Origin of the sequence: Allosphingosinicella sp., from assembly GCF_036402135.1 — a bacterium.
In the GTDB taxonomy this organism is placed as follows: Bacteria; Pseudomonadota; Alphaproteobacteria; order Sphingomonadales; family Sphingomonadaceae; genus Allosphingosinicella.
The window spans coordinates 1-54,756 of the sequence record NZ_DASWTN010000024.1 but is presented as its reverse complement, the minus strand read 5'-3'; the positions used below and the strand labels follow the sequence as shown (position 1 = coordinate 54,756).

At 64.3% G+C, this 54,756-nt stretch carries 57 protein-coding genes (1 of these 57 only partly in view); 37 read left to right on the top strand and 20 right to left on the bottom strand.

The features are described 5' to 3' along the window. The 3 genes from sdhA to creD form a co-directional block, all read left to right on the top strand. Positions 1 to 939 carry the 3' portion of a succinate dehydrogenase flavoprotein subunit gene (gene sdhA, locus VGD10_RS06855; RefSeq protein WP_331040060.1) on the top strand. Its footprint begins 849 nt before the window's first position, so the window shows 939 of its 1,788 coding nt (coding positions 850-1,788); the start codon falls outside the window, past its left edge; its stop codon occupies positions 937 to 939. Positions 940 to 992: 53 nt separating this feature from the next. After that, entirely contained in the window at positions 993 to 1,301 is a 309-nt protein-coding gene (locus tag VGD10_RS06850) for a TM2 domain-containing protein (protein ID WP_331040059.1), read from the top strand. A gap of 102 nt (positions 1,302 to 1,403) precedes the next feature. Beyond that, positions 1,404 to 2,810, top strand: a complete 1,407-nt coding sequence (gene creD, locus VGD10_RS06845) for a cell envelope integrity protein CreD (RefSeq protein ID WP_331040058.1) — start codon at positions 1,404 to 1,406, stop codon at positions 2,808 to 2,810. 2 nt (positions 2,811 to 2,812) lie between these two features. Here the strand turns inward: creD and VGD10_RS06840 are convergent, their stop codons facing one another. Beyond that, on the bottom strand, positions 2,813 to 3,217 hold the full coding sequence (locus tag VGD10_RS06840; RefSeq protein WP_331040057.1) for a helix-turn-helix domain-containing protein: 405 nt from the start codon (positions 3,215 to 3,217) through the stop codon (positions 2,813 to 2,815). 88 nt (positions 3,218 to 3,305) lie between these two features. Here VGD10_RS06840 and VGD10_RS06835 point away from each other — a divergent pair, with 88 nt between their 5' ends. Genes VGD10_RS06835 through zapE form a run of 4 tightly spaced genes read left to right on the top strand, consistent with a single transcriptional unit; the run spans position 3,306 to position 6,129 of the window. Further along, on the top strand, positions 3,306 to 3,767 hold the full coding sequence (locus tag VGD10_RS06835) for a nuclear transport factor 2 family protein (protein ID WP_331040056.1): 462 nt from the start codon (positions 3,306 to 3,308) through the stop codon (positions 3,765 to 3,767). A gap of 14 nt (positions 3,768 to 3,781) precedes the next feature. Further along, the gene (locus VGD10_RS06830; RefSeq protein WP_331040055.1) at positions 3,782 to 4,180 is read left to right on the top strand and encodes a hypothetical protein; all 399 of its coding nucleotides are present in this window, start codon (positions 3,782 to 3,784) and stop codon (positions 4,178 to 4,180) included. Positions 4,181 to 4,229: 49 nt separating this feature from the next. After that, positions 4,230 to 5,015: a succinate dehydrogenase iron-sulfur subunit gene (locus VGD10_RS06825; RefSeq protein WP_331040054.1), complete on the top strand. Its 786-nt coding sequence runs from the start codon at positions 4,230 to 4,232 to the stop codon at positions 5,013 to 5,015. A gap of 7 nt (positions 5,016 to 5,022) precedes the next feature. Continuing rightward, positions 5,023 to 6,129, top strand: a complete 1,107-nt coding sequence (zapE, locus tag VGD10_RS06820; RefSeq protein ID WP_331040053.1) for a cell division protein ZapE — start codon at positions 5,023 to 5,025, stop codon at positions 6,127 to 6,129. Here the strand turns inward: zapE and VGD10_RS06815 are convergent. Continuing rightward, on the bottom strand, positions 6,126 to 6,722 hold the full coding sequence (locus VGD10_RS06815; protein WP_331040052.1) for a hypothetical protein: 597 nt from the start codon (positions 6,720 to 6,722) through the stop codon (positions 6,126 to 6,128). The two genes, zapE and VGD10_RS06815, sit on opposite strands and share 4 nt — an antisense overlap. Before the next feature lie 211 nt (positions 6,723 to 6,933). Between VGD10_RS06815 and mdh the strand changes: the two genes are divergently transcribed. The 6 genes from mdh to VGD10_RS06785 are packed head-to-tail and all read left to right on the top strand — an operon-like array spanning position 6,934 to position 14,945. Next, positions 6,934 to 7,896 carry a malate dehydrogenase gene (gene mdh, locus VGD10_RS06810; protein WP_331040051.1) on the top strand — a complete coding sequence of 321 codons (963 nt, stop codon included), beginning with the start codon at positions 6,934 to 6,936 and terminating at the stop codon, positions 7,894 to 7,896. Between the two features lie 12 nt (positions 7,897 to 7,908). Further along, positions 7,909 to 8,793, top strand: coding sequence for a succinate--CoA ligase subunit alpha (sucD, locus tag VGD10_RS06805; protein ID WP_331040050.1), 885 nt, complete (start codon positions 7,909 to 7,911; stop codon positions 8,791 to 8,793). A 22-nt stretch (positions 8,794 to 8,815) separates the two neighbouring features. After that, positions 8,816 to 11,623: a 2-oxoglutarate dehydrogenase E1 component gene (locus VGD10_RS06800; RefSeq protein ID WP_331040049.1), complete on the top strand. Its 2,808-nt coding sequence runs from the start codon at positions 8,816 to 8,818 to the stop codon at positions 11,621 to 11,623. A 2-nt stretch (positions 11,624 to 11,625) separates the two neighbouring features. Then, positions 11,626 to 12,912: a 2-oxoglutarate dehydrogenase complex dihydrolipoyllysine-residue succinyltransferase gene (odhB, locus tag VGD10_RS06795; protein WP_331040048.1), complete on the top strand. Its 1,287-nt coding sequence runs from the start codon at positions 11,626 to 11,628 to the stop codon at positions 12,910 to 12,912. 9 nt (positions 12,913 to 12,921) lie between these two features. Next, positions 12,922 to 14,316: a dihydrolipoyl dehydrogenase gene (lpdA, locus tag VGD10_RS06790; protein WP_331040047.1), complete on the top strand. Its 1,395-nt coding sequence runs from the start codon at positions 12,922 to 12,924 to the stop codon at positions 14,314 to 14,316. Continuing rightward, positions 14,316 to 14,945 (top strand): trimeric intracellular cation channel family protein, encoded by a 630-nt coding sequence (locus VGD10_RS06785; RefSeq protein ID WP_331040046.1) that lies wholly within the window; start codon positions 14,316 to 14,318, stop codon positions 14,943 to 14,945. The genes lpdA (VGD10_RS06790) and VGD10_RS06785 overlap by 1 nt, the downstream gene beginning before the upstream one ends. A gap of 2 nt (positions 14,946 to 14,947) precedes the next feature. Here the strand turns inward: VGD10_RS06785 and VGD10_RS06780 are convergent, their stop codons facing one another. From VGD10_RS06780 to sppA, 3 genes are all read right to left on the bottom strand, one after another. After that, complete coding sequence (locus tag VGD10_RS06780) at positions 14,948 to 16,108, bottom strand: aspartyl/asparaginyl beta-hydroxylase domain-containing protein (protein WP_331040045.1); 1,161 nt, start codon at positions 16,106 to 16,108, stop codon at positions 14,948 to 14,950. 95 nt (positions 16,109 to 16,203) lie between these two features. After that, the gene (locus VGD10_RS06775; RefSeq protein ID WP_331040044.1) at positions 16,204 to 16,740 is read right to left on the bottom strand and encodes an N-acetyltransferase family protein; all 537 of its coding nucleotides are present in this window, start codon (positions 16,738 to 16,740) and stop codon (positions 16,204 to 16,206) included. After that, a complete protein-coding gene (gene sppA / locus VGD10_RS06770; RefSeq protein WP_331040043.1) occupies positions 16,737 to 18,605 on the bottom strand; it encodes a signal peptide peptidase SppA in 1,869 nt (622 codons plus the stop codon). The genes VGD10_RS06775 and sppA overlap by 4 nt, the downstream gene beginning before the upstream one ends. Before the next feature lie 249 nt (positions 18,606 to 18,854). Between sppA and groES the strand changes: the two genes are divergently transcribed. Together groES and groL are read left to right on the top strand one after the other, a co-directional pair. After that, the gene (groES, locus tag VGD10_RS06765) at positions 18,855 to 19,142 is read left to right on the top strand and encodes a co-chaperone GroES (protein WP_331040042.1); all 288 of its coding nucleotides are present in this window, start codon (positions 18,855 to 18,857) and stop codon (positions 19,140 to 19,142) included. 50 nt (positions 19,143 to 19,192) lie between these two features. Next, positions 19,193 to 20,836, top strand: a complete 1,644-nt coding sequence (gene groL, locus VGD10_RS06760; RefSeq protein WP_331040041.1) for a chaperonin GroEL — start codon at positions 19,193 to 19,195, stop codon at positions 20,834 to 20,836. 182 nt (positions 20,837 to 21,018) lie between these two features. Here the strand turns inward: groL and VGD10_RS06755 are convergent, their stop codons facing one another. Together VGD10_RS06755 and VGD10_RS06750 are read right to left on the bottom strand one after the other, a co-directional pair. Then, positions 21,019 to 21,276: a hypothetical protein gene (locus VGD10_RS06755; protein ID WP_331040040.1), complete on the bottom strand. Its 258-nt coding sequence runs from the start codon at positions 21,274 to 21,276 to the stop codon at positions 21,019 to 21,021. A gap of 113 nt (positions 21,277 to 21,389) precedes the next feature. After that, positions 21,390 to 21,650 carry a circumsporozoite protein gene (locus tag VGD10_RS06750; protein WP_331040039.1) on the bottom strand — a complete coding sequence of 87 codons (261 nt, stop codon included), beginning with the start codon at positions 21,648 to 21,650 and terminating at the stop codon, positions 21,390 to 21,392. Positions 21,651 to 21,999: 349 nt separating this feature from the next. Between VGD10_RS06750 and VGD10_RS06745 the strand changes: the two genes are divergently transcribed. The 6 genes from VGD10_RS06745 (at position 22,000) to VGD10_RS06720 (ending at position 30,265) form a co-directional block, all read left to right on the top strand. Then, on the top strand, positions 22,000 to 22,956 hold the full coding sequence (locus VGD10_RS06745) for a metalloregulator ArsR/SmtB family transcription factor (RefSeq protein ID WP_331040038.1): 957 nt from the start codon (positions 22,000 to 22,002) through the stop codon (positions 22,954 to 22,956). Continuing rightward, positions 22,953 to 23,900: a methylenetetrahydrofolate reductase gene (gene metF, locus VGD10_RS06740; RefSeq protein WP_331040037.1), complete on the top strand. Its 948-nt coding sequence runs from the start codon at positions 22,953 to 22,955 to the stop codon at positions 23,898 to 23,900. The genes VGD10_RS06745 and metF overlap by 4 nt, the downstream gene beginning before the upstream one ends. After that, on the top strand, positions 23,897 to 24,943 hold the full coding sequence (locus VGD10_RS06735) for a homocysteine S-methyltransferase family protein (RefSeq protein WP_331040036.1): 1,047 nt from the start codon (positions 23,897 to 23,899) through the stop codon (positions 24,941 to 24,943). The genes metF and VGD10_RS06735 overlap by 4 nt, the downstream gene beginning before the upstream one ends. A 37-nt stretch (positions 24,944 to 24,980) precedes the next feature. Further along, positions 24,981 to 27,581 (top strand): methionine synthase, encoded by a 2,601-nt coding sequence (gene metH / locus VGD10_RS06730; protein ID WP_331040035.1) that lies wholly within the window; start codon positions 24,981 to 24,983, stop codon positions 27,579 to 27,581. Between the two features lie 96 nt (positions 27,582 to 27,677). After that, complete coding sequence (locus VGD10_RS06725; protein ID WP_331040034.1) at positions 27,678 to 29,606, top strand: protein-disulfide reductase DsbD family protein; 1,929 nt, start codon at positions 27,678 to 27,680, stop codon at positions 29,604 to 29,606. A 14-nt stretch (positions 29,607 to 29,620) separates the two neighbouring features. Continuing rightward, positions 29,621 to 30,265, top strand: a complete 645-nt coding sequence (locus tag VGD10_RS06720; protein ID WP_331040033.1) for a redoxin family protein — start codon at positions 29,621 to 29,623, stop codon at positions 30,263 to 30,265. Between the two features lie 37 nt (positions 30,266 to 30,302). Here the strand turns inward: VGD10_RS06720 and VGD10_RS06715 are convergent, their stop codons facing one another. Then, positions 30,303 to 31,970, bottom strand: a complete 1,668-nt coding sequence (locus tag VGD10_RS06715; RefSeq protein WP_331040032.1) for an amidohydrolase — start codon at positions 31,968 to 31,970, stop codon at positions 30,303 to 30,305. Positions 31,971 to 32,047: 77 nt separating this feature from the next. On the opposite strand from VGD10_RS06715, the gene VGD10_RS06710 reads away from it, so the two are divergent. Next, the gene (locus VGD10_RS06710) at positions 32,048 to 33,274 is read left to right on the top strand and encodes a threonine ammonia-lyase (protein WP_331040031.1); all 1,227 of its coding nucleotides are present in this window, start codon (positions 32,048 to 32,050) and stop codon (positions 33,272 to 33,274) included. A 128-nt stretch (positions 33,275 to 33,402) separates the two neighbouring features. Further along, positions 33,403 to 34,164: an arginyltransferase gene (locus VGD10_RS06705; RefSeq protein ID WP_331040030.1), complete on the top strand. Its 762-nt coding sequence runs from the start codon at positions 33,403 to 33,405 to the stop codon at positions 34,162 to 34,164. On the opposite strand, the gene VGD10_RS06700 is transcribed toward VGD10_RS06705, so the two are convergent. The 6 genes from VGD10_RS06700 to ctrA form a co-directional block, all read right to left on the bottom strand. Next, positions 34,161 to 34,523 carry an MmcQ/YjbR family DNA-binding protein gene (locus VGD10_RS06700; protein ID WP_331040029.1) on the bottom strand — a complete coding sequence of 121 codons (363 nt, stop codon included), beginning with the start codon at positions 34,521 to 34,523 and terminating at the stop codon, positions 34,161 to 34,163. The two genes, VGD10_RS06705 and VGD10_RS06700, sit on opposite strands and share 4 nt — an antisense overlap. Further along, the gene (locus tag VGD10_RS06695) at positions 34,520 to 35,272 is read right to left on the bottom strand and encodes a peptidase (RefSeq protein ID WP_331040028.1); all 753 of its coding nucleotides are present in this window, start codon (positions 35,270 to 35,272) and stop codon (positions 34,520 to 34,522) included. The genes VGD10_RS06700 and VGD10_RS06695 overlap by 4 nt, the downstream gene beginning before the upstream one ends. Before the next feature lie 13 nt (positions 35,273 to 35,285). Beyond that, positions 35,286 to 36,122 (bottom strand): transglutaminase family protein, encoded by an 837-nt coding sequence (locus VGD10_RS06690; RefSeq protein ID WP_331040027.1) that lies wholly within the window; start codon positions 36,120 to 36,122, stop codon positions 35,286 to 35,288. Further along, the gene (locus VGD10_RS06685; protein WP_331040026.1) at positions 36,122 to 37,057 is read right to left on the bottom strand and encodes an alpha-E domain-containing protein; all 936 of its coding nucleotides are present in this window, start codon (positions 37,055 to 37,057) and stop codon (positions 36,122 to 36,124) included. The genes VGD10_RS06690 and VGD10_RS06685 overlap by 1 nt, the downstream gene beginning before the upstream one ends. After that, positions 37,057 to 38,502, bottom strand: coding sequence for a circularly permuted type 2 ATP-grasp protein (locus VGD10_RS06680; RefSeq protein WP_331040025.1), 1,446 nt, complete (start codon positions 38,500 to 38,502; stop codon positions 37,057 to 37,059). Before VGD10_RS06680 ends, VGD10_RS06685 begins: the two co-directional genes overlap by 1 nt. A gap of 125 nt (positions 38,503 to 38,627) precedes the next feature. Continuing rightward, positions 38,628 to 39,329, bottom strand: a complete 702-nt coding sequence (gene ctrA / locus VGD10_RS06675) for a response regulator transcription factor CtrA (RefSeq protein ID WP_331040024.1) — start codon at positions 39,327 to 39,329, stop codon at positions 38,628 to 38,630. A 171-nt stretch (positions 39,330 to 39,500) separates the two neighbouring features. Here ctrA and VGD10_RS06670 point away from each other — a divergent pair, with 171 nt between their 5' ends. From VGD10_RS06670 to VGD10_RS06660, 3 genes are read left to right on the top strand one after another with little or no spacing between them, the layout of a single operon-like run. Then, complete coding sequence (locus VGD10_RS06670) at positions 39,501 to 40,157, top strand: RluA family pseudouridine synthase (protein ID WP_331040023.1); 657 nt, start codon at positions 39,501 to 39,503, stop codon at positions 40,155 to 40,157. Further along, a complete protein-coding gene (gene arfB, locus VGD10_RS06665) occupies positions 40,144 to 40,548 on the top strand; it encodes an alternative ribosome rescue aminoacyl-tRNA hydrolase ArfB (protein ID WP_331040022.1) in 405 nt (134 codons plus the stop codon). Before VGD10_RS06670 ends, arfB begins: the two co-directional genes overlap by 14 nt. A gap of 1 nt (position 40,549) precedes the next feature. Further along, positions 40,550 to 41,032: a GAF domain-containing protein gene (locus VGD10_RS06660; protein WP_331040021.1), complete on the top strand. Its 483-nt coding sequence runs from the start codon at positions 40,550 to 40,552 to the stop codon at positions 41,030 to 41,032. On the opposite strand, the gene VGD10_RS06655 is transcribed toward VGD10_RS06660, so the two are convergent. Then, positions 41,024 to 41,476, bottom strand: a complete 453-nt coding sequence (locus VGD10_RS06655) for a universal stress protein (protein ID WP_331040105.1) — start codon at positions 41,474 to 41,476, stop codon at positions 41,024 to 41,026. The genes VGD10_RS06660 and VGD10_RS06655 overlap by 9 nt on opposite strands. A gap of 150 nt (positions 41,477 to 41,626) precedes the next feature. Between VGD10_RS06655 and VGD10_RS06650 the strand changes: the two genes are divergently transcribed. The 4 genes from VGD10_RS06650 to VGD10_RS06635 are packed head-to-tail and all read left to right on the top strand — an operon-like array spanning position 41,627 to position 44,873. Beyond that, positions 41,627 to 42,967 (top strand): pyruvate dehydrogenase complex dihydrolipoamide acetyltransferase, encoded by a 1,341-nt coding sequence (locus VGD10_RS06650; RefSeq protein WP_331040020.1) that lies wholly within the window; start codon positions 41,627 to 41,629, stop codon positions 42,965 to 42,967. 1 nt (position 42,968) lies between these two features. Beyond that, a complete protein-coding gene (locus tag VGD10_RS06645) occupies positions 42,969 to 43,181 on the top strand; it encodes a hypothetical protein (RefSeq protein ID WP_331040019.1) in 213 nt (70 codons plus the stop codon). Between the two features lie 21 nt (positions 43,182 to 43,202). Then, a complete protein-coding gene (lpdA, locus tag VGD10_RS06640) occupies positions 43,203 to 44,573 on the top strand; it encodes a dihydrolipoyl dehydrogenase (protein ID WP_331040018.1) in 1,371 nt (456 codons plus the stop codon). Beyond that, a complete protein-coding gene (locus VGD10_RS06635) occupies positions 44,574 to 44,873 on the top strand; it encodes a hypothetical protein (RefSeq protein WP_331040017.1) in 300 nt (99 codons plus the stop codon). Here VGD10_RS06635 and VGD10_RS06630 read toward each other — a convergent pair. The 3 genes from VGD10_RS06630 to VGD10_RS06620 form a co-directional block, all read right to left on the bottom strand. Beyond that, a complete protein-coding gene (locus tag VGD10_RS06630) occupies positions 44,842 to 45,168 on the bottom strand; it encodes a DUF3140 domain-containing protein (RefSeq protein ID WP_331040016.1) in 327 nt (108 codons plus the stop codon). The two genes, VGD10_RS06635 and VGD10_RS06630, sit on opposite strands and share 32 nt — an antisense overlap. Next, a complete protein-coding gene (locus VGD10_RS06625; RefSeq protein ID WP_331040015.1) occupies positions 45,168 to 46,445 on the bottom strand; it encodes a metal-dependent hydrolase family protein in 1,278 nt (425 codons plus the stop codon). The genes VGD10_RS06630 and VGD10_RS06625 overlap by 1 nt, the downstream gene beginning before the upstream one ends. Positions 46,446 to 46,552: 107 nt before the next feature. Beyond that, complete coding sequence (locus VGD10_RS06620) at positions 46,553 to 47,164, bottom strand: DUF4142 domain-containing protein (protein ID WP_331040014.1); 612 nt, start codon at positions 47,162 to 47,164, stop codon at positions 46,553 to 46,555. 256 nt (positions 47,165 to 47,420) lie between these two features. Between VGD10_RS06620 and VGD10_RS06615 the strand changes: the two genes are divergently transcribed. Next, a complete protein-coding gene (locus tag VGD10_RS06615; RefSeq protein WP_331040013.1) occupies positions 47,421 to 47,762 on the top strand; it encodes a hypothetical protein in 342 nt (113 codons plus the stop codon). A 69-nt stretch (positions 47,763 to 47,831) separates the two neighbouring features. Here VGD10_RS06615 and VGD10_RS06610 read toward each other — a convergent pair whose 3' ends face one another. Together VGD10_RS06610 and VGD10_RS06605 are read right to left on the bottom strand one after the other, a co-directional pair. Further along, positions 47,832 to 48,155: a hypothetical protein gene (locus VGD10_RS06610; RefSeq protein ID WP_331040012.1), complete on the bottom strand. Its 324-nt coding sequence runs from the start codon at positions 48,153 to 48,155 to the stop codon at positions 47,832 to 47,834. 2 nt (positions 48,156 to 48,157) lie between these two features. Continuing rightward, a complete protein-coding gene (locus tag VGD10_RS06605) occupies positions 48,158 to 48,379 on the bottom strand; it encodes a PF20097 family protein (protein ID WP_331040011.1) in 222 nt (73 codons plus the stop codon). A 637-nt stretch (positions 48,380 to 49,016) separates the two neighbouring features. Here VGD10_RS06605 and rpsL point away from each other — a divergent pair. From rpsL to rplC, 6 genes are all read left to right on the top strand, one after another. Continuing rightward, positions 49,017 to 49,388 carry a 30S ribosomal protein S12 gene (gene rpsL / locus VGD10_RS06595; protein ID WP_147044308.1) on the top strand — a complete coding sequence of 124 codons (372 nt, stop codon included), beginning with the start codon at positions 49,017 to 49,019 and terminating at the stop codon, positions 49,386 to 49,388. Between the two features lie 51 nt (positions 49,389 to 49,439). Then, positions 49,440 to 49,910 (top strand): 30S ribosomal protein S7, encoded by a 471-nt coding sequence (gene rpsG, locus VGD10_RS06590; protein WP_331040010.1) that lies wholly within the window; start codon positions 49,440 to 49,442, stop codon positions 49,908 to 49,910. A gap of 63 nt (positions 49,911 to 49,973) precedes the next feature. After that, positions 49,974 to 52,046, top strand: a complete 2,073-nt coding sequence (gene fusA, locus VGD10_RS06585) for an elongation factor G (RefSeq protein ID WP_331040009.1) — start codon at positions 49,974 to 49,976, stop codon at positions 52,044 to 52,046. A 49-nt stretch (positions 52,047 to 52,095) separates the two neighbouring features. Next, a complete protein-coding gene (tuf, locus tag VGD10_RS06580) occupies positions 52,096 to 53,286 on the top strand; it encodes an elongation factor Tu (RefSeq protein ID WP_331040008.1) in 1,191 nt (396 codons plus the stop codon). A gap of 145 nt (positions 53,287 to 53,431) precedes the next feature. After that, positions 53,432 to 53,743: a 30S ribosomal protein S10 gene (rpsJ, locus tag VGD10_RS06575; RefSeq protein ID WP_028969184.1), complete on the top strand. Its 312-nt coding sequence runs from the start codon at positions 53,432 to 53,434 to the stop codon at positions 53,741 to 53,743. 225 nt (positions 53,744 to 53,968) lie between these two features. Further along, the coding region (gene rplC / locus VGD10_RS06570) for a 50S ribosomal protein L3 (RefSeq protein WP_331040007.1) at positions 53,969 to 54,756 on the top strand (788 nt) is incomplete at its 3' end.

Below are 54,756 nucleotides of genomic sequence, written 5' to 3'. Positions count from 1 at the left end.
GCGAAGGACCTTGCCTCGCGCGACGTCGTCTCCCGCTCGATGGCGATGGAGATCCGCGAAGGGCGCGGCGTAGGTAAGGAGAAGGACCATATTTACCTTCACCTCGACCATATCGACGCCAAGATCCTGGCCGAACGGCTCCCGGGCATCACCGAAACCGGTAAGATTTTCGCGGGGGTCGATCTGACCCGCCAGCCGCTGCCCGTGGTGCCGACCGTGCATTATAATATGGGCGGCATCCCGACCAATTATCATGGCGAGGTGGTGACTCTGAAGGACGGCAACCCGGACGCTGTGGTGCCCGGCCTGTTCGCGGTTGGCGAAGCGGCCTGCGTCTCGGTTCACGGCGCCAACCGTCTCGGCTCCAACAGCCTGATCGATCTCGTCGTGTTCGGCCGCGCCGTCGGCCACCGCGTCGGCGAACTGCTGAAGTCCGGCGCCGCGCAGCGCCCGCTTCCGAAGGGATCGGAAGAGATGTCGCTCACCCGGCTCGATTATTTCCGCTTCGCCAAGGGCGGCAGCCCGACGGCCGAAATCCGTACCGCGATGCAGAAGACGATGCAGGCCGACTGCGCCGTCTTCCGCACCGAAGCGACGCTGGAGGAAGGAAAGGCGAAGATCGACCAGGTGTTCAGCCGCATGGTCGACATCAACGTCACCGACCGCAGCCTCATCTGGAACACCGACCTTATCGAGACGCTTGAGCTCGAAAATCTCATCGCTCAGGCGGTCGTGACGATGCACAGCGCCGCCAACCGTAAGGAAAGCCGCGGCGCCCACATGCACGAGGACTACCCTGAGCGCGACGATAAGAACTGGATGAAGCACACCATCGCCTGGTTCGACAAAGGCCGCGTGACCATCGATTACCGCCCGGTGCACGACTACACGCTCACGGACGAGATCAGCTACATCAAGCCCAAGGCGCGGGTTTACTAAGCTTTAGAAGCAGCTATGCATAAGCCCTCAGCACACATTGCTGGAGGGGGACCATGGCTACTAGAGCCGTCGGAAATTTCGTTCATTGTCGTGACTGCGGATCAGAGATTGCTCGGTCTGCGGTGAGTTGTCCGCAGTGCGGCGGTCGTCAGCGCTCCGGGGCGGGAAAGAGCAAGATCGCGGCAGGCTTCATTGCCTTGTTCCTCGGCGGCTTAGGCATTCACCGCTTCTACCTCGGGCAATGGTGGGGTTTGTTCTATCTCCTTTTCTGCTGGACCTTCATCCCTGCGGTGATTGCGCTCGTGGAAGCGATCGTGTTTTTCTGCACCTCAGACGAGGCGTGGGAGCAGAAATACGGTTAGACGCCGAAAGCTCATCAAAATCTCAGGCCCTGCTCATGCCGCTCACGGGGGATCGGGCTAATTGCTCACGATTGATCAAGAACTGAGCTGGAGATTGCATCGATGGGCCTGTTTTCTGCCGAACGTTCGCCGGGAGCCAAGCTCCTTCTCGCGCTTCTCGTCGGCGTGGTGCTTTCCATCCCGCTCTTTTCGGTCTGGCTGCTCGTCTACGACCGGCAGCAGCAGTCGCAGACCGCGCTTGCGTCGACTGCGGAAGGGTGGGGCGGGCCGCAGCAGATTGCCGGGCCTCTGCTCGTCATTCCCTATCGTTCGACTGTTGCTGAGACGGTGACAGAAGGCGGCAGGCGGGTCGTCCGCTCTCGCGAAGTCTGGCAGGAGCTGACGCTTTCGCCCGAAGTGGTGGACGTCGAAAGCAAGATCACGCCGGAGCGGCGGAGACGCTCCATCTATGAAGTGGTAGTCTATGAAGCGGGCGTCAGCGGTAAGGCGCGCTTTGCCATGCCCGCGGACCTTTCGCGCTTCGGCGTTGCGGTGGCCGACATGGCGCTGGAGCGTGCCGAGCTTCGCTTCGGCCTCACCGACCCGCGCGGCCTTTACGGTCAGCCGCCCCGCGTCAGTGTTGGCGGTCAGAAGCTCCGGCTTCAACCGGGCGGCGGAACGCCGCAGACCGGCCCGTCCGGCTTCTTCGCTTGGCTCGACGCGCGGCCGCTCGCCGGCCGGCCGATAGTCGCCGACTTCTCTTTCGCCTTCCGCGGCAACGGCTGGGTCAGCCTTGCTCCGCAAGCGGGCGACACGCGCTGGCGCGTCACCTCGCCATGGCCGCATCCCTCCTTCCAGGGCGGCTTCCTTCCATCTGAGCGCCGCGTCACGGATCAGGGCTTCACCGCCACCTACCGCGTCGGCAATCTTGCGCTCGTGCAGTCGCTGGTCAGCACCGGCCCCGCCACACCGCGCGAACGGGTTCCGCCGCCGCCGCGGGGCGTGCAGCATGTGGAGGTCGCCAGCGCCTATGGCGGCGGCAGCGGCTACGACGCCCGCATCGATCTCGTGCAGCCGGTCGACCTCTATTCGCAGGTGAACCGCGCCACCAAGTACGGCTTCCTGTTCATCGGCTTCACCTTCCTCGCCTTCCTGCTTTTCGACGTGATCGGCGGCGTCCGCGTCTCCGCGGTAGAATATCTGCTGGTGGGCGCGGCTTTGGTGCTGTTCTTCGTGCTGCTCCTCGCGCTCGCGGAGGTAATCGGCTTCACCCCCGCTTACATCGCGGCCAGCGCCGCCATCATCGGCCTCAACACCGCCTATTCGGCGGCGGTGCTGAAGAGCTGGCGACGCGCGGCCTTCATCGGCGCGCTGCTGACCGGCCTCTATGTGGTGCTCTATATCCTCCTCAGCCTCGAAGCCTTCTCGCTCCTCATCGGATCGCTGATGCTCTTCGCGGCGCTCGCGGCGGTCATGTACCTCACCCGCAACCTCAACTGGGGCGGCAGGACGGCCGCCGAAGCCGGCTAGCCTCAGTCTTCAGTATCATCGGGTGACGAGGAGATACCCAGTATCTCCTCGTGCACGCCGGTCAGGCCCCAAGCGATGATCGCCTCTATCACCGGCACCAGCCCGCGCCCGCGATCTGTGATGCTATATTCGACCTTCGGCGGCACCATCTCATATTGCTTGCGGCTGATCAGGCCCCTCTCCTGAAGCTCCTTCAGCTCCCGGCTGAGGATGCGCGGCGTCACCGCGGCGCTGAGGCTGCCTTTAAGGAGGGCGGTGCGGAGCTCCCCATAACGATGCGGCCGCTTGTGGAGCAGCCACAGGATACGAAGCTTATACTTGCCGCCGACGATGCGGCCGAAGCCGATGGCTGGGCACAGCTTGATGTCGTCTGGGGACTTTAGGGGCGTCTGGGCGAGTTGACTCATAGTATCGTTTTTGACCGTACTTGCGATTCCGTACTACTCACCGATAAGCTCCTCTCATCGACCAATCAAGGCGCGGAGGAGAGGTGACATGAATGCTGATGTGGGACGACGGGAGGCATTGGCGTTGGGCGCGAGCGGGTTGCTGGGAGCCTTGGCAACGCCTGCCGCCGCGAGCGAGCCGGACGATCTCCGAAAGACAAGCGCAGCCTATCTCGCGGCCTGGGCCGCCAAGGACTTGGATGCGATCAGCCGCCATGTTCACCCGGAGGTGCGGTTCACGGGGCCAATGGCGCAATTTGAGGGGCGGGACGCATTCCTTCAGTCGAGCCGACGCATTTTTACGCTGCTGGAGACGTTCGAAGTCCGCTCGGCGTTTGTCGAGGGGGAGCGTGGGATGTTCGCCTACGACTTCGTCTGCAGGGAACCGATCGGCCGCTGCCGCACCGCGGAGCTGGTCGGGTTCAAAGGCGGCCTCATTCGCGAAATCGAGCTTTTGTACGACGCGCGGCCGTTCGAGGCGGCCCTGCGCGCTGCCGGAGCAGGCAAGTGAAAGGCGCCCGGAAGGTGGGTGGCCGTATCCTCCTCGGGCTTGCGGCCCTGGGTCTGCTTGCCGGAGGGATCGTGCACGCTGCAGCCTTTCCGAAAGCCGCAACGCAGATCGGCGAGGCGAAGCTAACGCCGTTCCTTTCGGGGTCGTTCAAGGCGTTGTGGCTGATCGACTCGATGGTTCAGCTGCTGCTTGCGCTTCTTCTGACACTGGTCCTGTTCAGACCCGCGATCGCGGGTCGGCCGACGCTCGTCATATTGGGCCTCGTCCCGCTCGGAACGGCCGTACTGATTACCATCTTCCTCGGCGGCTTCCCCGCAATTTACCTGCTCGCCGGCTGCGCTCTCGCAACAATTGTCGGCGGTCTGCTTCATGAGGCCGGAGCGACAAGCACCCTCGAACCAACTGACCATTGAGTAGCGGGGAGGGAGCCGCTATCTCGCGGCCAACCTTCAAGGATGAGACATGGCCGAATTCGCGCTCCCCAAGAACAGCAAGATCAAAGGCAAGGGCAGGGAGCATAAGGCGCCGCCGGGGGCGAAGCGCGTCAAGGCGCTGAAAGTCTATCGCTACGATCCCGACAGCGGCGAGAACCCGCGTTACGACAAGTTCGAGATCGACCTCGACGAGACCGGCCCGATGGTCCTCGACGCGCTCATCAAGATCAAGTCGGAGCAGGATCCGAGCCTTACCTTCCGCCGCTCCTGCCGCGAGGGCATTTGCGGCTCCTGCTCGATGAACATGAACGGGCGGAACGGCCTCGCCTGCACGACCGCGATCGAGGACATGAAGGGCGAGATCCGCATCACGCCGCTCCCGCACATGGATGTGATCAAGGACCTCGTGCCGGACTTCACCCACTTCTTCGCGCAATATGCCTCGATCCAGCCTTGGCTGAAGACCGTGTCGCCGACTCCATCCGGCAAGGAGCGGCTGCAGTCGCCGGAGGACCGGGCCAAGCTCGACGGCCTCTACGAGTGCATCCTCTGCGCCTGCTGCTCGTCGTCCTGCCCGAGCTATTGGTGGAATTCGGACAAGTTCCTCGGCCCCGCCATCCTGCTCCAGGCCTATCGCTGGCTCGCGGACAGCCGCGACGAATATACAGGCGAGCGGCTCGACGATCTCGAGGACCCGTTCCGCCTCTATCGCTGCCACACGATCATGAACTGCGCCAACGTGTGCCCCAAGGGCCTCAACCCCGCCAAGGCAATCGCCGAAACCAAGAAGATGCTGGTCGAGCGCGCCGTTTAGGCCGCGAGTGGCTTCGGTACTCCAACGCTACGAAGCCCTTGTTGCGGCGGGCGAGCTTCGCCCGGACGAAGACCAGCTGAAGGCAGTGGCGGTGCTGGACCGCCTTGCCGCCGAACTGGGCGAGGGGTGTAAGCAGGGCCTTTGGTCGCGCCTCACCGGGCAGAAGCCGAAGCGACCGCGCGGCATCTACATGTGGGGCGGCGTGGGGCGCGGCAAATCCATGCTGATGGACCTCGCGTTCTCCTCCATTGCGGTCGAGCCCAAGCGCCGCGTGCATTTCCATGAATTCATGCTGGAGGTGCACGAGCGGCTCCGCGAGGAGCGGAAGAGCGAAAGCGGCGATCCCATCCCGCCCGTCGCCAAGACCATCTCATCGGAGGCGCGCATCCTCGCCTTCGATGAGATGGTTATCAACAACAGCGCCGACGCGATGATCCTGTCGCGGCTCTTCTCCCATCTGCTGGACGAGGGCGTGACGGTTATCACCACCTCCAACCGGCCGCCGCGGGATCTCTATCTCGGCGGGCTAAACCGCGAGCTGTTCCTGCCCTTCATCGATCTTATTGAGCGGGAGCTGGACGTGGTGCCGCTGAACGGCCCCACCGACTATCGGCTGGAGCGGCTGGGCGGCTTTCCCACCTGGTATGTGCCGAACGGGCCGGAAGCCACGGAAGCGCTCAGCAAGGCCTTCTTCCGCCTCACCGACTATCCGCCCGAGGACCGCCAGCATGTACCGTCGGAGGACATTCCGGTTCAGGGCGGCCGTACCCTCTACGTACCGAAGGCGCTGAAGGGCGTCGCCGTCTTCTCCTTCAAGCGCCTCTGCGGAGAGGCGCGCGGCGCCCCCGACTATCTCGCCATCGCCCGCCGCTACCACACGATCATCATCGTCGGCATCCCGAAGCTGGGGCCGGAGAACCGCAACGAGGCCGCCCGCTTCGTCACCCTGATCGATGCCCTTTACGAGCATAAGGTGAAGCTCCTCGCCGCCGCCGACGCGCAGCCGTCCGAGCTCTACAAGAAGGGCGACGGCGCCTTCGAATTCGAACGCACCGCCTCCCGCCTCATCGAAATGCAGTCAGAGGATTATCTGGCTGCCGGCCATGGCCTTTAAAGAACCAGATCGATCACGCTGCTGATCAGCCGCGTCGTCGGGTCCACTACATAGACCCGCTGCTGGTCGTAATAGTAACGATAGCGGTTCGGGTCGTAGCTCGGGATCTGGCTGATATATTGCTGCGGCACCGTCACGTAGCGATAGCCCGACGGCAGCCGCTGACCGGCGCTGTACATTTGCCGCGCCTGACCCGGGGGGATACAGGCAGGCGTCTTGTTCGCGAGCCCCGGCGGGCAGAAATTCACGTTCCGGCTGCCGCTTTCATAGCGGTCCAGGATGCCGTTGCCGTTCCGGTCCAGTGTCCGCTGAAGCCTGCCTTCGCGATAATCGAGGATACCGTCGCCATCGGTGTCGCGCTCGAAGCGGTCGAGAATTCCGTTGCGATTGGCATCGACGCGGCCGGCAGCGCTGGAATTGCGGGCCGTGGAAGCCTTATTCTGGGCGCGCACATTGGTGCGAGCCTGTCCCTTGCCCTTGGCCGCATTCTGCGTCTTCGCGGCCTGACTCTTACCCTTGCCCTGGCCTTGCGCGGCGGCCGGCACCGACACGGCCATGGTGGCGGCGCCGATCAGCAATAGAAGGTTACGCATGTTCACACTCCTCACCGTTTAAAGTGAACGGAGATCAACGAAGACACTGAGGCGCTCGTTTCGAGAATGGGACGAGTTGTGGCGCCGATACGCCCAAAAAACCCGCTCCGGAAGGTTGCCCCCTCCGCCTCGCGGGGCTAAGCGGGCGCACATCTTGCGGCCGCTCGTCTCGGCCGACCTCGCTAGGCCTAGGTGAAAGGACAGGAGTCGCATGGCTCGGAAGAAAATTGCCCTGATCGGCGCGGGCATGATCGGCGGCACGCTCGCCCATCTCGCCGGCATTCGCGAAATGGGAGACATCATCCTCTTCGACATCGCGGAAGGCATTCCGCAGGGTAAGGCTCTGGACCTCGCCCAAGCCGCCCCGGTCGAAGGCTTTGATGCTCGCCTCAAGGGCACCAACGACTATGCCGACATTGGCGGCGCGGATGTGTGCATCGTCACCGCCGGCGTGCCGCGGAAGCCCGGCATGAGCCGCGACGACCTGCTCGGCATCAACCTGAAGGTCATGAAGGCGGTCGGCGAGGGCATCAAAACGCATGCGCCGAACGCCTTCGTCATCTGCATCACCAACCCGCTCGACGCGATGGTCTGGGCGCTCCGCGAATTCTCCGGCCTGCCGCACAATATGGTGGTCGGCATGGCTGGCGTGCTGGACTCGGCGCGCTTCCGCCACTTCCTTGCGGAAGAATTCAACGTTTCGGTCGAGGACGTCACCGCTTTCGTGCTCGGCGGCCATGGCGACACAATGGTGCCGGTGGTCCAATATTCGACCGTCGCGGGCATTCCGATCCCGGACCTCATCAAGATGGGCTGGTCGACCCAGGAGAAGATCGACGCCATCGTCCAGCGCACCCGCTCCGGCGGTGGCGAGATCGTGCAGCTGCTGAAGACCGGTTCGGCTTACTACGCTCCCGCCACCAGCGCCATCGCAATGGCCGAGAGCTATCTGAAAGATAAGAAGCGCGTCCTTCCGGCCGCTGCCAACCTCACCGGCCAGTACGGCATCAGCGACCTCTATGTCGGCGTGCCCGTCGTGATCGGCGAAGGTGGTGTCGAGAGGATCGTCGAAATCGAACTCGACGAGACGGCGCAGCAAAATTTCCAGGTGTCCGTGGACGCCGTCAAGGAACTGCTCGAAGCCTGCAAGGGCATCGACGGCTCGCTGGCTTAAGGAGCGGCGGCCATGAGCATTCTCGTTAACGCGAACACCAAGGTCATCACACAGGGGATGACCGGCAATACCGGCACTTTTCACACCGAGCAGGCGCTCGCTTACGGCACCAAGATGGTCGGCGGCGTCACGCCCGGTAAGGGTGGCACCACCCATATCGGCCTTCCCGTGTTCGACACGGTTGCGGAAGCGGTAGAGAAGACCGGCGCCGACGCATCCGTCGTTTATGTGCCGCCGCCCTTCGCCGCGGACTCGATCCTTGAGGCGATCGATGCGGAAGTGCCGCTGATCGTTTGCATCACCGAGGGCATTCCGGTGCTCGACATGGTGCGGGTGAAGCGCGCGCTCACCGGCTCCAGGTCGCGCCTGATCGGCCCGAACTGCCCCGGTGTGCTGACGCCGAACGAGTGCAAGATCGGCATCATGCCAGGCAACATCTTCAAGAAGGGTTCGGTCGGCGTGGTCTCCCGCTCCGGCACGCTCACCTACGAAGCGGTGTTCCAAACCTCGAACGAAGGCCTCGGCCAGACGACGGCTGTCGGCATCGGCGGCGATCCGGTGAACGGCACCAACTTCATCGACGTGCTTGAGCTGTTCCTTGCCGACGACGAGACCAAGTCGATCATCATGATCGGCGAGATCGGCGGTTCGGCCGAAGAGGAAGCGGCGCAGTTCATCAAGGACGAGGCGAAGCGTGGGCGGAAGAAGCCGATGGTCGGCTTCATCGCCGGCCGCACGGCGCCTCCGGGCCGCCGTATGGGCCATGCCGGCGCGATCGTGTCCGGCGGCAAGGGCGGCGCCGAAGACAAGATCGCCGCGATGGAAGAGGCTGGAATTCGCGTGTCGCCGAGCCCATCTGAGCTTGGCACCACTTTGAAGGCGCTGCTGAACGGCTAGCGCGGCAACAAGAGACAGACACATGTTCGGCGAAGGCGAACGCGAACAGGGACCCAGCTGGGCCCGCAGCAACTGGCCGGTAAGCGAGCTGGACGAGGTCAATGCCGGCCTCGATCCGACTTTGATGTCGATCGAGCCGGTCGCAGCCAAGGCCAAGGCGGCGGCCGTGGCCGCGGGGAAGTCCGACGCCGACATTCGCCAGGCGGCGGAGGATTCGATCCGCGCGATGATGCTGATCCGCACCTACCGGGTGCGCGGGCATCTTGCCGCCAATCTCGATCCGCTCGGCCTCGCCAAGCGCGACCTTCCCGCCGACCTGACGCCCGAATTCCACGGCTTTACTGGCGCCGCGCTCGACCGGCCGGTCTATCTCGGCGGCTCGCTGGGTTTCGAAACCGCCACGGTCCGCGAGATCGTCGAGGTTCTGCGCCGCAATTACTGCGGCAATGTCGGTCTCGAATATATGCACATAAACGACCTCGAGGAGCGGCGCTTCCTTCAGGACCGGATGGAAGGCCGTACCGCGGAGATCAGCTTCACGCCGGAAGGCAAGCAGGCGATCCTTTCGAAGGTGATCGAGGCGGAGCAGTGGGAGAAATTCCTCGCCCGCAAATATGTCGGCACCAAGCGCTTCGGTCTTGATGGCGGCGAAGGGATGATCCCGGCGCTGGAAGGCGTCATCAAATATGGCGGCCAGTACGGCGTCCGCGAGATGGTGATCGGCATGGCCCATCGCGGCCGCCTCAACGTGCTCGCTAACGTGATGGGGAAGCCCTATCGCGCCATCTTCAGCGAATTTGCCGGCGGTTCCGCCAATCCCGAGGATGTCGGCGGTTCGGGCGACGTCAAATATCACCTTGGCACATCATCAGATCGCGAGTTCGACGGCATTCAGGTGCACATGTCGCTGGTGCCCAACCCCAGCCACCTCGAAGCGGTCGACCCGGTCGTGCTCGGCAAGACGCGCGGCGTCCAGATGCAGCGCGGCGATGTGGACGGCACGCAGGTGTTGCCGGTACTCCTCCACGGCGACGCGGCCTTTGCGGGACAGGGGATCGTCGCCGAATGCTTCGGCTTCTCCGGTCTTCCGGGCTACGCGACCGGCGGCACACTCCACTTCGTGATCAACAATCAGGTCGGCTTTACCACCTCCCCGCAATTCGCCCGTTCCTCGCCCTATCCGTCGGACATTGCGAAGAGCGTTCAGGCGCCGATCTTGCACGTCAACGGCGACGATCCGGAGGCGGTGACCTTCGCCTGCAAGGTGGCGATCGAATATCGGCAGAAGTTCAAGCGCGACATCGTCATCGATATGTGGTGCTACCGCCGCTTCGGCCACAATGAGGGCGACGAGCCGAGCTTTACGCAGCCGCTCATGTACGCCGCAATCCGCAATCATCCGGCTGTGTCCGACATTTACGGGGCCCGGCTGGTCAAGGAAGGTGTGGTCGACAAGGCCTGGATCGACGGCCGCATCGGCGAATTCACGCAGCTCCTCGAAACCGAGTTCGAGGCTGCGAAATCCTATCTGCCGAACAAGGCCGACTGGTTCGAAGGCCGCTGGAGCGGCTTCGGCAAGCCCGATACGCCGGAGACGGAGCGCCGCAATGTCGAAACCTGCATTGCGGCCGACATGTTGCAGGAAATCGGCCGCACGCTGACAACTGTCCCCGAGGACGTGACGGTCCATAAGACGCTGCAGCGCATCCTCGACGCGAAGCGCGAGATGTTCGCGAGCGGCGCTGGCTTCGACTGGGCGACGGCCGAGGCCCTCGCGTTCGGCGCGCTCATCAAGGAAGACTATAACGTCCGGCTGTCCGGGCAGGATAGCGGCCGCGGCACCTTCAGCCATCGCCATGCCGTCTGGGTCGATCAGACCAATGGTGCGAAATATATCCCGCTGACGCATGTCGAAGGTGGCGGGCGTTTCGAAGTGCGCGACAGCCCGCTTTCCGAATTCGGCGTGCTTGGCTTCGAATATGGCTATGCCTCTTCCGATCCTCGCACCCTCGTCCTCTGGGAAGCGCAGTTCGGCGACTTCGCCAACGGCGCGCAGGTCATCATCGATCAGTTCATCGCCGCCGGCGAGGCCAAGTGGCTCCGCGCCAACGGCCTCGTGATGCTGCTTCCGCACGGCTATGAAGGGCAGGGGCCGGAGCACAGCTCGGCGCGTCTCGAACGCTTCCTTCAGCTTTGCGCCGAAGACAATATGCAGGTGGCCAACGTCACCACGCCCGCCAACTACTTCCACATCCTCCGCCGCCAGATGCACCGCGATTTCCGGAAGCCTCTGGTGATCGTGACGCCGAAATCGCTGCTTCGCCACAAGGCGGCTGTCTCGACCGCTGCGGACTTCACCGACGAAGGCCATTTCCGCCGGATCCTCTCCGATCCGAACACGCCGGCCGATCAGGACGTGAAGCGGCTCGTCCTCTGCTCGGGCAAGGTCGCCTACGACCTAATGGAAGCGCGCGACAAGGCGGGCGACCGGAACACGTCGATCGTCCGGATCGAGCAGCTTTATCCCTTCCCGTCCGAACCGCTCGTTGCGCGCCTCCAGCGCATGACCAACCTCGAAGAGGTGGTCTGGGCGCAGGAAGAACCGAAGAATAACGGCAGCTGGTTCTTCGTCGAGCCGTTTATCGAAGCATGTCTCGTCGAAGCCGGTGTGAAGCCGCGGCGGCCGCTTTATGCGGGCCGCGCCGCGTCCGCGTCGCCCGCCACCGGCCTTGCCAAGCGGCATGCAAGCGAGCAGGCGGCATTGATCGAAGAGGCGCTTGGCCATAGCAGCGGCGATGCGCAGCCGCTCAGAGCAGGCTCAAAGGGGTAAAGATGGCGACCGACGTTACCGTACCGACGCTGGGGGAATCGATCACCGAAGCGACCTTGGGCCAGTGGCTGAAGAAGCCCGGCGAGGCGGTCGCGGCGGACGAGCCGATCGCAAGCCTCGAAACCGACAAGGTCGCCGTCGAAGTGCCCTCGCCCGTCGCCGGTGTGATGGGCGAACAGGTCGTCGCCGAAGGCGCGACGGTGAATGTCGGCGCTCTGATCGCCCGCATCGAAGCCGGCGACGGCGCTGCCCCGGCTCCCGCCGAAGCCGCCGTTCAGGCGTCGGAAGTGAACCCCGCCGGTCCTGCCGAGACGCCGGCGCTAAAGGAAGACGAACACGCGCCCCACGCCGAAGGCGGCGAGGAGGGCGGCAGCCTCACCCTGTCGCCGGCCGTTCGCCGCGTCGTGCTGGAACACGGCCTCGATCCGTCCAAGATCAAAGGCACCGGCAAGGACGGCCGCCTCACCAAGGACGACGTCCTCGCCGCCGCCAAGGCGGAAAAGGCACAGCCCGCTCCGGCCGCCGCGCCCGCCTCTGCGCCACCTTCGCAACCTTCCAAGCCCTTCCAGCCGTCCGCGCCCACCGGCGAACGCCGCGAGGAACGGGTGCGGATGACGCGCCTACGCCAGACCATCGCGGCGCGCCTCAAGGAGGCGCAGAACACCGCCGCCCTGCTCACCACCTTCAACGACGTCGATATGTCGGCGGTGATGGAGGCGCGGGGCCGCTACAAGGATCTGTTCGAGAAGAAGCACGGCATCCGCCTCGGCTTCATGGGCTTCTTCGTTAAGGCAGCCGCGCTCGCTGCCCGCGATGTGCCTGCCGTGAACGCCTATATTGAAGGCGACGAGATCGTCTATCACGACTATCTCGACGTGTCGGTGGCGGTGAGCGCCCCCAACGGCCTCGTCGTACCGGTGATCCGCAACGCCGACCGGCTGAGCTTCGCCGACATCGAGAAGACGATCGCCGACTTCGGCAAGCGCGCCAAGGAAGGCACGCTGTCGATGGATGAGATGCGCGGCGGCACCTTCACCATTTCGAACGGCGGCGTGTTCGGCTCGCTCCTCTCGACGCCGATCATCAATCCGCCTCAGTCGGCGGTGCTCGGCATGCACCGGATCGAGGAGCGGCCGGTGGTGCGCGACGGCCAGATCGTCGTCCGGCCCATGATGTATCTGGCGCTCAGCTACGACCATCGGCTGGTGGACGGGCGCGAAGCGGTCACCTTCCTCGTCCGCATGAAGGAAGCCATCGAGGATCCGACGCGCCTCCTCATCGATCTTTAGGAACAGCACATGGCAGACACCAATTTCGACGTGATCGTCATCGGCGCGGGGCCGGGCGGCTATGTGGCCGCGATCCGCGCGGCGCAGCTCGGGCTCAAGACCGCCTGCGTCGAGAGCCGCGAGACGCTTGGCGGCACCTGCCTCAATGTCGGCTGCATCCCCTCCAAGGCCCTGCTGCACGCCTCTGAACTGTTCGAGGAAGCGGCGCACGGTACCCTCGCCAAATGGGGCGTGAAGACGCAAGGGGTCGAGCTCGACCTCGGCGCCATGCATGCCGGCCGTCTCGAAGCTGTGAAGGGCCTCACCGGCGGCATCGAATTTCTGTTCAAGAAGAACAAGGTCACCTGGCTCAAAGGGCAGGGCCGCTTCACCGCCAAGAACAGGGTCGATGTCGCAGGCACGGAATATACCGCCAAGCATATCGTCATCGCGACGGGCTCTTCGGTGACCCCGCTGCCGGGCGTGGAAATCGATCAGGAGCGGATCGTCGACTCAACCGGCGCGCTTGAGCTTCAGAATGTGCCGCAGCATCTCGTCGTCATCGGCGGCGGCGTGATCGGGCTTGAGCTCGGCTCCGTCTGGAAGCGGCTGGGTGCCAAGGTCACGGTCGTCGAGTTCCTCGACCAGATCCTGCCCGGCATGGACGCCGACGTTCGCAAGGAAGCGAACAAGATCTTCAAGAAGCAGGGCTTCGAATTCCGCCTCTCGACTAAGGTCACCAAGGCGGAGAAGAAGGGCGACGGCCTTACCCTAACCATCGAGCCCGCCGCGGGCGGCGCCGCCGAAACCATCGAAGCGGATGCCGTGCTCGTCGCCATCGGCCGCCGCCCCAATACGGAAGGCCTCGGTCTCGAAGCCGCCGGTATTCAGCTCAACAAGCGCGGCCAGATCGAGGTCGATCACGACTTCCGCACCGGCGTCGAAGGGGTCTACGCGATCGGTGACGTGACCCCCGGCCCGATGCTCGCGCACAAGGCTGAGGATGAGGGCATCGCCGTGGCCGAGATACTCGCGGGTCAGATCGGCATCGTGAACCACGATGTGATCCCCAGCGTCGTCTATACGATGCCCGAAATCGCCGGCGTCGGCCTCACCGAAGAGCAGGCGAAGGAGCAGGGCGAGATCAAGGTCGGCAAGTTCCCGATGCTCGGCAACAGCCGCGCCAAGACAAACCGCGAAGCCGATGGCTTCGTGAAGGTGATCGCCGATGCCCGCAGCGACCGGGTGCTTGGCGTCCATATTGTCGCCTCGGTCGCCGGCACCATGATCGCCCAGGCCGCGCAGGCGATGGAGTTCGGCGCCACCAGCGAGGACATCGCCTATACCTGCCACGCCCACCCGACCCATTCGGAGGCGCTGAAGGAAGCGGCGATGGCAGTCACTGGCAAACCCATTCACGTCTAGTGGAGCCCGCGGGCGCCGCTGCCGTCATCGGGCCGGTCCTCGGCTATCTCGATTATGCCGGCATCGCCGTGTTCGCCCTTTCCGGCGCAGTAGTTGCCGCGGCCAAGCGCCAAACCCTGGTCACCTTCGTCTTCTTCGCGGTGATTACCGGCGTCGGCGGCGGCACCGTTCGCGATCTCCTGATCGGAGCGCCGGTCTTCTGGCTTGAAGACAATATCCTGCTCTTCATCTGCCTTGCCGCCGCGCTTGCCGTGTGGCTGCTGCCGCAGCGCATCTGGAAGGGCGATACATTGCTCTGGCTCGATGCGGTGGGGCTTGCCGCCTATGCCACCTTCGGCGCGGCAAAGGGGCTCGCCTACGGCGTCGCGCCATTGCCAGCCATCGCCATGGGGGTTCTCACCGCCTGCACCGGCGGCATCATTCGGGACGTCCTGACGGGGGAGCCTTCGATCCTGATGCGCCCCGAGCTCTACGTCACCGCCGCGGCGCTCTCGGCGGCGACCATGGTCGGCCTGCTCCTTCTCGGCACGCCTGATTATGCGGCGGGCGCTGTCGCGGCCCTGCTCGGCTTCGGCCTTCGCGCCGGAGCAATCCTGAAAGCTTGGGCGCTGCCCGGCTACCGCCGCTAGGCCTACAGCCCTCCCGCTGCCTCGCCGCCCTCGGTTCCGATCAGCGCTGCAACAGCCTCACGCTCAGCTTCGCTGAGGTCCGGGTGCCAGATATCGAAGATGAAGACCACGCGCAGCTGGTCCGTCGGGTTCAGCGCCTCATGCTCGATCGTGTCGTCGAACACGAATGCCTCGCCACGCTTCCAATAGCGCGTTTGCGCGCCCACCCGGAACCAGCAGCCTTCTGGCACCACCAGAGGCAGATGGCAGACGAGCCTTGCATTGTTGATCCCGACGTGCGGAGGGATTTGCGTGTTCGGAGCGAGGAGGGAGAACATCGCGTTCGGCGACGCGTCCGAAATGACGGGCTGCGGGAAATGCTTCAGAAGCTTCATGGTCTGCGGACAATGGCGCGCATTGGCCTCGATCCTGCGGCCGTTCTGCAAAAGGTGGATCGCCGTCCAGTCGCGGCTGCGGTTGAGTGGCTGCCACTGCTGAAGCGGAAGATAATCTTCATATTGAATATAAGGCACGAGCTCCGCGCGCTCCGCGGCCATCACTGCTTCCAGCTCCGACGCGATCGTCTCCGTCGCCGCTTCAAGCTCGGCCAGCCAGGGGAACAGGCGGCGCGGATGAAACTCACGCTCCGCGATCTCCGGGAAATAATAATGGGTGGGATCGCTGTGATAATGTTTCGTCCGGCGAAGCACATTGCTGCGGAAGCGCGCGATCCGGGTCCGTTCCTCCTCATCCGCTTTTTGTTCGGCGGCGGCCATGTGCGCTTGCAGCCGCTTCTCGCGACCGTCCAGCCAGTCGGCATGGAGCCGCTCTCCGTCGGCGACGATCGCGGCAAGCTGCGGCGGCAGAGTGCCGTCCGGCCTCTGCGCCAAGGCATGACCCCAAGCCTCGCCGGCTTCGGGATCGGCCATTCTTTCAAGTAGGCTTGCCCGCATCAGAAGTGCGGTGAAGTCGAGTGGCGAGATAGCGAGCGCGGAATGCACCGCATCGAGGGCGGCGCGCGGCTGCCCCAATGCTCGGCAAATGCCGGCGAGCTTCAGGCGAATGGCCAGGTCGTTCGGCGCTGCTGCTGCAGCCCGGTCAAGAAGCTCCCGCGCCTGCATCAAATTCTGCTGGGCCAGCGCGCGATCGGCCCCCGCTAGTAATGCGCCGAGATCGTCAGCCACGATGACCGGCAGCTGGAGGTAGACCTGAAATCCATTGACGCATGCGGACAATGTGCCCGCAGGAGCGGTCGGGGCGCAAGCGGCTTCCGGGCAAGCTATAGATCAGCGAGCCTGATCGGCTCGGTCGGCGGATTGGTAGCCGGGGCGAGCGCTCGCTGCCATAGCCCTACGTCGAGCCAGCGGCCGCCCTTGTATCCGACCTGCCGGTAAACGCCGGCCGATACGAAGCCGAGCGCCTCATGGAGGCGAACGCTCGCATCGTTTGGCAGCGTGATGGCGGCGATCGCCTGGGCGAAGCGCTGCTTCTCGAGCGTGCGGATCAGCGCCTGGTAGAGCAGCCGTCCGGCGCCGCGGCCATGATATGCGGGATCGAGATAGACGCTGGTTTCCACCGCATAGCGATAGGCGGGACGCGGGCGGAAGGGTGTCGCATAGGCATAGCCGATCAGCCGCTCCTCGTCCGTCACCGCGGCATACCAGGGATAGAGGCCGCCGCCCGCTTCGATCCTTTGCCGCATCTCCTCTTCGTCCGGAGGCGTCACTTCGAACGAGACGGAGCTTCCCGTCACGTAAGGCGCGTAGATGGAAGCGATGGTCGCCGCGTCTTCGGGCGTTGCGGCTCGTACCCTCATGCTCCGAGCAGGCTCCAGAGGATGCGGGTCAGCGAACGCTCCTGCGCCGGCGAGGCCGCGGCGGGGGAGGGGCATTCGAGGCAGCGGGCCTGGATCGCGGGTCCCGCCGCAATGGCCTGCGCGTCGGCGAAGGCGCGCATCAGCAGCTGGCGGGGCTGCATGGCGATGCGGCTGAACACGTCCCGCGCCTCGGGTTCGGCCTCGCCGCTCTGCGCGGCGGTAAACCATTGCTCCCAGAAATCCGGCTCCTTTTCGAGATAGGCGACGCTCGTATCTCCTGGATCGAGGTTCGCGCGCCGTGCCGCCTCGGCAATCGCATCGTCCAGCGACCCAAACTGGTCGACAAGGCCGAGCTGCCGGGCTGTGCCGCCTGCCCAGACGCGACCCTGCGCAATCTGGTTCACTCGCTGCACCGGCATCTTCCGCGCGTCCGAGACCAGCCTCAGGAAGCGAACATAAGTCGATTCCACACCCATCTGCAGAAGCTGGCTCACCTGCGGCGAAATGCCGTTCAGCAGGTCCGGCTCGCCGGAAAGCGGCGTCGTCTTCACACCGTCCGCGCCGACGCCCAGCTTCTCGAGCGTGCCTTCGAAGCTCGGCAGCACGCCGAACACGCCTATCGATCCGGTGATGGTGGACGGCTCGGCGAAGATCCTGTCGCCCGCCATGGCGATCCAGTAGCCGCCGCTCGCCGCGACCGACCCCATCGAGATGACGACCGGCAGCCCTTTCGCCTTCGCCGCCAGCACCGCGCGGCGGATCCGTTCCGATGCCAGCGTGGAGCCGCCGGGCGAATCCACCCGCACGACCAGCGCCTTGAGATTGCCGCGCTCCAATCCCTTCATCAGCGCTTCGGTGACCGTCTCCGCGCCGGCGGTGCCAAGCTCCGCCTCGCCGTCGACGATGGTGCCAGCAACGGTGAGAACGCCGATCTCGCCATAGCTGTCGCCGGCAGGGTTGGCGGCCGTCCAGGCGTCGAGCGCCGTGTGCCGGAAGCTTCCGGGCACCGCTTCGTTTTCCGCGCCCGCGAGCTCCGCCATCCGCGCCTCGAATGCGCTCCGGTCGCCGAGTTTGTCGACGAGGCCGGCGCGGAGCGCCGCCTGCGCCATGTCGCCCCGCGCTTCCGCGATCCGTCGCACCGGCGCCGAGATATAGGGCGCAAGCTGCGCCTTCGGGCGCGCCTGCCGCACGTCCTGCTGCCAGCTTTCCCACAGGCTGGCGGCCAGCGCCTCGTTCGCCTCTCGCGATTCCGGCGACATGTCATTCCGCGTATAGGGCTCGACCGCGGCCTTATAGGTTCCGGCGCGATAGACGTTCGCCGTCACGCCGATTTTGTCGAGCAGACCCTTATAATAAAGGTTCGATCCGCCTGGGCCAGCGATCAACACTGCCCCCAACGGGTTCAGCCACACCTCGCTCGCATGCGCCGCAAGCTGGTAGCCGTCGTCGGTGTATCCAGTGGCGTAGGCGACCACCGGTTTTCCGGCGCGGCGGACTTCGTCGATCGCATCGGCGACATTGGCGACTGCCGTCTGGCCGCCGCCCATGAAGGCGTCGAGGTCGAGCGCCACCGCCTTGATCCGGTCGTCCGTCGCCGCGGCCTTGAGGCCATGGATGAGATTGCGGAGCCGGTGCTGCTTCGCCGCCGACGATCCGGTCAGCGCGTCGAACGGCGCCACGGTCTCCGGCTGCTCGGCGATGGTGCCGGAAAGGTCGAGCAGCAGCGCGCCTTCCCGAACGCTTCCCGCATAGGGCTTCGCCGTCAGCGCTGCGTAGAGGAGCCCAAAGAACAGGAGCATGAAGAGGAGGACCAGCCCGTCCTTGACGCCGACGAGCAACCGCCAAACCTTGCCCATGAACCGCATATCGCTTTTCCGTTCCTCTTGATCGCACGCACAGCTACCGGAGCAGCGCCTCACTGTAAAATCGGAAGCTCCTACGCCGCTTTCCAAAGGCAAATTTTCTGGCCGGAAACGCTTGACGACAGATGAACAGCGCCTACATGCGCCGCATTAGCACTCGGTACGGATGAGTGCTAACAAGTTTCAACGAAGGAAGGCAGTTCCGGTGCTTGGCACTTGGGGGGACTGTCAAAGCAAAGAAAGGTGACGTGCATGAACTTTCGTCCGTTGCATGACCGGGTGCTCGTTCGCCGCGTAGAGGCCGAGGAAAAGACGGCCGGCGGCATCATCATCCCGGATACCGCCAAGGAAAAGCCGCAGGAAGGCGAAGTGATCGCCGCCGGCACCGGCTCCAAGGCCGAAGACGGCAAGGTGACCCCGCTGGACGTCAAGGCCGGCGACCGCATCCTGTTCGGCAAGTGGTCGGGAACCGAGGTTCGCGTGAACGGCGAAGACCTCCTGATCATGAAGGAATCCGACATCCTCGGGATCGTCGGCTGAACCTTCTGAAGAGCATTCACGAAACACTTTAGAATAGAGGAACAACAGACATGGCAGCGAAAGACGTACGCTTTTCGCGTGACGCCCGTGAGCGGATCCTCCGCGGCGTCGATACCCTCGCCGACGCGGTGAAGGTGACTCTTGGGCCGAAGGGCCGCAACGTCGTCATCGACAAGTCGTTCGGCGCTCCCCGCATCACCAAGGACGGCGTCACCGTCGCCAAGGAAATCGAGCTTAAGGACAAGTTCGAAAATATGGGCGCACAGATGCTCCGCGAAGTCGCTTCGAAGACGAACGACCTTGCAGGCGACGGCACCACCACCGCCACCGTTCTGGCCCAGGCAATCGTTCGCGAGGGCATGAAGTCGGTTGCGGCCGGCATGAACCCGATGGACCTGAAGCGCGGCATCGATCTCGCCGTCTCGAAGGTCGTCGAGGACCTGAAGAGCCGTTCGAAGGACGTGCAGGGCTCGAACGAGATCGCGCAGGTTGGCATCATCTCGGCCAATGGCGACACCGTTGTGGGCGAAAAGATCGCCGAAGCGATGGAGAAGGTCGGCAAGGAAGGCGTGATCACCGTCGAGGAAGCCAAGGGCCTCGAATTCGAACTCGATGTCGTCGAAGGCATGCAGTTCGACCGCGGCTACCTCTCACCCTACTTCATCACCAATCCTGAGAAGATGCAGGTCGAGCTCGCCGACCCCTACATCCTCATCCACGAGAAGAAGCTCTCCAACCTCCAGGCGATGCTTCCGATCCTCGAGGCGGTTGTGCAGTCGGGCCGTCCGCTCCTCATCATCGCCGAGGACATCGAAGGCGAGGCTCTGGCCACGCTCGTCGTCAACAAGCTGCGCGGCGGCCTCAAGGTCGCGGCCGTCAAGGCGCCGGGCTTCGGCGAGCGCCGCAAGGCGATGCGGCAGGACATCGCGATCCTCACCAAGGGCGAGATGATCAGCGAAGATCTCGGCATCAAGCTCGAGAACGTCACGGTCGGTATGCTCGGCCAGGCCAAGCGCGTCACCATCGACAAGGACAACACGACCATTGTTGACGGCGCCGGCGAAGCCGAAGCCATCAAGGGCCGTGTCGAAGCGATCCGTCAGCAGATCGAGAACACCACCAGCGATTATGACAAGGAAAAGCTCCAGGAGCGTCTTGCCAAGCTCGCCGGCGGCGTTGCCGTGATCAAGGTCGGCGGCTCGTCCGAAGTGGAAGTGAAGGAGCGCAAGGACCGCGTCGACGACGCTCTCCACGCGACCCGCGCTGCCGTCGAAGAAGGCATCGTCCCCGGCGGCGGTACGGCTCTCCTCTACGCCACCAAGGCGCTGCAGGGCCTCACCGGCCAGAATGACGATCAGACCCGCGGCATCGACATCGTCCGCCGCGCGATCATCGCTCCGGTCCGTCAGATCGCCGAGAATGCCGGCCATGACGGCGCCGTCATCTCCGGCAAGCTGCTCGACAGCGAGGACACGACCCTCGGCTTCAACGCCCAGACCGAAGTGTTCGAGAACCTGGTCCAGGCCGGCGTGATCGACCCGACCAAGGTCGTCCGCACTGCCCTTCAAGACGCGGCTTCGGTCGCCGGTCTCCTCATCACCACCGAAGCGGCGGTGTCGGAGCTTCCGGAAGACAAGCCCGCGGCCGGCGGCATGCCCGGCGGCATGGGCGGCATGGGCGGAATGGACTTCTGATTTCGCACCGGGGCAGCTCGCGCTGCCCCGGAGACGAAATCAGAACGGCCGGCGGGTCGGCCATCAGCCGAACCCGTCCGACGACAGCGCGGGCTTCGCCCGTGCTGGGACCAGCCCAAAAGAAAGAAGGCCGGGGAGCAATCGCTTCCCGGCCCTTCTTCTTTTCTACCGAAACCGCAGCTCTACTGCGTATTCGACGTTCCGTTATTCGCCGGCGGCACTTCATCCGCGCCGCCAAGATCGTCCATCGGCACTTCCGTATTGCCCACCGCGGTCTCGTCCGTCGGAATGTCCTCGCTCGAAATATCGAGCATGTTCTCCGTGTCGTTGAGCGCTGCCGCTTCCTCGCTGGTCACGCCGCTATTCTGATCTTGGCCGCCACCACATCCCCCGAGCAGTCCTAGAACGGCCGCCGCTGCAAGGGCTTTCGAAACGCGCATACTGTCCCTCCTCCGCTGTTCAGCGGCAAGTTAGGCACAGTTTCCGGCAAAGAAAAAGGGCCGCGTGTGCGAGACACGCGGCCCTCCTTGTCTCGAAACTTCGAAAACGAAGCTTACATGCCGTTGGTGGCAACAGCGTCCGAAGCGTTCTCGACGGCCGCACCGGCGTTGTCGATCGCGGCACCGGCGTTGTCGAGAGCGGCGTCAGCGGCGTTCTGCGCGTCGGTGGCAGCGGCGTTGACGTCGGTCATCGTGTTGTCGACGGTGACGTTATAGTCTTCGGTGGTGTTGGTCGTCGTGGTGTTCTCGGTTTCGTTGCCGCCGCAAGCAGCAAGGCCGAGGGTCGCAACGGCGATAAGAGCGAACTTCTTCATGGCATTTCCCTCCAAAGGAGCAAACTATTCGCTGGGCGAGGTGTTGGAGGTTTCCCTTCAACGGCCAGCAGTTAAGCGGTTTAGAGAAGGATCAGCAGAATGTCTACTGGTTTGATAAACAATCCCCCTCAACCTCCTCCTTATCAGCATCTTTCCCTCGTGCAAGAGCGGCTCGTTCATCCGGCAGAAAGCTTATTTTTCTCCACAACTTAGCATTTCAGACACCATGTTGCCGCCGCGGCTTAACGAATCAGTAAGCATCGAGAGCGGGCTTTTTCTCTACTATCCGCGCTCCTGCGCCTCATCATCCTTGACCCCCATATAAAGATATCTTTATATCCTTAAGTTGATGCAGAAGCTGCCTGATCTTTTCCAGTCGCTCGCCGATCCGACCCGCCTTCGGATCCTGACGCTGCTGCGCGCGATGGAGCTTTCCGTCGGCGAGCTTGCGCAGGTGCTTGGGCAAAGCCAGCCGCGCGTATCGCGCCATGTGAAGATCCTGATCGATGCTGGCCTTGCCGAACGCCGCAAGGAAGGAAGCTGGGTCTTCCTAAGCCTCGGCCGCGCCGAGCGTGTAGCCCCCGTCTTCGCCCTCCTCGATAGCTGGTCCGCGCTTGATGGCGAGGACCCGTGGGCCGTGGCCGACGCCGCCCGCCTTGCCGCGGTCCGCGCCGACCGCGCCGCCGCCGCCGAACGCTATTTTGCCAGCCACGCCGCCGACTGGGACGAGCTTCGCTCGCTTCACATCGCCGAAAGCGAAGTCGAGGCCGCGATCGCCCGCACCCTTGGCGACCGGGAGGTCGGCCGGCTCGTTGACATTGGTACCGGCACGGGCCGCATGCTGGAGCTGTTCGCGCCCGATGCCGAGCGCGCGCTCGGCATCGACCGCTCGCCCGAAATGCTGCGGCTGGCTCGCGTGAAGCTTGCCGAGGCGGGCCTCGCCTCCGCCGAGCTTCGCCAGGGCGATATGTATTCACTACCGCTTCCGGCCGCGTCGGCGGATACGGTCATCATCCACCAGGTGCTCCATTATGCGCAGCAGCCCGCCGCCGCAGTGGCCGAGGCTGCCCGCCTGCTCGCACCCGGCGGGCGCCTCATCATCATCGATTTCGCTCCGCACGAGCGGGAGGAGCTTCGCACCCGCGACGCGCATGCGCGCCTCGGCTTCGCGGACGATGCAATGCTCAAATATCTGAAGGCGGCAGGGCTTCAGGGCCGCGTCGTCGAGCATTTGAAGGGCGGGGAGCTTACGGTCACGCTTTGGACCGGCGAACGGCCCAAAGCCAAATTGAAGGTTGTCGCATGAGTCCCGCAGCCCCCGCCATCGAACATGCTCACGCCCGCATCAGTGGCGGCAAGCCTCTCTTCGAGGATGTTGCCGGCGACATCGGTGTCAGTTTTGAATTCTTCCCGCCGAAGACGGAGAAGATGGAGGAGACGCTCTGGGACAGCGTGAAGACGCTCGAGCCGCTTCAGCCGCGCTTCGTCTCGGTCACCTACGGCGCAGGCGGCTCGACCCGCCAGCGCACCCACGCGACCGTCGAACGGATCGCGCGCGAGACCAGCCTCGCCGCCGCTGCCCACCTCACCTGTGTCGAGGCGAGCCGCGACGAGATCGACGAGGTCGCGCGGGAATATTGGGCGGCCGGCATTCGGCATATCGTCGCCCTTCGCGGCGATCCGCCTGAGCAGGGCAAGCGCTTCGAAGCCCGAGCTGACGGCTATGCCAGCGCGGCTGAGCTGGTCGAGGGTTTGAAGAAAGTGGCGCCGTTCGAAATTTCGGTCGCCGCCTATCCGGAATGTCATCCGGAAGCCGCCAGCAAGGCATCCGACATCGACAATCTGAAGCGGAAGATCGACGCCGGCGCCGACCGCGCGATCACGCAGTTCTTCTTCTCGCCCGAATGCTTCTTCCGCTTCCAGGACGAAGCCGCGGCAGCGGGCATAGACGCCGAGATCGTGCCCGGCATCCTCCCGGTGTCGAACGTCGCTCAAACGCGGAAGTTCGCGGCCATGTGCGGCGCGTCGATTCCCGCCTGGATGGACCGCCTGTTCGAAGGGCTCGACAATCTCCCCGCCGCGCGGCAGCTGGTCGCGGCGACGGTCGCGGCCGAGCTTTGCGGCCAGCTTTATGCGGGCGGCGTCCGCCACTTCCACTTCTACACATTGAACCGGGCGGAACTCGCTTACGCGATCTGCCATTTGCTGGGGCTAAGGCCCCAGAACACAGCACAGGAGCAGGCGGCATGAACGCTCGCGAAGCACTTATTCGCGCCGCAGGTGAGCGCATCCTCCTCACCGATGGTGCCTTCGGCACCGAGATCCAGAACCACAAGCTGGACGAGGCCGCCTATCGCGGCAATCTCGGCCTCTGCAAGGACCAGAAGGGCAACAACGACATCCTCGCTCTGACCCGGCCCGACGTGGTGGAGGGCATCACCCGCGCCTATCTGGCCGCCGGATCCGACATCGTCTCTACCAACACCTTCAGCGCCAACAGCATCAGCCAGGCCGATTACGGCGCCGAAGCTCTGGTCGCCGACATCAACATCGCCTCGGCCCGCATTGCCCGGAAGGCGGCGGATGATTTCGCGGCCGAGGACGGCAAGCCCCGCTTCGTCGCGGGCGCGGTCGGCCCCACCAACAAGACGCTGTCCCTCTCGCCCGACGTCAACGACCCTGGCTTTCGCGAGATCGACTTCGACGGCCTGAAGGACGTGTATCGCGAGCAGTGCGAAGCGTTGATCGAAGGCGGCGCCGATTTCATCCTGATCGAGACCATCTTCGACACGCTGAACGCCAAGGCTGGCATCATGGCTGCCAAGGAAGCGGCCCGCGCCAGGGGCCGCGACGTGCCTTTGATGATCTCCATGACCATCACCGACCTCTGCGGCCGCAACCTTTCCGGCCACACAGTCGAGGCCTTCTGGCACGCGGTGCGCCACGCCAAGCCGGTGACGGTCGGTCTCAATTGCTCGTTCGGTGCGCAGCAGCTTCGTCCGCACGTGCAGGCGCTTTCGGGCGTCGCCGACACGCTGATCATGGCCTATCCGAATGCCGGCCTTCCCAACGAACTCGGCGCCTATGACGAGCTTCCGGCGCAAACGGCGGGGTTCCTCCGCGAATGGGCCGAACAGGGCCTCGTCAACATCGTCGGCGGCTGCTGCGGCTCGACGCCCGCGCATATCGCCGCGATGGCGAAGGCGGTGGAGGGCCTTGCCCCCCGCAAGCTGCCCGCGCCGCCGGTCGTGACCCGCCTCGCGGGTCTCGAAACCATGGTGCTCGCCGCCTGATCTTCACCCGGCCGCACCGGCCTAGTCCCAGAGTAAGATGACCCAGCAGACTGCAACCTTCGTCAATATCGGCGAGCGGACCAACGTCACCGGTTCGGCCAAGTTCAAGAAGCTCATCATGGCGGGCGACTATGCCGCCGCCGTTGAAGTCGCGCGCCAGCAGGTGGAAAATGGCGCCCAGGTCATCGACATCAACATGGACGAAGGCCTGCTCGACGCCGAACATGCGATGACCACCTTCCTGAAGCTGATCTCGGCCGAACCCGACATCGCCCGCGTGCCCTTCATGATCGACAGCTCCAAATGGAGCGTGATCGAAGCCGGCCTCAAATGCGTGTCCGGAAAGCCGATCGTGAACTCGATCAGTATGAAGGAAGGTGAAGAAGAATTCCTCCGCCACGCCCGCCTCGTCCGCGATTACGGCGCTGCCGTCGTCGTCATGGCCTTCGACGAGGTCGGCCAGGCCGATACGAAGGCACGTAAGGTCGAGATTTGCGAGCGCGCCTATAAGCTGCTCGTCGCCGACGGCTTCCCGCCGGAAGACATCATCTTCGATCCGAACATTTTCGCGGTTGCAACAGGGATTGAGGAGCATCGCCGCTACGCGGTCGAGTTCATTGAGGCGTGCCGGGAAATCCGCGCCCGCTGCCCGCACGCGCACATTTCCGGAGGGCTGTCGAACCTCAGCTTCTCCTTCCGCGGCAATGAGACTGTCCGCCGCGCGATGCATTCGATCTTCCTATACCATGCCATTCCGGCAGGGCTCGACATGGCAATCGTGAATGCAGGCCAGCTCGACGTCTACGACACGATCGATCCGGAGCTTCGCGAAGCATGCGAGGACGTGATCCTCGACCGCCGTGACGATGCGACCGAGCGGCTGGTGGCGCTTGCCGAGAAATATCTCGGTTCCAATCCCGCGGCGGAAAAGGAAGCCGCCGAATGGCGTGGCTGGCCGGTCGCCAAGCGGCTCGAACATGCGCTTGTGAAAGGCATCGACCTTCACGTCGTCGAGGATGCCGAAGAAGCGCGCCAACAGGCAGCGCGCCCGATCGAAGTGATCGAAGGGCCGTTGATGGACGGTATGAACGTCGTCGGAGACCTGTTCGGATCCGGTAAGATGTTCCTGCCGCAGGTGGTGAAGTCCGCCCGCGTCATGAAGAAGGCCGTCGCCCACCTCATTCCCTTCATCGAGGCGGAGAAGGAAAAGAACGGCGCCGCTGCCGGCAAGGGCAAGGTCGTGATGGCGACCGTCAAGGGCGATGTTCACGACATCGGCAAGAACATCGTCGGCGTCGTCCTCCAGTGCAACGGCTTCGAGGTCATAGACCTCGGTGTGATGGTGCCGTGGCAAGATATCCTAAAGGCTGCGAACGAGAATGACGCGGACATGATCGGCCTTTCCGGCCTCATTACGCCGTCGCTCGACGAGATGGTGACCGTCGCCCAGGAGATGCAGCGTGAGCAGTTGAAGCTCCCGCTCCTCATCGGCGGCGCCACGACCAGCAAGGTCCACACCGCGCTCCGCATCGACCCTGCGTATGAAGGGCCGGTGATCCACGTCCTTGACGCGAGCCGCGCCGTCGGCGTTGCCTCGACTTTGGTGTCAGACACGCTCTGCGACACCTTTGTCGACGAAACCAAGCGCAGCTATAATGAGGTGCGGGAAAGCCGTGCCAATAAGGGTCAGAACGACCTCGCGACGCTCGAAGAAGCGCGCGCCAACGCCTTCGCCTACGATCCGGAAGGCAAGGCACCGGCGCCGCTCCGTCCCGGTCTCCACCATTATGGTGAATGGGAGCTTCGCGACCTTCGCAGCCACATCGACTGGACGCCCTTCTTCCGCGCCTGGGAGCTTGCCGGCAATTACCCGCAGATCCTTGAGGACGAGGTGGTCGGCGAAAGCGCGACATCCCTGTTCAAGGACGCGCAGGCGATGCTCGACCGCATCATCGCCGAACATTGGCTGACGGCGCGCGGCACGCTGGGCCTCTGGCGCTGCCGCCGCGAGGGCGACGATGTGCTGGTGCTTGCCAGTAACGAGGAAACCCGGCTCCCCTTCCTCCGCCAGCAGGTGAAGAAGCGCGAAGGGCGCGCCAACATGTGCCTTGCCGATTTCATCTCGCCCGATGGGGAGGACTGGATCGGCGGTTTCGCGGTCGCGATCCACGGCCTCGAGCCGCACCTTGCCCGCTTCAAGGCGGAGAATGACGATTATTCCGACATCCTCCTGAAGGCGCTGTCCGACCGCCTCGCCGAAGCCTTCGCCGAGCGGCTCCACGCCCATGTCCGCGAGAATGTCTGGGGCTATGCGGGTACCGAGCACCTCACCAATCAGGAGCTGATCCGCGAGAAATATGTCGGCATCCGCCCGGCGCCCGGTTATCCGGCCTGCCCGGACCACAGCCTGAAGCCAATCCTCTTCGATATGCTGGGCGGCGATCCGGCCGGGGTCAGCCTCACCGACAATTTCGCAATGCTTCCGACCAGTGCCGTCTCCGGCTTCTATTTCGCGCACCGTGACACCGACTATTTCGGCGTCGCCCGCCTCGGCCGCGACCAGCTCGAAGACTATGCCGCCCGCCGCGGCGTCAGTGTTGAGCAGGCGGAAAGGTGGCTCCGGCCCAATCTTGATTGACGCTGGCGCTTGGTACATCACTGTATTGTGATCCTAGCGCGCCTGCTTCTCGCCCTCTTGCTCGGCCTCTGGGCCTTATCCGCCGACGCGCGCAACATGGCCGTAACCTTGGTGCCCGAGGGCGCGACCGTCGCGCCGGGGGGCAGGGTCACGCTGGCGCTGGTGATGGAGCCGGAGCCTGGCTGGCACGGCTATTGGCGCAATCCCGGCGATGCTGGAACGGAATCGCAGGTCGAATGGACTTTGCCAAACGGCGCGAGCGTCGGCGAGCTGCGCTATCCGGTGCCCGAGACGCTGACGATCGCGGGCATCATGAACTATGTCTACGAGCATGATTATGCGCTTTTGACGGAGCTGCGGGTGCCGGCCGGCGTGAAGCCGGGCGACGTGCTGCCGATCCGCGCCAGCCTCGATTATCTCGTCTGCACGCGCGAAATCTGTGTCCCGGAGAGCGCGGAGGTTGCGGCCCAGGTGACCATCGGTGCGCCGGCGCAGCCGGGACGGTTCGACGGCTATCGCGCCGCTTTGCCGCGTCCGATCGGCGGCGAGGGGCGGTTCGCGATAGAAGGCGGCAAGGCCCGGATTGCCATCCCCTATCCGGCGTCGGAAAGCGGCGAGGGCGCCTATTTCTTCCCCCTGACCCATGGGCTCCTCAAATATTCCGCCGCGCAGGAGGTGCGGCGCGACGGCGACACTCTGATTATCGAGACCGACGCGCCCGGCGAGGCGGCTGGTCTCAAGGGCGCCGAAGGCCTGCTCAAGGTCGGCGAGCGCGGCCTGTGGGTGACGCTCCGCCCCGGCCCCATCGCGGCAGGCACGGCCGAGGCGGGTTTGGCCTCCACCATCCTCCTTGCGCTATTGGGCGCCGTGCTGGGCGGACTGATCCTCAACATCATGCCCTGCGTCTTTCCGATCCTGAGCCTCAAGGCGCTGAGCCTCGCGCGGACCGGCGAGAGCGAAGGAACGGCGCGCCGGGAAGCGCTCGCTTATGCCGCGGGCGTCATCCTCGTTTGCTTGGCGCTCGGCGGCGCGTTGCTCGCCCTGCGCGCGGGAGGCGCTGCGGTCGGCTGGGCCTTCCAGCTGCAGGATCCCCGCGTGATCATCGTCCTGCTGCTTCTGGTCACCGCCATCGCGCTCAACCTCGCCGGCCTGTTCGATCTGCGCGCCGTCGGCGCCGGCCAGGGTCTCGCCGGCAAGGGTGGCGTGGGGGGCGCCTTCTGGACCGGAGTGCTGGCGGCTTTCGTCGCGACGCCCTGCACCGGCCCTTTTATGGGCGCGGCAATGGGCGCGGCGCTCATCCTGCCCACGGCGGCCGCGCTGGCGGTGTTCGCGGGCCTCGGGCTGGGCCTCGCCTTACCCTTCCTGCTGCTGGGTTTCGTGCCCGCGCTTCGGCGGCGGCTGCCGAAGCCAGGCCTTTGGATGGACAGGCTGCGCCGCATCCTGTCTGTGCCGATGTTCCTGACGGCGCTCGGCCTCGCCTGGATATTGGGGCGGCAGGCCGGCGTCGATGGGATGACGATCGGCCTCGCCGCTGCGACCGTGCTGGGCCTCGCTTTGTGGTGGGTCGGGCAATGGCAGGGACGAGTCGGCCTATGGTTGCCGCTGGTGCCCGCCGCCGCTGCCGCCGCTCTCGCCCTTGCTTTCGTGCCGACCGCCGCCACCGCGCCGGCAATGGCAAGCGCTCCGAACATGCTGAATGCCGAACCCTTTACCGAGGCGCGTCTCGCCTCGCTGCAGCAGGAGGGGCGCCCCGTTTTCGTCTACTTCACCGCCGACTGGTGCCTGACGTGCAAGGTCAACGAAAAGGGCGCGATCGAGCGGAAGGAGGTCGCCAAGGCCTTCGCCGACGCGCAGGTTGCGGTTCTGGTCGGCGATTGGACTCGCGGCGATGCGACGATCGGCCGCTTCCTCGAAAGGCACGGCCGCTCGGGCGTACCGCTCTACCTCTACTACCAGCCGGGCAAGCCGGCCGAAATCCTGCCGCAGGTTCTGACGCCCTCGCGGCTCGTGTCCATGGTCAGCTGATAAGGAACGCCGAAATGAAGCAGATGCTTGCCGCTTTCACCGCCTTCACCGCACTGGCCCTCACCGCTGGATGCGACGGCTCGTCCTCCGTCGAGGAGAAGTCCGCGACGGCGCCAGTCGTCGGCCAGCCTGCACCCAACTTCCAACTTGCCGACCTCGACGGCAAGCCCGTCAGCCTCTCCGGCTTCAAGGGGAAGACGGTAGTGCTTGAATGGAACAACCCCGAATGTCCGTACGTGAAGAAGCATTATGGCAGCGGCAACATGCAGAAGACGCAAACGACCGCCGTGAATGACGGCGTCGTCTGGCTGACCATCAACTCCGGCGCGCCCGGCAATCAGGGCCATATGGACGCCGCCCAGGCCAAGGCGGTTCTCGCCCAGAACGGCGCCCGGTCCTCTGCCTATCTGCTCGACGCGAACGGCAAGGTCGGCAAGCTCTATGACGCCAGGACGACGCCGCACATGTTCATCGTCGATCAGGCGGGCGCGCTCGTCTATGCGGGCGGCATCGACGACAAGCCGACCAATGACCCGGATGACATCGCTGGCGCCCGCAACCACGTGCTGGCTGCGCTCTCCGAGATCAAGGCCGGGAAGCCGGTGTCGGTCGCGAGCAGCCGCCCCTATGGCTGTTCCGTCAAATATGCCGACGCATAAGCCGGCCGTTCACCCCCGCTTCGCATCATAACCTAGCTTAGCGGCCGGAGGAGCTGGGGCTTCCGCGCTGCCACACCCGCCGTCCGCCGAGATAGGTCTCCAGCACCTGCGTGCCCCTGATCTGCTCCGGCGTCGCATTGTTGAAGATGTCGCGGTCGATGATGATGAAATCGGCCATGCGTCCGCGTTCCAGCGACCCCAGTCGGTCCTCGGCAAAGGCGGCATAAGCCGCATCGCGGGTGAAGGCGGAGAAAGCCTGCGTCAGCGACACGCGCTGCTCCGGCATCCAGCCGCCCGCCGGCTGGCCCTGCGGATCGACGCGGCTGATCGCAACGGCAAGGCCGTGGAACGGGTTCGGCGACTCCACCGGGAAGTCGGATCCGAAGGCGAGCGGCACCCGGTTCTGCGCCATAGTCGCCCAGGCATAGGCGCCGCGCAGCCGCTCAGCGCCCATCCGCGCTTCGGCCATGCGCCAGTCGCTGGTCTGGTGGACCGGCTGCATCGACGCGATAATGCCGTTCCGCGCGAAGCGGGGAAGATCGGCCGGATCGACGATCTGCGCATGCTCGATCCGCCAACGCCGGTCGCCCTTATAGGTGTCCGAAAGCTCCTCGATCCCCTCCAGCACCTGCGCATTGGCGGCATCGCCGATCGCGTGCACCGCCACCTGAAAGCCGTCCATCGCCGCCCGCACCATCAGGTTCTTGAGCGTCGCGTCGCTTAGGAAGGCAAGGCCGCGCTCCTTCGGAGAATCCTTGTAGGGCTGCTTCAGGAACGCACCGCGCGATCCAAGAGCGCCGTCGGCATAGAGTTTGACGCCGACCATGCGGAGCCGATTGTCGTAGAGCCAGGGCGTCTGATGCGTGCCGGCGACTTCGAGTAGGTTTTCGACGCCGGAGGCATAGGAAAGGACGCGCACATTTAGCCGCCCTTCGTCTCCTGCACGCCGAAGCACGAGCCACTCCTCGGCACTCGTCCCCATGTCGGCAACGGCCGTGAGCCCGTTTGAAAGCAATATCTCCTGCGCCCGCTGAAGCGCTTGGTCCCGCGTGCGTGGGAGTGTCGCCGGCACCGCCTTCTGCACCAGCGTGGATGCGGCATCGATGAAGATCCCATTGGGCTGGTTGCCGGTCTTCTCGATCTTGCCGCCCGCTGGCGAAACCGACGCGGCAGTGACACCCGCTTCCTGCATGGCGATGCTGTTCGCCCATCCGGCATGGCCGTCGACGCGCTCCAGCCAGACCGGGCGGTCGCGGACCACGGCGTCGATGTCGGCTGCGGTCGGGAAGCGGCCGAGGCCCCATTTCTCCTGGTTCCAGCCGCGGCCGATGATCCAGCGCGGCGAAGGATTGGCGGCTGCATAAGCCGCGATCTTCGCCTGCGCCTCCTGCAGCGAATTGGTGTCGCTGAGGTCGAGCTGGATCGCGCCCATGCCGAGGCCCATCACATGGCCGTGCGCGTCGAACAGACCGGGAATTAGGGTCCGGCCGCGTCCGTCGATGCGATAGTCGGCACGCCCGGCAAGCCGCTCGCCGCGCTGCAGCAGCTGCTTCACCTTCCCCGCATTGTCGATCAATATGCCGTTGAAGCGGATCAGGCGCCCGCCCTCGCCAATCGTATAGCCGTTCACATTGTCCACATGGACGTCGGCGAGCGCTGCGGGGGCAAGCAACAGAGCCGCAAGCGCGGCCAGAAACTTCTTCATCTTCCAAAAGCCTTCTGATCGGAATGCCGCGGGCATAAGGCTTGTTTAGCGGCCGCGCCAGTGGGATAGCGGCCCTCATGGCCCGCTCAGACGACCCCGTCACATTCGCCGATATCGAAGCCGCCGCACGCCGGATCGAAGGCGCGGTCGTGCGGACGCCGACGCTCCTCAGCCGCACCTTGTCGGAGCTTACCGGCGCCACGGTCTGGGTGAAATTCGAAAACCTCCAGTTTACAGCCGCCTATAAGGAACGCGGCGCGCTCAACAAATTGCTGCTAATGGACGAGGCGAAGCGGGGGCGCGGCGTCATCGCTTCCTCGGCCGGCAACCATGCGCAGGCGGTCGCTTATCACGCGAAGCGGCTCGGCGTCCCGGCCATGATCGTGATGCCGCGTTCGACCCCGACCATAAAGGTCATGCAGACGGAAGGGCACGGCGCCGAAGTCGTGCTCCACGGCGAGCTTTACGACGAAGCCTATGCCCATGCGCTTGAGCTGGCGGAGGCGCGGCAGCTCACCTTCGTGCACCCGTTCGACGATCCGGATATCATGGCCGGGCAGGGCACGGTCGGCCTCGAAATGCTCGCCGACGCGCCGGAAATCGAAACGCTCGTCGTGCCGATCGGCGGCGGCGGCCTCATCTCCGGCGTCGGCACGGCGGCCAAGGCGCTCAAGCCGGATATCGACCTCGTCGGTGTCCAGGCCGAACTCTACCCGTCCATGTATTGCGAGATCACCGGCAAAACGCTGCCGTCGGCCGGCGACACGATTGCCGAGGGGATTGCCGTCAAGGCGCCGGCCAAGGCGACCGCCGCGATCATCCGCAGCTTGGTCGACGAGATCCTGCTCGTGTCCGAACGTGATATGGAAAGCGCCGTCAGCCTCCTCGTCCAGATTGAGAAGACGGTGGCGGAAGGGGCGGGCGGCGCAGGTCTCGCAGCTCTTCTCGCCCATCCGGAACGCTTCCGCGGCCGCAAGGTCGGTCTCATCGTCACCGGCGGCAATATCGATACGCGCCTCCTCGCGACCGTGCTGCTGCGCGACCTCGCCCGCTCAGGCCGGATGGCCCGGCTCCGCATCCAGCTTCAGGACCGCCCCGGCGCGCTCTTCGCGGTCGTGAAGCAGTTCGACCTTCATCAGGTGAACATCGTCGAAATCTACCACCAGCGGATCTTCACGCCGCTGCCCGCCAAGGACACCTTCATCGACATCGAATGCGAGGCCCGCGACGCGGCGCACCTTGAGCGCCTGACGGAGGCGCTCAAAGCCGATGGCTTCAACGTCCATCCCGTGGATATCCACTAGAATCTGTGCCAGCGTGGCACGGTTCGCCGAAAGCCGAGCATTTCGTCGCGTCCCGCTCTTCCTTTCGCGGCACCGACGGGCGTAAAGTTCGTTATGGCAGCAGTTGCTTTTCCGTCTCGGAGTAACCGTTGAGCGCACCCTTCCGCTTTCCCCGCTTCTTCGTGACGACGCCCGCGCCTTGCCCGTACATATTGGGCAAGACCGAGCGGAAGGTCTTCACCGAGCTTACCGGGCAGCATGCGAGCGAGCTCAACGATGCGCTGGGGCGGATCGGCTTCCGCCGCAGCCAGGGCGTCGCCTACCGGCCGAGCTGCCTCGACTGCGCCGCCTGCATCTCGGTCCGCGTCGTTGCGACCGAGTTCGAGCCGAACGCCTCGCAGCGCCGCACCCTTCGCCGCCATGCCGATCTTGAAGTCACCGCCTGCAAGCCTTGGACGACCGAGGAGCAATATGCGCTCCTCCGCCGCTACCTCAGCGCGCGGCACCCCGGCGGCGGCATGGTCGACATGGACGAAAACGACTTTGCCGACATGGTCGAGCAGAGCCCGGTCAAAACCTACCTCATCGAATATCGCGAGCCGTCGGAAAACGGCCGCCCCGGCAAGCTTGTAGGCGCCTGCCTCACCGATCAGCAGGGCGACGGCCTGTCGATGATCTACAGCTTCTTCGATCCGGACAATGCCAAGCGCCCCGGCCTCGGCACCTACATCATCCTCGATCACATCACCCGCGCCGCAAAGGCGGGGCTTCCTTATGTCTATCTCGGCTATTGGGTCGAGGATTCGCCGCGCATGTCCTACAAAGCGCGCTTCCGCCCGCTGGAGCGGCTGGGCCCCAACGGCTGGCACCGCTTCGAGCCCGAACAGCGCGAGCTGCCGCTCTCCTCTTAATCCTCGGCCGGCAGCAGCTTCGATAATTTCTTCGGCGCGAAGGCGCGGTAGCTTTCCACGATCCATCGCTTCATCAGGTCGAGGTCGATCTCGTCACCCTTCGCGAAGCTCGACGTGACCCAGCCGCTTCGCCCAAGTCCGTAGCCGGTCGGTTCTGTAAAATCGAAGATCAAGGCAAAGTCACGGCTTACCGGCAGCTTCATGGACAGGCTCAGCCGGTCTTCCTCCAGATTGAGAAAGACGAAGCTCCTGCCTCTGACCTTCAGCGCCGAATGACCCCAGGGCATCTCCTCCACCGCTTCGGGGAGGTCGAGGCCGTAGGCCCGGAGCGCGTCGTAAGCCTCCTTCAGGCTCGTCATTCAGGCTCAGCCATGAAGGGAGGGTTCGGGATGCGCTGCGTTGCTTCGCTGAGCAAAGCCGCCCATTCCCGCGACAGGGCGTTGAAATATTCGTCATCCTCTTCGACCCGCACCTGGATGAGCGGGCGTTTCTTGTCGCGCGGCATCACCAGCACGTCGATCGGCCGCGACACGCCCAGGTTGGAGCGCATGGCGCTGTCGTAAGACAGGAAGCCCACCTTCACCGCCTCGTCGAGCGGCGTTTCCATGCGGACGCGGCGGTCGAGGATCGGCTTGCCGTATTTCGTCTCGCCGATCTGCAGGAACGGAACTTCCGTCTTGCACTCGATGAAATTGCCCGCCGAATAGACGAGGTAGAGGGCAGGGGGCGCCTTGCCGATGCGGCCGCCGAGCAGCAGCGACACCGAGCTGCCGATATTCACCGACGCCAGCGCCGCGCCCACCGTCCGGCTCGCAATCTGCACCGCCTCGCCAACCAATTGCGCCGCCCTGAACATCGTCGCCGCGCCCGACAGCGTTCGCACCATGTCGACGTCGCCTGATGATGGAAGCCCCTCTCGGAGCAGGCTGATCACCGCCTGGCTCATCGACAGGCTGCCCGACGTGCAGGCGAAGATCTGCCGGTCGGCCGTATCCACCAGCGTATGCAGCTTCTTGAACGACGAGAAATTGTCGACGCCCGCATTGGTGCGGGTATCTGCCATCATGATCAGGCCCTCGTCGAGGAGGAAGCCGATACAATAAGTCACGCGTGCCGGGCTCCTAGCTTTGCGACTGCGATTGCGACTGGGTCCTTGCTAGACGAACCTGCACGTCGACAGAAAGCTCTTCATTGCCGCCGCCGCGCCTCGCCCCAGCGAACGGCGCCGCATCGCGATAATCGAGCCCCGCCGCAATACGGATATAGGCGTCGTCGGCGGAGATGCCGTTGGTCGGATCGAACGCAACCCAACCCAGATTTTCGACCCACGCCTCCGCCCAGGCATGCGCCGCTTCCTGGATCACTTTGCCGTCGCGGCGGAAGAGATGGCCCGACACATAGCGCGCCGGAATGCGACTGAGCCGCGCCACGGCGATAAAGATATGCGCGAAATCCTGGCAGACCCCGTGGCCGGCATCGAACGCTTCAAGTGCGGTCGTATCCGGCACTGTCTTGCCGGTGTCGAAACTCATCCTGCTTTTGATGGTGGAGGTGAGGCGATGAAGCCGCTCCAGCCGCGTACCACCCTCAGCCTCCAGCGCCGCCGCGAAATCCTGCAGCGGCTTCCCGCCTTCCGTCAGCCGGGTCGGCCGCAGGAACACTTCCGGCGGCAAATCGCCCGGGAGCCCGTCGACCACGCCCGCCCGGTCCTCGGTCAGCACCTTGCCGGACACGGTGACCGTCAACTCGGTCAGCGGCTTGTCGATATAAAGCATGTGGATGATGTTGCCGTAGCCGTCCCGGCTTTCGCGCAGCCGCGCATCGACGCCGAGGTCGATCCGCCAGTCGAGCACATTCTGCCCGCGGAAGCTGTGCGGCGTCAGGCGGAGGAGCTGGATCACGCGCCGCGCAGGCTCGCTGTAGCGGTAGCTGGTGCGATATTGGACGGAAAGCCGCATCAGCCGAACCTGAACTGCGCGGCGATGGCGCGATCGACCGCGGCATTCTCACGAATGAAGCGCTGCAGATATTGGTGAAGCCCGCCTTGAAACACGGTTCGGATATCGGTCTCCTGAAGCTTCCGTTCCCGGTCGCGGGCGAGCCGGTCCGCCTGGCCCTGCCGCCCGGTCGCCTCGCCAATTGCGGTAAGCAGATCGACAGCCTCGGCGGCTGCGGCGGCGAGCGAGCGCGGAAGCTCGCGGCGGAAGATCAGCATGTCGGCGACCAGCCAAGGCTTCAGCGCATCCGTGTAGAGGTGGCGATAGGCCGTGCGGGCCGACACGGTGTGAAGGATCGTCGTCCACTGGTCGCGGTCCAAGGTTCCACCCACCGGCTCGCCCTCCGGAAGCAGGATATAATATTTTACGTCGAGCAGGCGCGCCGTGTTGTCGGCCCGTTCGATAACTGAGCCGAGGCGCAGGAACCAATAGCCTTCGCTCCGAAGCATTCGCGCCACTGCGCCTTCGAAGCCCAAAGTCTCGGCCTTAACGCCTTCGACCATATTGAGCGCCGCCTGCGCGCCGCCGGGGCTGGCACGGCCGCGGAGCGTCAGCCAGGCGCGGTTGATCGCCTCCCAGCCCTCTCGCGAAAGGCTGTTCCGCGCCGCCCGGGCATTGTCCCGCGCCAAACCGAGGCAGGCGCGGACGGAGTTGGGATTCTCCTCGGCTAGGCTGAGGTAACGGCTGACGTTGAAGGCGGTGGGATTCTCGCCCGTTCGCGCAAATCCGTCCGTCTCTCCCACCACCGCAAGCGCGCTCTTCCACGCCTGGTCGGCACGCGCTTTCATCGAAAGCGAATTAAGCCTGATCGTCGCTTCGATCAGCCGCGTCGTGAACTCCGCTCGCTCCATGTAGCGGCCGATCCAGTAGAGGTTGGATGCGGTGCGCGACAGCATCAGGCCTCGCCTTCCTGAGGCGCGGCGAGGATGAAGCTGTCCTTCGTCCCGCCGCCCTGGCTCGAATTCACCACCAGCGACCCTTCGCGTAGGGCAACGCGGGTGAGGCCGCCGGGAACGATATTGATGCCCTTGGCGCCGGTCAGCACGAATGGCCGGAAATCCACATGCCGCGGCACGATGCCCTTTTCCGTCACCGTCGGCACGGTGGAAAGCGACAGCGTCGGCTGCGCAATATAGCGGTGCGGCTCCGCCTTCACGGCGCTCCGGAAATGCTCAATCTCCGCCGCCGTGGCGGTCGGCCCCACCAGCATGCCGTAGCCGCCCGACCCGTCCACCAGCTTCACCACCAGCTCTTCCATATGGTCGAGCACATATTGCAGCCCCTCCGGCTCACGGCAGCGGAAGGTCTCGACATTGGGAAGCTTCGCATCCTCGCCCGAATAATAACGGACGATCTCCGGCATGTAGGAATAGATCGCCTTGTCGTCGGCAATACCGGTGCCGGGCGCGTTCACGATCGCGACGTTGCCGGCGAGATAGGCGGCCATCAGCCCCGGAACGCCGAGCACCGAATCCCGCCGGAACATCAGCGGGTCGAGGAAGGCATCGTCGACGCGGCGGTAGATCACGTCCACCCGCACCCGCCCCTCGATGGTGCGCATCCAGACGACGTCGTCGTCCACTTCCAGATCGCGGCCCTCGACCAGTTCGATGCCCATATTGTCGGCAAGAAAACTGTGTTCGTAGAAAGCGCTGTTATAGTGGCCGGGCGTCAGCAGCACGCAGACCGGATTGCGCGCCCCCTTGGGCGCCACCGAAAACAGTGTGTCGCGGAGCAGGTCGGGATAGGTGTCAACCGGCCGCACCGGAAAGGCGTCGAACAGCTCCGGGCAAAGCCGAAGCATCGCCTCCCTGTTCTCGAGCATGTAGGATACGCCCGACGGCGTCCGCGCATTGTCCTCCAGCACGAAAAATTCGTCCGGCCCGGTCCGAACCAGGTCGATGCCGCAAATGTGGGCATAAACGCCGTGCGGCGGCTTCGCGCCTGCGACATGAACGCAGAAGCCCGGATTGGCGAGGACCAGGTCGGCGGGAAGCACGCCATCGCGGATGATCTTCCGCTCGCCATAAACGTCGTCGATGAAGGCGTTGATCGCGCGGACGCGCTGCTCCAGCCCCTCAGAAAGCCGTGCCCATTCCGCTGCCGTGAAGATGCGCGGGATGATGTCGAACGGGATGATGCGCTCGGCCGCCTCATCGTCGCCGTAAACGTTGAAGGTGATGCCTAACGTCCGGAACGCAGCTTCGGCGGCCTGCTGGCGCCGGTCGAGGTCGGCTTCGCTGGTGTCGCCGATCCAGGCGCCGAGCAGCTCGAAACCGTCGCGCGTCTTCCGCCCGCGGCTCGTCCCCCACAATTCGTCAAATGCGCCCCTGGCCGCCATTCACCCGCTCGTTTCGCCTCCGGCATCAACTGCCGCCAAAGGCACAATGCACGAGGCGCGCTTTAGGTGCAAAAAAGCCGGCGGAGGAGGCCCCGCCGGCTTTTCTATTCCTCGCGGTCACCCTTTCAGGCGACTTGGGCTTGCTCCATATCTTCCGGATCGCGCAGCACATAGCCGCGGCCCCAGACGGTCTCGATATAATTCTCGCCACCACAGGCCGACGACAGCTTCTTGCGAAGCTTGCAGATGAACACGTCAATGATCTTGAGTTCGGGCTCGTCCATGCCGCCATAGAGGTGGTTCAGGAACATTTCCTTGGTGAGCGTCGTCGACTTACGAAGCGACAAGAGCTCCAGCATCGCATATTCTTTGCCGGTCAGGTGCACGCGGGCGCCGTCCACTTCGACCGTCTTGGCGTCGAGGTTCACGGCCAGCTTGCCGGTGCGGATCACGCTCTGGCTGTGGCCCTTCGAGCGGCGGACGACCGCATGGATGCGGGCGACCAGCTCGTCGCGGTGGAAGGGCTTGGTCACGTAATCGTCGGCGCCGAAGCCGAGCGCACGGACCTTCGAATCCATCTCGCCGATGCCGGAAAGGATGAGGACCGGAGTGCCGACCTTGGCCGCGCGGAGCTTCTTCAGCACGTCATAGCCGTGCATGTCCGGCAGGTTGAGGTCGAGGCAGATGATGTCGTAATCGTAGAGCTTGCCGAGATCCAAGCCCTCTTCGCCGAGGTCGGTCGTATAGACGTTGAAGCCTTCGGTGGTCAGCATCAGCTCGATGCTCTTCGCGGTCGTCGGCTCGTCTTCGATCAGCAGTACACGCATGAGAGTCTACCCCCTTCTCTTCGCCCCGCTCTCGCCCACATGGACAAGCCGGTAACCTTCGTTAACGCGGCAATAAATGAAGTTAAAAGGTTAATTACTTGTTAAAGGTCTGACTCTCTTGGAAAAGTGCGGTTCGTTGCGCATCCGCCACAGTTAAGGCAGAGCGGAAGCATGTGGGAAAAGTACGTTCTCTTCATCGACGGCGAGGCGATCGTCATCGACAAGCCGGCAGGTCTCGCCGTGCATCCGGGTTCTAAGACTCCGGAGAGTCTGGAAGATTATCTCCAACATTTCCGCTTCGGCTTTCAGCGGGAGCCGCTGCCCGTCCACCGGCTGGACCGCGACACGTCCGGCTGCCTCCTCCTCGCCCGCAACCCCAAGGCGCACAAGCGCTTTCAGCGTGCGTTTGAAGGCGGCGAGGTCGTTAAGACCTATGTAGCTGTCGTCGACGGGGTACCCGAAGCAGGGGAAGGACGGATCGACATTCCGCTCGGCAAGACCTCGACCGCGCGGGACGGCTGGCGGATCGTCCCTGATCCTAAGGGCAAGCCCTCGGTCAGCCACTGGCGGAAGGCGGCGGTGAAGGACAAGCGGGCGGTGATCGTTTTCACGCCGGAAACCGGCCGCACCCACCAACTCCGCGTCCACGCCGCGGAAGGCCTCGGCTTTCCGATTTCCGGCGATCCCGTCTACGGGCAGGGCAGGGGGCCTATGCTCCTCCACGCTTTGTCGCTGCGGCTGGAGCGCGCGGGCAAGGAGCCCATCGAAGCAACTGCGCCCTTGCCGCCAACCTTCATCAATGCGGGCTTCGGCGATGTCGCACTTTGAAGTCCCTGAGGAGGCGCTTTCCGAAAGCTTCATCGCCTCCAGCGGCCCAGGCGGCCAGAACGTCAACAAGGTTGCGACCGCCTGCCAGCTTCGCTGCGACGTGTTCAAGCTCGGCCTCGCGCCGCCCGTCTATCAGCGGCTGAAGTCGCTTGCCGGCAGCCGCATGACGAGCGGCGGTGAGATCGTGATCACCGCTCGAAGCTTCCGCACGCAGGAGGCGAACCGCGAAGATGCGCGGGAAAGGCTGGCGGAATTGATCGCCAAGGCCCACATCCGCCCGGAAAAGAGGATCAAGACCAAGCCCAGCCGCGCCGCAAAGGCGAAGAGGGTGGACTCGAAAAAGCAGCGCGGCAGCGTCAAGGCGGCGCGCGGCAAAGTCAGGGTGGACTAGGATGTACGAATTCAAGATCGAAGCGGCCGACAAGGCCGAGCTTTATCGCCAGCTCATCGAAGCAGCGGACGCACTGACCGCCGGGGAGCCGGACGCGATCGCCAATATGGCCAATATCTCCGCTTTGCTCTGGGAGGGGCTTCCGGACCTGAATTGGGCCGGCTTCTACCGTAATGTCGGCGGCGAGCTTGTGCTCGGCCCGTTTCAGGGCAAGGCCGCCTGCATCCGCATCCCATTCGGCAAAGGCGTCTGCGGCACCGCCGCGCAGACGCGCCAGGTGCAGTGCATCGAGGACGTCCACGCCTTCCCCGGCCACATCGCCTGCGACAGCGCCTCGGCTTCGGAGCTTGTCGTGCCGATCGTGCATCAGGGGCAGTTGCTCGGCGTGCTCGACCTCGACAGCCCAAGCCCCGCGCGCTTCGACGAGGAAGATGTGAGGGGCTGCGTCGCCCTCATCGAAAAGATCGCCAGCCGTCTAGCTTAACCGGTCCAGCGCCTCGTCGCTGAGATGCCCCGGCACGATCATCAGCGGGCAGGGGAGGCTTCCGGCGGCCGCCGTGAAATGCGAGACGAGCGGCCCCGGATTTCCCTCCGCCGCGGCGCCAAGCACCAGCGCAGCGATATTCTCCCGCTCATTCAGCAGCTCGTTCACCGCCTTCACCATGTCACCTTGCTTAACGGTGATGGACGGCCGAATGCCCGCTTCCTCGACGATCGCGCCCGACGCCTCCAGCACCGCGGCTTCCGCTCTTAGCTTCGCTTCCTCTTCGATCGCCGCCTGAACGCCGCCCCATTCGACGAAGTCCTGCTGCGGGATGATCGACAATATCTCGACCGTGCCGCCGGTGCCCGCGGCGCGGCGCGCTGCGAAGCGGAGCGCGGCCTTCGCCTCTTGCGTCTCGTCGACCACCACCAGATAAGCCCGCATGTCCCGCCCCCTGTTGCGGCGATTGGTGCGCCAATCCGTCCGGACGCGCAAGCCTCACCCCTTCGGCCGGTCTCGGACGGCCGCTCGGACAGGCTTGACCCGTGCCCCTCATTTGCTGTTTGGACGGGCTGAAGAATACAGGGAAGCCCCATGCCCATCGAACTCAAGATGCCCGCCCTCTCTCCGACGATGGAGGAAGGCACGCTCGCCAAATGGCTGGTGAAGGAAGGCGACACCGTCGCCTCGGGCGACATCCTGGCTGAGATCGAGACCGACAAGGCGACAATGGAGTTCGAGGCGGTGGATGAAGGCACCGTCGCCAAGATACTCGTCGCCGAGGGTACGGACGAAGTGAAAGTCGGCACCGTGATCGCACTGATCGCGGGTGAGGGCGAAGAGGCAGGCGCCGCCGCATCCGCGCCCACTGCCGCCAAGGAACCGGTCGCAAAGGATGGCGGCGAAACCGGCGCCGGCCAGCCCGCCACCGACAAGGCCCCCACTCCGGAACCCGAGGTGAGGGGCTATGGCGCCAATCCGGCCGAGGACAAGCAGGTCGTGGCCGCCACGCCCGCACCGCAGCCGCGCGCCGACAGCGGCGACCGCGTCAAGGCAAGCCCGCTCGCCCGCCGCCTCGCCGAGCAGAAGGGTGTCGACCTCTCAGCCCTCCAGGGCTCCGGCCCCGGCGGCCGCATCGTTAAAGCCGACATCGACGGAGCCACTGGCGGCGCCAAGCCTGCGGCTGCTCCTGCTGCAGCGCCCGCTGCGGCGCCGGCAGCCACACCGGCCACCGTCGAAACCGACATCCCGCACGAGGTGGTCAAGCTTTCCAACATGCGGAAGACGATCGCCCGCCGCCTCACCGAGGCGAAGCAGACGATTCCGCACATCTACCTCACCGTCGATATTCAGCTCGACGCGCTGCTGAAGCTCCGCGGCGAGCTCAACAAGGGGCTCGAGGCGCGCGGCGTGAAGCTCAGCGTCAACGACCTACTCATCAAGGCCCTTGCCGCCGCGCTTATCGAAGTGCCGGAATGCAACGTGTCGATCTCCGGCGACCAGCTCCTGAAATATAGCCGGGCCGACATCTCCGTCGCCGTGTCGATCCCGAACGGCCTCATTACCCCGATCATCGTCGGTGCGGACTCAAAGCCGGTGTCGGTGATCGCCGCCGAGATGAAGGAACTCGCCGAGCGCGCCCGCGAAGGCAAGCTCCAGCCGCACGAATATCAGGGCGGCACCGCCTCGCTCAGCAACATGGGCATGTACGGCATCAAGCAGTTCGACGCGGTCATCAATCCGCCGCAGGCGATGATCATGGCGATCGGCGCGGGCGAGAAGCGCCCCTATGTCGTCAATGACAGCCTGCAGATCGCAACGGTGATGAACGCCACCGGCAGTTTCGATCACCGCGCCATCGATGGCGCCGACGGCGCCCGCCTGATGCAGGCCATCAAGCGTCTCGTCGAAAACCCACTGGCTATGCTGGCCTGACATGGACCTCCTGAAGGCCCTCCTCATCGGCTTCATCATCGCGGTGGCGGTGCCGATGGTGTTCGGAGGTCCGACCGGCGCCTGGATGAGTTCGGCCGCGTCGGTCGGCACGATCAGCCCGCTGGAGGGCTCGCCGGGCCTCCTCTTCTCGATCCCGCTGTTCGTCGGGGCGACCGTGATCTTCTGGATCTTCTTCGAATGGCACAGCCGCTAAGGCACGAAATCGGAGCAAAATGTGGCTGATACTTACGACCTCATCGTCCTCGGCTCCGGGCCCGGCGGCTATGTCGCCGCGATCCGCGCGTCGCAGCTGGGGCTGAAATGCGCCATCGTCGAGCGCGAGAAGCTTGGCGGTATCTGCCTCAACTGGGGCTGCATCCCGACCAAGGCCCTGCTCCGCACGTCCGAGATCAACCATTATCTGACCCACGCCTCCGCCTATGGCCTCAGTGCGGAAAAGGTGAGCTTCGACCTCGCCGCTATCGTCGACCGCAGCCGCAAGGTGGCCGGACAGCTCAACATGGGCGTCAAAGGCCTCATGAAGAAGAACAAGGTCACCGTTGTCGAAGGCGAGGGGAAACTCACCGGCAAGGGCAAGCTCCAAGTCGGCGACAAGGAACTCCAGGCGAAGCACATCATCATCGCCACCGGCGCCCGCGCCCGCGATCTGCCCTTCGCGAAGGCCGACGGGGAGCGCATCTGGACCTACCGCCATGCCATGGTGCCGAAGGAGATGCCGACGAAATTGCTCGTCATCGGCTCCGGCGCGATCGGCGTCGAATTCGCCAGCTTCTATTCGGACATGGGCGCCGAGGTCACTATCGTCGAAATGCTGGACCGTATCCTCCCCGTCGAGGACGAAGAGATCAGCGCCTTCATGCACAAGGCGCTCACCAAACAGGGCATGAAGATCCTGACCTCATCCGGCGTCGAGAAGCTCGAGACTAGCGCGAAGGGCGTGAAGGCAACCCTAAAAGGTGGCAGCGTGGAGGAATTCTCCCACTGCATCGTCGCCATTGGCATCGTGCCGAACACGGAAAATATCGGCCTTGAAGCGCTCGGCGTGAAAACGGAGCGCGGCCACATCGTCACCGACGGCTACGGCCGCACCAATGTCGAAGGCGTCTACGCCATCGGCGACGTCACCGGCCCGCCCTGGCTGGCGCACAAGGCGAGCCACGAAGGCGTCGTATGCGTCGAAGCCATTGCCGGTAAGAAGCCGCACCCGTTCGAAACCTGGAACATCCCCGGCTGCACTTATTCCCGCCCGCAGGTCGCAAGCGTCGGCCTCACCGAAGCCAAGGCGAAGGAGCAGGGCCGGAAGGTCAAAACTGGCAAATTCCCTTTCATCGGCAACGGCAAGGCGATCGCGCTCGGCGAAGCGGAAGGCTTCATCAAAACCGTATTCGACGAGGCGACCGGCGAGCTGCTCGGTGCCCACATGGTCGGCGCCGAAGTCACCGAACTGATCCAGGGCTACGCCATAGCCCGCCAGCTGGAGACGACCGAGGAAGACCTGATGCACACCGTCTTCCCGCACCCGACATTGAGCGAAATGATGCACGAAAGCGTCCTCGACGCTTACGGAAGGGCGCTGCATTACTAAGTGGATTTAGACGACCAGCTCCGCCGCTATTTCGGCACCTCGGACCTTACGTCTCTCCTCGCCGAGGCACTCTCCGCGGGCGTAGAGCGGATGCAGGTCGATCTCGGGCTTGAGCAGGACCGGAACCGCCGCTTCGCGCTTTGGGCGTTGCTCCACATGCTGGGCGCCGCGCCGGACCTCGACGTCGCCTTCGAAGACCCAGCGGACCGCGACGCCGCGCGGACCTTCATGGAGCTGACGGAGCAAAAAGGAGTAGACTTAATGCCAGCTACTTCAACGGATCGTGGCCCCAGTTCATGAGGCTGTAGCGCCAGCGGGAGGTGACCATATTCTGGGGCTCCTGCGCGCGGTGGCGGCGGACGTAGCCGACGACTTTCCGCATGTGGAGGTAATCGTCCTCGTTGAGGGCAGACTTCTTCGTGCGGAGGAGCTTCACGATGTAGCGGCCGGAGGCGTGGCCGACGGATTCGCCGCCGTCCTTCTTCTGGCCGACGCGGAGGCTTTCCGGGGTTTCCAGCCAGTCGTCGAGTTCGGCGGGGGTCATGTTCACCGCACCGTGGAAGTCGGCGTAGATGCGCGCGAAGTCGAGCGGCATCAGTCCTGCTTCACCACCGTGCCGCCCTTGATGACGACCTCGACATCCTCGAGCGCGCGAACGTCCGCGAGCGGATCGCCGTCCACCGCGATGATGTCGCCGTAGCGGCCGGTGGCGATGGCGCCGACGTCCTTCTCACGCCCGAGCGCTTCGGCGGCGTTGCGGGTGGCGGCCTGGATCGCCTCCATCGGCGTCATGCCATAGTCGACCATTGTCCTGAACTGGCCGGCCGCTGTGCCGTGCGGCATCACGCCGGCGTCGGTCGCGAACACCATCTTCACGCCTGCGCGGTGGGCGGCGCGGAAATTGTCGCGCTGGATCTGGGCGATCTCGCGGTCCTTGCGGAGATTGTCCTCAAGGACGCCGTTCTTCCGCCCCTCGGACTGCGTATATTCGGTGTTGAAGATGTCCATTGCGAACCAGACCGGCTGCTTGCGCGCGGCGGCGAGGCGAATGCCCTCCGCGTCGACGAGGCTGGCATGTTCGATCGTGTCGATGCCGGCGCGGATCGCGGCCTTGATGCCCGCCGCGCCATGGGCATGGGCGGCGACTTTCAGGCCCCATTGATGCGCCTCGTCGGCGATGGCGCGAAGTTCGTCCTCGGAGAGCTGTTGCTGACCGGGCTCGGTGTTGCGGGAGAATACGCCGCCGGTCGCGCAGACCTTGATTACCTCGGCGCCGTACTTGCGCTGCTCGCGGACGCGGGTGCGGAGTTCCTGCGGGCCGTCGCCGACCGCCTTGCCCTTGGCCGCGAAGGAAGGCGGCAGGTAGGTGCTGTCGCAATGGCCGCCGGTCGCGCCAATGGGATAAGCGGCTGGAACGATGCGCGGACCTTCCATCAGCCCTTCGTCCACCGCCTGCTTGTAGGCGACGTCGGAATAATTGTCGGAGCCGACGTTGCGGACGGTGGTGAAGCCCGCACGCAGCATGTCACGGGCATTGCCGACGCCCTGCACCGTCCAGAACTGGTCGGTGAACTGAAGCCCCGTATAGCCGCCGTAGCGCGGGTTCCCGTCGAGATGGACATGCATATCGATGAGGCCGGGAAGGATCGTCTTGCCGGGAAGATCGATGCGCCGCGCTCCTTCGGGGATCATTGGCCGCACGCTGCCTTGCGAAACGACGGATGCAATGCGGCCGTCAGTGATGACCACCACCGGCTGTTCGACCACGCGGCCTGCAAGCACGTCCACCATTCGGTCGGCAGTGACGACGACTGTCTCAGCGGAAACGGCAGTGGCAAGGAGGAAGCTTGAGGCAAGGAGAAGTGCGCGCATGGAGGTCCCCGATGAGAGTTGCGCGGACAATAAGGCGCTCCTCCGCGCTCGCAACGAAAAAGGGCAGGCGCGGACGCCTGCCCTTCTCCCTCCTGAACTCGTGGAAGTTACTGGCTCGCGCCGCCGCCCTGCTGGAGCTGCTGCGCGCGCTCCAGGTGTCGCTGAATCGGGCCGGACACTGTCTGCGCATGCTGCTTCAGCGACGCCACGTCGCCGTTTTGCGCATAGCCCTGGACGATCTGAAGCGCCTTCTGATGCGCCGCCAGCTGCTGCTGCAGATAGGCCTGATCGAACTGGGCGCCGTTCGCCGAGCGGAGCGCCTGCAGGTTCGCCTGCTGCTCCGGCGTCATCTGCGGCGTTACGGTAATGGCGGGCTGAGCCTGCTGCGCCGCGGTCTTGAGATCGGCCGTCGATTTCTCGTGATCGGTGACGATCATCTGCGCGAGATCCTTGATCTCCTGCCGCTGCGCCTTTTCCTGCGCGAGGCGGGAGCTTTCGATCTCGTACATGTCGCTGCCGCCGACCATCGTCGCATACTCCTGGCCATTCTGCGGCACGCCCGCCTCAGCGCCCGCCGACGCGTTCATGGAGCCGTTGTCGGCAGGCATGATCATATTGTCTTCGGCGGTGATGTTCGCGCCGCCTTCGCTTTCATTGTTGCCGCCGCAGGCCGCAAGCGCGAGCGCCGCGGCCGAAGCCATCAAGATCCTCATTTTCATTATCCCTCTCCCAGTCGCGTTTGGGCGAGGCGGACAACGGGCAGGCTTCGGCTCCGTTCCGGCAGGAGTGCGCCGAAAACATCTTCAATGTCATCTACTTGGTTACGGCCGGGCCCGCTTAGTCTTCGCTCTACCCTTACTGAACGGCCGATCCTGAACCTGGGGCGTTGTTGTCGTTCGCCTTAAATGAGGCGTGCAATGCCGCCCGTGTCTGATGACCAGAAGATCAGCAGGCGGCCTTTCAGGAGTAAAGTTGATGTTTAAGCGTACACTCGTCGCGGCTGCTGCCGCGGCATCGATGGCGGCCGTCGCCATTCCGGCTTCGGCCCAGCTCACCCAGCAGGGCGGACTCGTCAATGTCACCGTGACGGACGTTTCGATCCTGAACAACTTCCTCAACGACACGCAGATCGCGGCGCTGAACAATCTCAATGTTCCGATCACCGTGCAGGTGCCGGTCGGCATCGCCGCCAATGTCTGCGGCGTCAGCGCGGCCGTGCTCGGCCGTGCAGGCAGCGCCGCCCAGTGCAACGCCACCACAGGCTCGCGCGCCCTTGCGCAGAGCGTGAACCGGCAGCTGCTCGATCAGCGCCGTTAATCCGGACTTCCACCTGAAGAGGGGCGGTCCTTTGCGGCCGTCCCTTTTTATTCGGCAAAGGAGGGCAGCCTAGCGCGCCGTTCCTTTTCCGCGCCGCCAGAAGAATGCAGCGGCGGCCAGTGCAATCCAGAACAGGGCGGTCAGCAGGAAGGGCAAAAGCCGGAACTTGTCCTCGCCAAGAAGGCCGCCGGACAAATTGGCAGAGCCCACCACCGAGATTCCGGGATAATCGACGAGATAAGGCGCGGGCCATCCGGCAGCGGCAACTTCGCAGCGGGTCTCGCATCCCATGATTTCCGAATAGGTCGCCTGGGCGCGGCCGGGGGCGGCGGAGGACAGGAGCGCGAGGAGGATGCCAGCGGCTATGGAGAGGAGGAGCAGGCGGACCGACATGCCTAAGCGCCCGGCGCGTAGCTTTCGAGATAGCCGCAGCGGCGGCAGCGCCAGGTGGTGATCTCGATGGGCGTGGTGCCGCCGAGCTTCAGGCCAACCCAGATGCTCTTCCGCGGTTCGCCTTCACGCCAAGTAGGGACCGAGGCCGTGCCGTAACCCTGATCGACAGTGTAGCCGTCCGCCATCTCGCCTTCGCATTTGGGGCAATATTTCCATTCAGTCATAAGTATACTGTTCCAAAGATTGGCGCCGGCAGCAACAGTGGCTTAGGCTGATAATCCTCAGCGTGCTGGATCATCCGACCGCTCCGCCAGTTCCATAAAAGTGCGGACAGCGTCGCGATCTGCCGCATCCTCGAACGCTACGGCGAGATCTGGCGCCGCGCCGAACGTGTGGAACAACGTCCAGAGGCGAAGCGGCGGCTGCGGTCCCGCTCCAGCCCCAGATCGACTGCATCCGTTCGATGCCCGCGTTTAGCGCCTCGGCAGGCAGCGAAGTGAGATCCGTGTTGCCGAAATAGCGGCGCAGTTGAGAGTCGAAGTTCATAGTACGCCTTGTTGAAACATGGCGGCAACGGCAGTCAGCCATTTGCCTGCGCACTTTAGAGAACTGCCATCTCGAATGAGAAGCAGAATAGATAAAATCTGTAAAGCTTAGGTACCTAATTGCGAATTCCCCCCGTTGACCCAAATAGGACTCGCCGCTATAGGCCGCCTCGCCTGCGGGACCGCTGCGTCCCTGGAGCAGGCAAGAGCTTGAACATTGCTGTGCGATCGCAAGGGCCCGGAGGCCAATATGGCCGCCAGGGTTTTTGCGCATTTTGCGTGACAGTAAAGTAACTTGATTGGAGTGAAGGGCTTCATGCCGACGATTAACCAGCTGATCCGCAAGGGTCGCGAGCCGCAGAAGGCCAAGTCAAAGGTCCCTGCGATGGAGCAGAACCCGCAAAAGCGCGGCGTCTGCACCCGCGTCTATACGACGACCCCGAAGAAGCCGAACTCCGCGCTCCGCAAGGTGGCCAAGGTCCGCCTGACGAACCAGCGCGAAGTGATCAGCTACATCCCCGGCGAAGGCCACAACCTCCAGGAGCACTCGGTGGTGCTGATCCGCGGCGGCCGTGTGCGCGACTTGCCGGGCGTCCGCTATCACGTGCTCCGCGGCGTGCTCGACACCCAGGGTGTCAAGGACCGCAAGCAATCCCGCTCCAAGTACGGCGCCAAGCGTCCGAAGTAAGCCGGTCGGGCATCCGACCATCAGGCTGAAGTCAAGAGAAGGTAGAAGAACATGTCACGTCGTCGTCGCCCAGAGAAGCGCGAGATCCTTCCCGATCCGAAGTTCGGGGATATCGTCCTTTCGAAGTTCATGAACTCCGTCATGCTCGACGGCAAGAAGTCGACCGCCGAAGGCATCGTCTACGGCGCCCTCGACACGGTCGAGCAGCGCGCGAAGCGGGAGCCGCTCGGCGTGTTCCACGACGCGCTCAACAACATCAAGCCGGGCATCGAGGTCCGCAGCCGCCGCGTCGGCGGTGCGACCTATCAGGTTCCGGTCGAGGTGCGCCCGGAGCGTGCCCAGGCGCTCGCCATCCGCTGGCTGATCTCGGCCGCGCGTGCGCGTTCGGAAAACACCATGTCGGCCCGCCTTTCGGGCGAGCTGATGGACGCGGCTAACAACCGCGGCAACGCCGTCAAGAAGCGCGAGGACACGCACCGCATGGCGGAAGCGAACCGGGCCTTCTCCCACTACCGCTGGTAATTTCAGTCCCTATATAGTGGGGGAGGGGCCAGGGCCTCTTTCCCCACATCGGAGTTTAAGATCATGGCCCGCAGCCATCCGCTCGAAAAGTATCGCAATATCGGCATCATGGCGCATATCGACGCCGGCAAGACGACGACGACCGAGCGCATCCTTTATTATACCGGCAAGTCCTACAAGATCGGCGAAGTGCATGAAGGCACCGCCACCATGGACTGGATGGAGCAGGAGCAGGAGCGCGGGATCACGATCACCAGCGCCGCCACCACCTGTTTCTGGAATGACCACCGGATCAACATCATCGACACGCCGGGCCACGTCGACTTCACCATTGAAGTCGAACGTTCGCTGCGCGTGCTCGACGGCGCGGTCGCCTGCTTCGACGGCGTTGCCGGCGTCGAGCCGCAGTCCGAAACCGTCTGGCGGCAGGCCGAGAAGTACAAGGTCCCGCGGATGTGCTTCGTCAACAAGCTCGACCGCACGGGCGCGAACTTCGAAATGTGCGTCGGCATGATCAAGGACCGCCTTGGCGCGCGTCCGGCCGTCCTCTATCTCCCGATCGGCATCGAAGGCGGCTTCAAGGGCCTCGTCGACCTGGTCGAGAACCGTGCGATCATCTGGCTCGAAGAGAGCCTCGGCGCGAAGTTCGAATATCAGGACATCCCCGCCGACCTCGCCGATGCCGCCGCGGCAGCCCGCATGGAGCTGATCGAGATGGCCGTCGAGCAGGACGACGACATCATGGAAGCCTATCTGGGCGGTGAGGAGCCGGATGCGGCGACCCTCAAGAAGCTCATCCGCAAGGGCACGCTGAACTTCTCGTTCGTTCCGGTCCTCTGCGGTTCGGCGTTCAAGAACAAGGGCGTTCAGCCGCTCCTCGACGCGGTCGTCGATTATCTGCCGAGCCCGCTCGACATTCCGCCGGTCGAAGGCGTGAAGCTCGACGGCGAGACGCAGGATACGCGTCCGGCCGACGACGGCGCGCCGCTTTCCGCGCTCGCCTTCAAGATCATGAACGATCCGTTCGTGGGCTCGCTTACCTTCGCCCGCATCTATTCGGGCAAGCTCGAAAAGGGCACCGTTCTCAACACGGTGAAGGACAAGAAGGAAAAGATCGGCCGCATGCTTCTGATGCATGCGAACAGCCGTGAGGATATCGACGAAGCTTATGCGGGCGACATCGTCGCCATCGCGGGCCTCAAGGACACCACGACGGGCGACACTCTGTCCGCCCCGAACGCTCCGATCATCCTGGAGCGGATGGAGTTCCCGGATCCCGTGATCGAGCTCAGCGTCGAGCCGAAGACCAAGGCCGACCAGGAGAAGATGGGCATCGCCCTCAATCGCCTGGCCGCCGAGGATCCTTCGTTCCGCGTGTCGACCGACCATGAATCGGGCCAGACGATCATCAAGGGGATGGGCGAGCTCCACCTCGAGATTCTCGTCGATCGCATGAAGCGCGAGTTCAAGGTGGACGCCAATGTCGGCGCTCCGCAGGTCGCTTATCGCGAGTACCTCAAGAAGCCGGTCGAGCTCACCTACACCCACAAGAAGCAGTCGGGCGGCTCCGGCCAGTTCGGCGAAGTGAAGGTTCAGGTGAAGCCGGGCGAGCGCGGTTCGGGCTTCCAGTTCTTCGACGAGATCAAGGGCGGCAACATTCCGCGCGAATATATCCCGTCGGTCGAAAAGGGCATGCGCGAGACCGCCGAGACCGGTTCGCTGATCGGCTTCCCGATCATCGACTTCGAAGTGCACCTCATCGACGGCAAGTATCACGACGTCGACTCTTCGGCGCTCGCGTTCGAGATCTGCGCCCGCGGCGCGATGCGTGAAGCCGCCCAGAAGGCCGGCATCACGCTTCTCGAGCCGATCATGAAGGTGGAAGTCGTGACGCCGGAAGATTATCTTGGCGACGTCATTGGCGACATCAACAGCCGCCGCGGCCAGATCCAGGGTACGGACAGCCGGGGCAATGCACAGGTCGTCGAAGCGATGGTGCCGCTTGCTAATATGTTTGGCTACGTTAATGAGCTGCGTTCCTTCACGCAGGGCCGCGCTCAGTACACGATGCAGTTCTCGCACTACGACGAAGTCCCGCAAAACGTCGCGGATGAAGTGAAAGCTAAGCTCGCCTGAGGTCAGGCGGCGCGTGAGTTGAATTAGGAAAGACGAAGGGTAAGGGAAAATGGCGAAAGCTAAGTTTGAGCGGACGAAGCCGCACGTTAACATCGGCACCATCGGTCACGTCGACCATGGCAAGACCTCGCTGACCGCTGCGATCACCAAGGTCCTCGCCGAAGAGGGCCTGTCGCAGAAGGTCGACTTCGAGAACATCGACAAGGCGCCGGAAGAGCGTGAGCGCGGCATCACCATCTCGACCGCCCACGTCGAATATGAGACGAAGGACCGTCACTACGCGCACGTCGATTGCCCGGGCCACGCCGACTATGTGAAGAACATGATCACCGGCGCCGCTCAGATGGACGGCGCGATCCTGGTCGTGTCGGCCGCCGACGGTCCGATGCCGCAGACGAAGGAGCACATCCTGCTCGCTAAGCAGGTCGGCGTTCCCACCATGGTCGTCTTCCTGAACAAGGTCGACCAGGTCGATGACGAAGAGCTGCTCGAGCTCGTCGAACTCGAAATCCGTGAAGAGCTTTCCAAGCGCGATTTCCCGGGCGACGACATTCCGATCATCCGCGGCTCGGCGCTTGCAGCGCTCGAGGACAGCAACGAAGAGATCGGCAAGAAGGCGATCCTCGAGCTGATGGCTGCGATCGACAGCTGGATCCCGCAGCCGGAGCGTCCGCTCGACAAGCCGTTCCTGATGCCGATCGAAGACGTGTTCTCGATCTCGGGCCGCGGCACCGTCGTCACCGGCCGTGTCGAAACCGGCATCGTGAAGGTCGGCGAGGAAGTCGAAATCGTTGGCATCAAGGACACCAAGAAGACCGTCGTCACCGGCGTCGAGATGTTCCGCAAGCTGCTCGACGAGGGCCGCGCCGGCGACAATATCGGCGCGCTGATCCGCGGCGTCGGCCGTGAAGAGGTGGAGCGTGGCCAGGTTCTGGCCAAGCCCGGCTCGATCACGCCGCACACCGACTTCAAGGCTGAGGTCTACGTCCTCTCGAAGGACGAAGGCGGCCGTCACACGCCGTTCTTCGCCAACTACCGTCCGCAGTTCTACTTCCGCACGACCGACGTGACGGGCGAAGTGGTTCTGCCGGAAGGCACCGAGATGGTCATGCCCGGCGACAACGTCACGCTCGGCGTGAAGCTGATCGCTCCGATCGCGATGGACCAGGGTCTGCGCTTCGCCATTCGCGAAGGCGGCCGGACCGTCGGCGCGGGGGTTGTCGGCGAGATCTCGAAGTAATATAGGGCCGTCAGCCGCGCGGGTCGTTAGATTCGCGCGGCTCGCCTTTTAGTAGAGTTTATTGGCCGCTCCGGGCCGCTGGTTCCGGAATGGCTTTGTTTGGTTCGTCCTTCGGGGCAGGCTCTTTCGCATCGGTAAGCAGGTTATGGAAACGCAGAATATCCGGATTCGCCTGAAGGCGTTCGATCATCGTGTGCTCGATCAGGCCACTGGCGACATTGCCGACACCGCTCGGCGCACGGGTGCTCTTATTCGCGGCCCCATTCCGCTGCCGACGCGCATCGAGAAGTTCACCGTCAACCGCTCGCCCCACGTCGACAAGAAGTCGCGCGAGCAGTTCGAGGTGCGCACCTACAAGAGGCTGCTCGACATCGTGCAGCCGACGCCGCAGACGGTCGACGCGCTTATGAAGCTCGACCTTGCTGCAGGTGTTGATGTTGAGATCAAGCTGGCCTAAGGGGCTGGCGCGACGCTCCTTTTAGAGGGGGAGCAAGGTTCTTCGGAGCCGCCGCAAAGTCCGCTTTGTGGAAGATTATAGGGATACCGCACGGGCTTGCCCGTGGGCTGCGTCCCCCGCTCCCGCGCTTCTGGCGCGGATTTAGCCCAGGCGGGGCACGCATTCTTTTGGGGCTAACACGCCCGCGGGACTGGTCTCGCGGGCCTCTGTATGAGGAGCATGATCATGCGCACTGGCGTGATCGCGAAGAAAATGGGGATGACCCGCCTGTTCCAGGACGACGGCCGCCACGTGCCCGTCACCGTTCTGGCGCTTGAAAATCTGCAGGTCGTTGCGCGCCGTGAGGCTGACCGCGACGGCTATACCGCCGTGCAGCTCGGCGCGGGTTCGGCCAAGGCCAAGAACCTGACGAAGCCGGAGCGCGGCCATTTCGGCAAGGCCGAGGTGGAGCCGAAGGCCCGCGTCGCCGAATTCCGTGTCGCCGAGGATGCGCTCCTTGACGTCGGCGCGGAGCTTACCGCCGACCATTTCGTCGCCGGCCAGCTGGTCGACATCCAGGGCTGCACCCAGGGTAAGGGTTTCGCCGGCGCCATGAAGCGCTGGGGCTTCGGCGGTATGCGTGCCACCCACGGCGTCTCGGTCTCGCACCGTGCCCACGGCTCGACCGGTAACCGTCAGGATCCGGGCCGCGTCTTCAAGAACAAGAAGATGGCCGGTCACATGGGCGCGAAGAACCGCACCCAGCAGAATCTTGAAGTCGTTCGCACCGACGCTGAGCGCGGCCTCATCTTCGTGAAGGGCTCCGTGCCCGGTCACAAGGGCGGCTGGCTGATCGTCAAGGACGCCGTCAAGGTCGCTCGCCCGGCCGACGTTCCCTATCCGGCGGGATTGCTTGGCGACAAGGCGATCGAGACTGAGCAGGCCCCGGCCGGCTTCGTCGAAGACGCAGCGGTTCATGAAATCCCGGCGCTGCCGAGCGATGCTGAAGTGGCGGAAATCGCCGCACAGCAGGA

What these genes read in the sequence shown, in the direction of transcription:
- VGD10_RS06850 (WP_331040059.1), top strand. Translation starts at nt 993, where the DNA reads ATGGCTACTAGAGCCGTCGGAAATTTCGTTCATTGTCGTGACTGCGGA.
- creD (WP_331040058.1), top strand. Translation starts at nt 1,404, where the DNA reads ATGGGCCTGTTTTCTGCCGAACGTTCGCCGGGAGCCAAGCTCCTTCTC.
- VGD10_RS06840 (WP_331040057.1), bottom strand. Translation starts at nt 3,217, where the DNA reads ATGAGTCAACTCGCCCAGACGCCCCTAAAGTCCCCAGACGACATCAAG.
- VGD10_RS06835 (WP_331040056.1), top strand. Translation starts at nt 3,306, where the DNA reads ATGAATGCTGATGTGGGACGACGGGAGGCATTGGCGTTGGGCGCGAGC.
- VGD10_RS06825 (WP_331040054.1), top strand. Translation starts at nt 4,230, where the DNA reads ATGGCCGAATTCGCGCTCCCCAAGAACAGCAAGATCAAAGGCAAGGGC.
- VGD10_RS06815 (WP_331040052.1), bottom strand. Translation starts at nt 6,722, where the DNA reads ATGCGTAACCTTCTATTGCTGATCGGCGCCGCCACCATGGCCGTGTCG.
- mdh (WP_331040051.1), top strand. Translation starts at nt 6,934, where the DNA reads ATGGCTCGGAAGAAAATTGCCCTGATCGGCGCGGGCATGATCGGCGGC.
- sucD (WP_331040050.1), top strand. Translation starts at nt 7,909, where the DNA reads ATGAGCATTCTCGTTAACGCGAACACCAAGGTCATCACACAGGGGATG.
- VGD10_RS06800 (WP_331040049.1), top strand. Translation starts at nt 8,816, where the DNA reads ATGTTCGGCGAAGGCGAACGCGAACAGGGACCCAGCTGGGCCCGCAGC.
- odhB (WP_331040048.1), top strand. Translation starts at nt 11,626, where the DNA reads ATGGCGACCGACGTTACCGTACCGACGCTGGGGGAATCGATCACCGAA.
- lpdA (WP_331040047.1), top strand. Translation starts at nt 12,922, where the DNA reads ATGGCAGACACCAATTTCGACGTGATCGTCATCGGCGCGGGGCCGGGC.
- VGD10_RS06775 (WP_331040044.1), bottom strand. Translation starts at nt 16,740, where the DNA reads ATGAGGGTACGAGCCGCAACGCCCGAAGACGCGGCGACCATCGCTTCC.
- sppA (WP_331040043.1), bottom strand. Translation starts at nt 18,605, where the DNA reads ATGCGGTTCATGGGCAAGGTTTGGCGGTTGCTCGTCGGCGTCAAGGAC.
- groES (WP_331040042.1), top strand. Translation starts at nt 18,855, where the DNA reads ATGAACTTTCGTCCGTTGCATGACCGGGTGCTCGTTCGCCGCGTAGAG.
- groL (WP_331040041.1), top strand. Translation starts at nt 19,193, where the DNA reads ATGGCAGCGAAAGACGTACGCTTTTCGCGTGACGCCCGTGAGCGGATC.
- VGD10_RS06755 (WP_331040040.1), bottom strand. Translation starts at nt 21,276, where the DNA reads ATGCGCGTTTCGAAAGCCCTTGCAGCGGCGGCCGTTCTAGGACTGCTC.
- VGD10_RS06750 (WP_331040039.1), bottom strand. Translation starts at nt 21,650, where the DNA reads ATGAAGAAGTTCGCTCTTATCGCCGTTGCGACCCTCGGCCTTGCTGCT.
- VGD10_RS06745 (WP_331040038.1), top strand. Translation starts at nt 22,000, where the DNA reads ATGCAGAAGCTGCCTGATCTTTTCCAGTCGCTCGCCGATCCGACCCGC.
- metF (WP_331040037.1), top strand. Translation starts at nt 22,953, where the DNA reads ATGAGTCCCGCAGCCCCCGCCATCGAACATGCTCACGCCCGCATCAGT.
- VGD10_RS06735 (WP_331040036.1), top strand. Translation starts at nt 23,897, where the DNA reads ATGAACGCTCGCGAAGCACTTATTCGCGCCGCAGGTGAGCGCATCCTC.
- metH (WP_331040035.1), top strand. Translation starts at nt 24,981, where the DNA reads ATGACCCAGCAGACTGCAACCTTCGTCAATATCGGCGAGCGGACCAAC.
- VGD10_RS06725 (WP_331040034.1), top strand. Translation starts at nt 27,678, where the DNA reads ATGGCCGTAACCTTGGTGCCCGAGGGCGCGACCGTCGCGCCGGGGGGC.
- VGD10_RS06720 (WP_331040033.1), top strand. Translation starts at nt 29,621, where the DNA reads ATGAAGCAGATGCTTGCCGCTTTCACCGCCTTCACCGCACTGGCCCTC.
- VGD10_RS06715 (WP_331040032.1), bottom strand. Translation starts at nt 31,970, where the DNA reads ATGAAGAAGTTTCTGGCCGCGCTTGCGGCTCTGTTGCTTGCCCCCGCA.
- VGD10_RS06710 (WP_331040031.1), top strand. Translation starts at nt 32,048, where the DNA reads ATGGCCCGCTCAGACGACCCCGTCACATTCGCCGATATCGAAGCCGCC.
- VGD10_RS06700 (WP_331040029.1), bottom strand. Translation starts at nt 34,523, where the DNA reads ATGACGAGCCTGAAGGAGGCTTACGACGCGCTCCGGGCCTACGGCCTC.
- VGD10_RS06690 (WP_331040027.1), bottom strand. Translation starts at nt 36,122, where the DNA reads ATGCGGCTTTCCGTCCAATATCGCACCAGCTACCGCTACAGCGAGCCT.
- VGD10_RS06685 (WP_331040026.1), bottom strand. Translation starts at nt 37,057, where the DNA reads ATGCTGTCGCGCACCGCATCCAACCTCTACTGGATCGGCCGCTACATG.
- VGD10_RS06680 (WP_331040025.1), bottom strand. Translation starts at nt 38,502, where the DNA reads ATGGCGGCCAGGGGCGCATTTGACGAATTGTGGGGGACGAGCCGCGGG.
- ctrA (WP_331040024.1), bottom strand. Translation starts at nt 39,329, where the DNA reads ATGCGTGTACTGCTGATCGAAGACGAGCCGACGACCGCGAAGAGCATC.
- VGD10_RS06670 (WP_331040023.1), top strand. Translation starts at nt 39,501, where the DNA reads ATGTGGGAAAAGTACGTTCTCTTCATCGACGGCGAGGCGATCGTCATC.
- arfB (WP_331040022.1), top strand. Translation starts at nt 40,144, where the DNA reads ATGTCGCACTTTGAAGTCCCTGAGGAGGCGCTTTCCGAAAGCTTCATC.
- VGD10_RS06660 (WP_331040021.1), top strand. Translation starts at nt 40,550, where the DNA reads ATGTACGAATTCAAGATCGAAGCGGCCGACAAGGCCGAGCTTTATCGC.
- VGD10_RS06655 (WP_331040105.1), bottom strand. Translation starts at nt 41,476, where the DNA reads ATGCGGGCTTATCTGGTGGTGGTCGACGAGACGCAAGAGGCGAAGGCC.
- VGD10_RS06650 (WP_331040020.1), top strand. Translation starts at nt 41,627, where the DNA reads ATGCCCATCGAACTCAAGATGCCCGCCCTCTCTCCGACGATGGAGGAA.
- VGD10_RS06645 (WP_331040019.1), top strand. Translation starts at nt 42,969, where the DNA reads ATGGACCTCCTGAAGGCCCTCCTCATCGGCTTCATCATCGCGGTGGCG.
- VGD10_RS06630 (WP_331040016.1), bottom strand. Translation starts at nt 45,168, where the DNA reads ATGCCGCTCGACTTCGCGCGCATCTACGCCGACTTCCACGGTGCGGTG.
- VGD10_RS06625 (WP_331040015.1), bottom strand. Translation starts at nt 46,445, where the DNA reads ATGCGCGCACTTCTCCTTGCCTCAAGCTTCCTCCTTGCCACTGCCGTT.
- VGD10_RS06620 (WP_331040014.1), bottom strand. Translation starts at nt 47,164, where the DNA reads ATGAAAATGAGGATCTTGATGGCTTCGGCCGCGGCGCTCGCGCTTGCG.
- VGD10_RS06615 (WP_331040013.1), top strand. Translation starts at nt 47,421, where the DNA reads ATGTTTAAGCGTACACTCGTCGCGGCTGCTGCCGCGGCATCGATGGCG.
- VGD10_RS06610 (WP_331040012.1), bottom strand. Translation starts at nt 48,155, where the DNA reads ATGTCGGTCCGCCTGCTCCTCCTCTCCATAGCCGCTGGCATCCTCCTC.
- VGD10_RS06605 (WP_331040011.1), bottom strand. Translation starts at nt 48,379, where the DNA reads ATGACTGAATGGAAATATTGCCCCAAATGCGAAGGCGAGATGGCGGAC.
- rpsL (WP_147044308.1), top strand. Translation starts at nt 49,017, where the DNA reads ATGCCGACGATTAACCAGCTGATCCGCAAGGGTCGCGAGCCGCAGAAG.
- rpsG (WP_331040010.1), top strand. Translation starts at nt 49,440, where the DNA reads ATGTCACGTCGTCGTCGCCCAGAGAAGCGCGAGATCCTTCCCGATCCG.
- fusA (WP_331040009.1), top strand. Translation starts at nt 49,974, where the DNA reads ATGGCCCGCAGCCATCCGCTCGAAAAGTATCGCAATATCGGCATCATG.
- tuf (WP_331040008.1), top strand. Translation starts at nt 52,096, where the DNA reads ATGGCGAAAGCTAAGTTTGAGCGGACGAAGCCGCACGTTAACATCGGC.
- rpsJ (WP_028969184.1), top strand. Translation starts at nt 53,432, where the DNA reads ATGGAAACGCAGAATATCCGGATTCGCCTGAAGGCGTTCGATCATCGT.